Here is a 56,336-nt window from a genome sequence, read left to right on the forward strand (position 1 = left end):
CCTGCTGCACCTGGAAATCACCCGCGAGCGGCTCGAACGCGAATACAACCTGGACCTCATTTCCACCGCGCCCAACGTGGAATACGAGGTCACGCTGGAGGACAAGAAGGTCGTCCACGTCACCAACCCCAGCGAATACCCCACCGGCAAGATCGCTGAGGTCCGTGAGCCGATGGTGTCCGCCACCATCCTTGCGCCGAACGAGTTTGTCGGCGCCATCATGGAGCTGTGCCAGAGCCGGCGCGGCGTCATGGGCGGCATGGACTACCTCTCCGAGGACCGGGTGGAAATCCGCTACCGCCTGCCGCTGGCCGAAATCGTCTTCGATTTCTTCGACATCCTCAAATCCAAGACCCGCGGCTACGGGTCACTGGACTGGAAGGCAGACGGCGAGCAGGTGGCCGACCTGGTCAAGGTGGACATCATGCTCCAGGGCGAACAGGTTGATGCATTCTCCGCCATCACCCACCGCGACAAGGCCTACGCCTACGGCGTGATGATGACCGGCAAGCTGCGCGAACTCATCCCGCGCCAGCAGTTCGAGGTGCCCATCCAGGCCGCCATCGGCTCCAGGATCATCGCCCGCGAAAGCATCCGCGCCATCCGCAAGGACGTCCTTGCCAAGTGCTACGGCGGTGACATCACCCGAAAGCGTAAGCTGCTGGAAAAGCAGAAGGAAGGCAAGAAGCGCATGAAGATGGTGGGCCGCGTCGAGGTGCCGCAGGAGGCTTTCATCGCCGCGCTGACAACGGACGAGTCCAAGGACAAGGCCAAGAAGTAACGGTGCAGGTAATGATTGTTGCTGCAGTATCGGCAGGCCGGGCCCGTGCCTAGCGTTCTTCCCCTCGGCGACCCGGCGCCGGCGGACGGGCTGCTGCCCGCCCAGGCGGGCGAGGGCGCCGATCAGCGAGCATTCGGGCTGTACGTGCACATCCCGTTCTGCGCGGTCCGCTGCGGGTACTGCGACTTCAACACCTACACCGCCACCGAGCTGGGCGGCGGGGCCTCCCAGGACGCCTACGCCGCCACCGCGATCGCGGAAGTGGAGTTCGCCGCCGCGGCCCTGAAGGGCAGCGGCCTGCCCGGCCGCCCCCTCAGCACGGTCTTCTTCGGCGGCGGCACCCCCACCCTGCTGCCGGCGGAGGACCTGGCGCGCATCCTCACCGCCGCGATCGACGCCTGGGGACTGCAGCCCGGCGCCGAGGTGACCACCGAGGCGAACCCCGATTCCGTCACGCCCGCATCCCTGCAGCTGCTGGCCGACGCCGGGTTCACCCGCGTTTCGTTCGGCATGCAGTCGGCCGTGCCGCACGTCCTGAAGGTCCTGGACCGCACCCACACGCCCAGCCGGGTGCCCGAGGCGGTGCAGTGGGCGCGTAATGCCGGGCTCTCGGTCAGCCTCGACCTCATTTACGGGACGCCGGGGGAGTCGTTGGCGGACTGGCGCTACTCGCTCGAGACCGCACTGTCCTACGCCCCCGACCACATCAGCGCCTATGCCCTGATCGTTGAAGACGGCACCAAGCTTGCCGCGCAGATCCGCCGTGGCGAAGTGCCGGAAATCGACGACGACGACCACGCTGCCAAATACGAACTCGCCGACGAACTGATTTCCGCCGCCGGGCTCAACTGGTACGAGGTCAGCAACTGGTCCCGCACCCCCGAACAGGCCTGCCGGCACAACCTCGCTTACTGGCGCGGGGACGACTGGTGGGGCATCGGGCCGGGGGCGCACTCGCACGTGGGCGGCGTCCGCTGGTGGAACGTCAAGCACCCCACCGCCTACGCCAACCGCCTCGGCGCCGGCGCCTCACCCGCCGCCGGACGCGAAACGCTGGACTCTGAAACCCGTAACGTGGAACGGGTCATGCTCGAGGCCCGGCTCAATTCCGGGCTCGACATCCCAAGCCTCGGCGGCCTGGGGGACACCGGCAGGCACGCTGTGGCGGGGCTGATCGCGGACGGCCTCGTGGACCCCGCGGCGGCTTTCAAAGGCCGGCTCATTCTCACCCTTAAGGGCCGGCTGCTGGCCGACGCCGTCGTCCGCAGGATCCTGCCGGACTAGTCTGGCCGGCAAAACTTCCACGACTTGGCTGCCCGCATCAGCGGCCACAACACCCTGCCGCACAAAAGAGAGCCGGCCGCTGCCCCTGACGGGCGGCGGCCGGCTCTCGTGCTTGGGTCCGGGCCGGCTATTTGATCCAGCGCAGGTTGAACTCGTAGCGGTGCGGCTGGCCGCGGTTGACGTGGATGCCTGCCGCCACCGAGAAGCACGTCACGGCGATCCAGATCACCGTGGCGAGCACGGCGAAGAGGTTGCCCACCACCGGGATGAAGACCAGCAGATTGGCCAGTACCGCGGCCAGGGTCGGCGGCAGGGTGAAATTGAGGGCTTCCTTGGATTCCTGTGCCGTGAACGGGCCGCGGTCCTTGAAGATGAGGTAGATCAGCAGCGACGGCACGCAGCCCAGGATGCCGCCGAAGTGCGCGAGCGTGGCCCACTGGCGGTCCTCGCTGGCCGTCAGCGGCAGCGCGTTTGCCGGAACGCCATGGTACGGGGGCTGGCCATGGCCAGCCTGATTGCCCGTGTGTTCGCGTGCGTTATCTGCCACGGTGTAGCCCTTCGGATTGCGGTGATGCGTTGCTGCCTGGGTTGTGCCTGAAATAGCCGGGACCGCACTGGAAGCGCGGCCGCCGTTTCAAGAATACTTGCTCGGGCAAGGAAATGGAGATCAGGGGCGGCCGCCGCGGCGGACTAGGGCACGGTGAGGAAGTCAATGACCTCTTCCACGCGGCCAAGCAGCGACGCCTCCAGATCAGCGTAGCTGCGGACAGCCCCCAGGAGTTTCTGCCAGCCGAGGCCGATGTCCTCCTTCGTGGAGTGGGGCCACCCGAAAGCCATCAGGATCCCGGTCTTCCAGTCCGTGCCGCGGGGGATCACGGGCCACTGCTCGATCCCCAGGACCGAGGGCCGGATGGCCTGCCACACGTCCACGTAGGGGTGCCCCACAATCAGGACGTTGCCTGCGGCGCCCGGTGAGGCCATGACGGCGTCGGCGATCCGCGACTCCTTGGAGTCGGCCACCAAGTGGTCTACGAGCACGCCGAGGCGCCGGCCGGGGCCCGGGCCGAAGTCCGCCACGGCGGACGCGAGGTCGTCAATGCCGTGCAGGGGCTCGACGACGATGCCCTCCACCCGGAGGTCATCGCCCCAGACCTTCTCCACCAGCTCGGCGTCGTGCTTTCCTTCCACCCAGATGCGGCTGGCCTTGGCCACCTGTGCGCGCTGCCCGGCCACCCGCACCGAGCCCGACGCCGTGCGGCCGGCACCGGCGGCCGGTGCCGTCCTTTTCGGGGCCGGCGGCATCAGGCGGATGGGCTGGCCGTCCAAGAGGAAGCCGAAGCCGAGGCGGAAGGACCGCGACTTGCCCCGCCGGTCCTCCAGCGCCACCACGTGCATGCCGCCGGACTTCTCCACCCGGGTTACGGCGCCCACCCAGCCGGACTGGACCTCCTCGAGGACCATCCCGCGTTCCACCGGGACTTCCGGCAACTGGGTCTTGGCGGGGGCGGACAGGTCCTGGGGTCCCCAGTTCTGGTACGACATCTCTTCACGCTTACTTTGCACTCGGAATGTACGGCGGTCGGTGGAACTCTCCGGGGGCCGGAACCGGACCGCGACGGCGCGGCAACGGCAGCATCTGCCACGGTCTCGGCGCCGGCGTGACGGGAATCGCGTTCCCGCGGGCCACGCCTGGAGCGAATCCAATGCTAACAACGCGGCGACTCATATTAGACTGGTTAGCACTTAGGCATGTCGAGTGCTAACCCTTGTCCTGTGGCGGGCCGTCCGTGCACCACTGGTGGACCCGGACCGGACGCGGGGGGTGGCACCGGCTGCGGGACAGTCGATTGGAGGTGGAGCGTGAGCGAACCGCGCAAACTCGAAGTGCTGCGCGCCATCGTGGAGGACTACGTCCATTCGCGTGAGCCCGTTGGTTCCAAAGCGCTCGTTGAACGGCACCATCTCGGCGTCTCGAGCGCCACGATCCGAAATGACATGGCGGCGCTGGAAGACGAGGGCCTGATCACGGCACCGCACACGAGTGCAGGCCGGATCCCCACTGACAAGGGCTACCGGTTGTTCGTCGACCAGATCTCAGCGGTGAAGCCGTTGTCCCAGGCCGAGCGCCGGGCCATTCAGGCGCTGCTGGAAGGATCCGAGGACCTCGACGACATCCTTGACCGGACCGTGAGGCTCCTCTCGCACCTGACCAACCAGGTCGCCGTCGTGCAGTATCCGCTGCTCAGCCGCGCCCGGGTGCGGCACATTGAGTTCGTGCCCCTGGCGCCCAGGAAAGTGCTGGCTGTTCTGATTGCTGACACGGGCAAGGTGGAGCAGCGCGTGATCGACGTCGGGCAGGACATTCCCGACGACGCGCTGTCGGAATTGCGGAGCAGTTTTCTGGCCAGCCTCTCCGGTACGCCGCTGAGCCTGATGCCGCAGCTGCTGCCCGCCGTCGTTGCCGGTGGCCCGCCCGCGCGGCGCGGAGCAGCCCAGGCGCTGGCCCGCGGTCTTGAGGCCCTGGCCACGAGCAGCCGTGAAGAGCGCATGGTCATGGCCGGCACCGCCAACCTGGCCCGCTCCAATGTGGACTTCCCGCTCAGCATCGGCCCCGTGCTGGAGGCCCTCGAGGAACAGGTGGTCATGCTCCGCCTGCTCAGCGAAATGGCCGAAGACCCGCGCGGCGTGACCGTCAGCATCGGCCGGGAAAACCCCTACGACGGTCTCGCCGAGGCCTCGGTCGTGGCCACCGCCTACGGGCCGGACGCCACGGCCAAGGTCGGAGTGCTTGGGCCCACCCGTATGGACTATCCCACCACCATGGCCGCCGTCCGAGCGGTGGCCCGCTACCTTTCGAGGATCCTGGGGCCCTGACAGGCCCGGGACCGAATACGACTTCTTGCCCCACAGGCAGTGCCCCACAGGCAGTACCCCACAGGCAGTACAACAAGGAAGAGATACACACTTTGAGCAGCCACTACGACGTTCTTGGAGTCTCCCGCGACGCATCGGGGGAGGAGATCAAGAAGGCCTACCGGAAACTGGCCCGGACCCTGCACCCGGACGTGAACCCCGGGGAGGACGCCTCGGACAGGTTCAAGGCCGTCACGCACGCCTACGAGGTCCTCTCCGATCCGCAGAAGCGCCGGGTCTATGACACCACCGGCAACGAGAACGGCACCGACAACGGGTTCGGCGGCGGCAGCTACTCGGGCCAGGGCTTCGCCTTCCAGGACATCTTCGAGACCTTCTTCGGCGCCGGTGGCGGCCAGGGCGGCCCGGCGTCCCGGGTCCGCCGCGGCCAGGACGCGCTGATCAGCGTCCGGATCGACCTCCGCGATGCGGTGTTCGGCGTGAACAAAAAGCTCGAGGTCGACACGGCCGTCATCTGCCCCACCTGCGAGGGATCCTGCTGCCGGGAGGGCACCCACCCGGTCCGCTGCGACATCTGTGGCGGCAGCGGTCAGGTCCAGCGCGCCGTGCGGTCCATCCTGGGCCAGGTCATGACGTCCGCCCCCTGCGGGTCTTGCGAGGGCTTCGGCACCGTCATCAAGGACCCGTGCAACGAATGCAGCGGCCAGGGCCGGATCCGCAGCCGCCGCTCGCTGACTGTCAAGGTCCCGGCCGGCGTGGCCACCGGCACCCGCATCCAGCTGTCCGGCCAGGGCGAGGCCGGCCCTGCCGGCGGCCCCGCCGGGGACCTGTACGTGGAGATCAGGGTCAACAACGACGCCACTTACGTGCGCGAGGGCGATGACCTGCACGCGAGCCTCAACATTCCCATGACGGCGGCCGCCCTCGGCACCGAAATATCCCTCGACACCTTCGACGGACAGCAGGAGATCGACGTCAAGGCCGGCACCCAGTCCGGCGAGATCATCACCCTTCGCGGTCTTGGCGTCACGCACCTGCGCGGCCACGGCCGCGGCGATCTGAAGGTGCACCTGCAGGTGGAAACACCGGTCAAGCTCGATCACGTCCAGGAGGAACTTCTCCGCCAGCTGGCCAAGCACCGTGGCGAGCACCTCACGGAAGGAAAGCTTGCGGCCAGCGGCGGCGTCTTCGCCAAACTGCGGGACCGGCTCGGTAACCTGTAGCGGTGAGTAACCCGGTCTTCTTCACCGCCCCAGGCACCCTGGACCAGCAGGTCCCCGGCTCGGCCTTCGTCCTCGAGGGAACCGAGGCCCGACACGCCGTCACCGTCAAACGGATCGGCGTCGGCGAAGCGGTCGACATCGCGGACGGCGCAGGCAAGCGCCTGACCGGCACCGTGACAGCCGTCGCTCCCGGGGAGCTGAGCGTCGAATGCGTGGACCTGGCTGAGGAACCACGGCCAGGAACACGGCTGGTCCTGGTCCAGGCCCTGGCGAAGGGCGACCGCGATGAACTGGCGGCCGAGACCGCGACCGAGTTGGGCATCGACGCAGTCATTCCCTGGCAGGCCGAGCGGTCCATTGTGCGGTGGAAGGCTGAGCGGGCCGCGAAGGCGCATGCCAAGTGGCAGTCGGTGGTGACGGCAGCCGCCAAACAGGCGCGCCGGGCATGGATTCCCGAGGTCCGGGCCGCCGTCGACGGCGCCGGGCTGCAGGCGGCCGTAACGGCGGCAGACCTCGCCGTCATCCTGCACGAAGACGCCGTGCGCCCGCTGCGGCAGGTACTCGAGGCCTGGCTGGAAAGTGTTGGGCCCGGCGATGTTGTGGCATATGATGCCGGATCCCGTGAGGTCCTGCTGATCGTGGGTCCGGAAGGCGGCATCAGCCCGCGGGAGGTGACCCGGCTTTGCGACGCCGGTGCAGTTACGGCCCTTTTGGGGCACCATGTGCTGCGTTCGTCCACGGCCGGGCCCGCCGCCACTGTGCTGGCCAGCGACATCCTCGGCCGCTGGTGACCTGCGGCAGCCGCCGCCGCAGGTGACGTGATGCCTTGTTGAGGTGACGGCTACTTGACCGTGAACCCGCGGGTGTCCTGGAATACTTCCTTGGCGCTGTCGGATGCGTCCACCTGGGACACCCGGACCTCGTAATTGCCCGGGCCGAGGTTCACGGACAAGGTGAACAGCCCGGGCCGGGCTGCATCGGCGGAGGCGGTGGCGCTGCCGTTGAGATACGCGGTCTTGGCGTTGTCGCCGTCGCCGTCGACCTTGAGGATCGCCCAGCGGAGCTTCCCGCCCTGGACGGTGCTGCGGCCGCTGATCTTGACCGAACCGTCGGCCACGGACGTGCCCTCCTGCGGATCAATGATCCACACTGGTGCCACCATCCCGGCGCTGCGGGAGGTCGGCTCGCCCAGGCGGACATGGTTGAAGGCGACGTAGTCGGTGTGACCGTCCACCAGCACAACCACCTGGACCTGCTGTCCGGCATCGATGAGGCCGGCGCTGGCCGCGGCAGCTGTCGCCGTGTAGACGAGCTGCTGGATGGCGCGCTCGGCCATGGCCGCATCCACGTTGCTGTTGAAGGCATCAGCGGAGACATCCACCGTGATGACGTTCTTGCCGGAAATCGAGGTCGCCAGCTTCTTCGGATTTTGCCAGGGCGTGAAAAAATCCGGGTCCAATGGCTTCTGCGACATCATGACCCGCAGGGCGCGGGTGACGGGATTGTCCTGATCCGGAACGTCGCGGAACTCGCGGTAGAGAAACGCGTTGTCATTGCCACGGCCGATCCAATACACCGGAGCCTTGTTCGACGTCTGGGCAGTCTCCAGCGGTGCGCTCGTGGTGGGGGCGCCCGACGCCGGGGCGGGAATGAGCTCTGATGGGCTGCTGGAATTTGTGATGCCGCTCTGCGGCGTCGCCACGCAGCCGGACAGGACGAGCACGGCAGGCAGCGCCAACGCCAACGCGACGCGGCGGACGCGCCCCGCCGATGGCTGCTGAACTCCACGCTTCCTGATGCCGCTGTCCCTTCGTCGTACGCCCCGCGTTCCGCGGTGATGATCCGTTTGTAGCCGTCGTCGGCCGTCGACGGCCGCCCCATCCCTCACCGGCCGGAGACCGGCCCGGCGATCCCGGGACAGCCGGATTCCAGCATGGCACACGGGCGCGGCGCGGCAGCCGGGTTTGGGCCCGGGCGCCGGAACTGCAACGGGAACGATATGAGGCCGATACAAAGTTGATACCTAATGGCGTCCGCTTGTGGTTCCTGGCACTGACATGGTCCGGCCGCGTCTCCATGCCTGCCGTGCCAGGAGCCCGACGGTGAACTGGCACGGCAGGCACTATCCTGCGATGAGTTCCTTGACGGGCCCCTCGTGCAGGGCCAGGTAGACGTCGTCCCGGATCCGATTCGCCTCCGGGTCTGTCATGGTCCGGGCGAGGGGACGCAGCACCAGGCGTATCAGTGCATTGGCCTGCCCATCGCTGAGGCGGAGTCGTTTCCTCGCCGCTGCGGGGAGGTCAGCGCAGGGCGTCAGGGCCAGGAGTTCGACACTTTCCAGATCGTCGGCCTTTGCGCCCAACGCTGTTCGCACCCGGTCTCCAAGCACTTCGGTATCCAGGTCAGCGGGAATGACGATGGAGATGTCCCGGCGGATGGAGGGCATCTGGGAAACTGGATTCCACCGGGACAGGTCCAGCATCTGCCGGTCGATCTTCTGGTCTGTGGACCGAAGCAGCCTGATGTCGGGGATGCCCTTGCGGAGCATGAGGGCGCGGTCCAATCCCATGCCCAGAGCCAGTCCCGACCACTTGGTGGGATCCAGGCCGGCCCCGGAGAACAGATGCGGCGCGATGAGCCCGCACTCGGCGAGTTCGAGCCATTCCCCGTCCGCGAGGACATCGACCTGCAAGCCTTCTTCGGTGTAGGGGTGATCTGCCGGAACTGCGCGCCAGGGTGCTCCTGGAAGCACCGCCTGCACCAGCGATCCGACCATTTCCTGCAGGTTGCCGGCGTCGAGTTGCCCCCGTGAGCTGACGCGCCATAGGTCGACCTGGTGGGGAGTTCCCACATGGGTGCGGTCGATGCAATCGCGCCGGTAGACCAGACCTGGGACCGCCCAGAGCTCGTCCATGGATTGGTCCGCGTGCAGTGCACGCAGCAGCTGCGGGATGGAAGCCGACGTGTGGCTTCGGAGCATGACCGTCGGGCTGAGATAGCGGGAATACCTTTGATCCCGCGTCACATCTGATTCCTTGAACCCCAAGCGGTCGTAATTGTCGGCCACGCTCACCAGCGGGCTGTGGCGGACGATTCGTTGTGGCACTCTCCATTCGCGGCTGAGCGCGTCGAGGATGCCCTGCAACAGCGGCTGCATTGCATGGGGCCCGCCGTCCGGATCTGAAAGATCGCGGATGGTCAAAGCGTCGTGGAGCTCGGAGGGACTGAGATATGAGGGCATTGCAGGTCCTTGTTTTCGGATTTCGAGTGGTGGGTTGACTTCCCCCGACTCAAACCCGGCGCCAGGACCTAGGCGCGCGCCTCAGAGCCCTCGCGGCCGGGGACCGGCCGGGGGAATATAAATCGACGCGAAAGTTGCATGCGCCGACTATACCCCCGATGCGCACCCGGCACGCGTTTCCTCGAGCCGGACGGTCTGGTTCCATATGCCAAGGTGCTCCGAAGGCCGACACCTATCAGAACCCATCCGCGGGCCGGCCTTTATCAGAATGCGTGTAAGTCTGTCCTCTTCAGGCGCCGCCATTTCTTAAACTTCAAAGGTGTTGAAGTACTTCGGTGTAATGGGCGTGCGCGAGGTCCAGTCCGAGGGCATCGTTAGGGCTGAACCAGCGTATTTCGGAGTGCTCATCCCTGGCCAAGTTGGCAGGATCGCCGGTCCACATTTCCAGGACCCACCCCGAGAGCGCCAACCCCTCAGGTGAGCCCTCGTTGTCCTGGACCCTAAACGTGGGAGCGTTCGTAGGCGGGACGACGTTGACTGCGATTTCTTCGAGGAGCTCCCTGGCCAGCGCCTCGCCGGCTGATTCGCCGTCCTCGATGTGGCCGCCCGGGAAGTCCCACATACCCGGGTACCATTTCGATGTCGGGACCCGGCGGCACATCAGAACGCCTCGTGGCCCGAAGAGTACGCCGACGGCAATGCGGTGGGTCATCGCATCAGTCGATCACGGGGGCATCCAGCACACAAATTATCCCGTGGGGTCAGGCACGAACCCGCGGACCTCCCGCGCACAGCGGCAAGCGGCGGCGATCTTGGCGGCCCGCTCCAATGCTTCGTCACGGGAGGGCACGTCGACGACGGCGAGTCCGGCCAGGCTTGGTGGAGAGCCGATGCTTGCAAGGGATGTTTAGGGCACACTGGTGGCGTGAGCGGAATCCCATGGGTGCTGCACGTCGATCTCGACCAGTTCATCGCGGCGGTCGAAGTGCTCCGGCGGCCGGAGCTTGCTGGCAAGCCGATCATTGTCGGCGGTCGGGGCGACCCCACGGAACGCGCCGTGGTGTCGACGGCATCCTACGAAGCGAGGGCGTTCGGCGTGGGTTCCGGAATGCCCCTACGCATTGCGGCCCGGAAAGTGCCCGATGCTGTGATCCTGCCCGTCGATCAGGAGGCTTACCTTGCGGCGTCCGAAACGGTCATGGCTACCCTGCGCGCGCAGCCCGGCGCCACCGTGCAGGTGCTGGGGTGGGATGAAGCTTTTGTAGGCACCGAGACAGAGAATCCGGAAGCCTACGCCCGGCAGGTGCAGGCCGCTGTCCTGGAGCGAACGCAGCTGCACTGCAGCGTGGGCATCGGCGACACCCTGGTACGAGCCAAGGTCGCCACCGGTTTCGGCAAACCGGCCGGCGTCTTCCGTCTCACTGCCGCGAACTGGCTCGACGTCATGGGCAGTCGGCCCACCAAGGAGCTCTGGGGCGTCGGAACCAAGGTGTCGGGCAGGCTGGCCAAACTCGGCATCAACACAGTGGCCGAGCTAGCCGCGTCCGACCCCCGGGACCTGGTCCCGGAGTTCGGCCCCAGGATGGGACCTTGGTACGCGGAGCTCGGACGCGGGGACGGCGCCAGCGTTGTGGACGACACCCCGTGGGTTGCCCGCGGGCATAGCCGGGAGACCACCTTCCAGCGCGACCTGACTGAACCCGCCCAGGTCGACGACGCCGTGAGGGAGCTGACAGCGCGCGTCCTGGAGGATGTTGTGGCCGAAGGTCGGCCCGTGGTTGGGCTGACCCTCAAGGTCCGGTACGCGCCGTTCGTCACCAAGACCCACGCGAGGAAGCTTCCCGAGACATTCGACCGGAACGAAATCCTCGCGCAGGCGTTGGACCTCGCAGCCGGAATCGAAGCAGACCGTCCGATCCGGCTCCTGGGCCTGCGGGCCGAAATGGCAATGCCCGACGATGCCCGAAAGGGACATACGCCGACACGCGGCGGCTGGTGACGGCGTCGCTTCCTCCCCGGTGCGGCGTTCCGCCGGCCGCCCGCAAAATGACCCTGGGAAGCCCTCAAGTCAAAGTTAGGCTGGGACGATGGAATATCAGATCCGCCAGGCCGCGGTCGAGGACGCTGATGCCGTGGTTAGGATGCACACCCTGGCCCATGAGGAATGCTACGGGCACCTATTGTCCCCGGCGTTCTTCGATGCCCGCCGTGCCAGCATGCCGCTGCGCGTGGAAAAACGCCGGCCGTATCTGGACAGCGCCCAGCCGCGAATCATCGCCATGGACGAGAGCAATGAAATAGTTGGATTTGCCGACGCAGGCACGGGGCGTGACGATGACCTGCCCGGCGAACTTGAGCTTTACTCCATTTACACTCTGAGGCGCACCCATGGCACTGGGCTCGGGGTCGCCCTGTTGAAAGCCGCCCTCGGCGATTTACCCGCCTACCTGTGGGTCCTTGAGGCCAACGTGCGCGCTCAGGCCTTTTACGTCAAGAACGGTTTTCAGCCCGATGGGACGCGTAAGTTGCTTTCACCCGAGTGGGAGGAACTACCTGAAATACGGATGGTCCGCTCCGACATTTAGCCGGGCAGGGGCCACGCTAAACGTCGGCTGAGGTCACCCTTCGTTTCGTGCGTTATCAGGTGGTGCTGACCGACGAAAAGACGAGCGAATCCTGCCACTGTCCACGAATGAGTTTGTCCGCCCTCCGCACTCCTACCGGGACCAATCCGATCTTTTCCAGCACCCTCGCAGAAGCGGTGTTTTCAGGTCTGCAGGTTGCGGTAATGTCCTGCAGTTTGAGAGTTCCTTGGCCGAACCTGAGGAGGGCGGCTGCGGCCTCAGTGGCATATCCGCGCCCTCAGTGGTCAGCATCAATCACGTACCCCAGCTCGCCCCGGCCACGATCAATGCCGAGTCCGACAGAACCAAAGGGTTCGCCCCTGGGAAAAGTGACAGCAAGAGTGAAGTTTGTCCGGTTCGAACCGCGTTGCGCCGCCGAGCACATTTTAAGGAATTCCAGCGTTTCGCCGGTTGTATTCGGTCCCCAGTCCACGTATTCGGCGATCCTCAAGTCGGAAGCGAATGAATGTACCGCAGCGAAATCATCCAGGGTGTACTCGCGCAGCAGGAGACGATCAGTCTGCAATTCCATGTGTCCATCATGCCGGAGCCGGCGCAGCGGCCTGGCGGGCCGTGGGTCAAAACCTGAGAATGTTCAATTCCGCGGCCGGTTCGAAACCAAGCCGTGCATAAAAGCCGCGTGATGCATCGGAGGGGGAAAGCATCATCCGTACGGCCTTGATGCCTTGCGCGAACTGGATCGATGCCTCCACGAGCCGGCCTCCGATTCCGGCGTTCCGAAACTCCGGGAGCACGTAGGCGTTGCCCAGATAGACCCACCGGGACGATTCCGTTCCGGGTTTGGGCATCCGCTCGAAAATCATCAGGTTGAGCATCCCGACGAGTTCGCCGCCGTAGTCGGCCACAAAGAACTTTCGGGGACTGGCATTCATCCACTCCATGAAGACGGCGTCGAAGGTGGGATCGTCCATGGGCGCGGGGTCCTGTTCCGCCGCCCACGTGGCCCTTAGCGTCGCAAGGCTGGGCACATCGTCTGGGCGCCCTTCGCGAATGATGAACATGGAAGTACCCTACTTTGGCGGGGCGCCCGCCTCCCACTGAAGGTCCGCAGGGCGACCTCGAAGAAGCGGCACGACGCTGAGCCTGACATCGACACAAACCAGGTCGGCCTCATGATCGCGGATCAGTTTCCGGGGTGGGCCGGGCTCCGTCTGAAGCCGGTGTCATCCAGCGGGACGGACAACGTCATGCTCACGCTCGGTGACCGGCTCGTCGTCCGGCTTCCCCGCACGGCCGCCGCGGTTCCCGCGCTCTCCAAGGAGTGGAAATACCCGAGGCTTCTTGGTCCCGGCATCGCCTTCGCCTGACGCACCCGTCCGTTAGAGTCGGACAAATGAAACGGGCTGTGATCCTTGGAGGCACTGGCGTTCTCGGCCGCGCGATTGCGTGGCGGCTGATCCGTGCCGGCTGGGCCGTGGACGTGACGGGCCGGGACCGGACCAAGATGCCGGCTGACCTGGCTGCCGCCGGTGCCCGATTTATCGCCGCCGAACGTCGTGACGACGCCGCACTGGCCGGGGTGATGGCCGGTGGTGCCGATCTCCTCGTGGACGCGGTGTGCTACACCGAGGCCGACGCCCGGCAACTCCTGCCGCACCTGGCCGCGGTGACCTCTGCCGTCATGCTCTCGAGCAAGGCTGTGTACGTTGACGCCGCCGGCAATCACGTCAATTCCGAGGTAGCGCCCCGCTTTGATGCGCCGATCCTCGAGAACAATCCGACCATGCGGCCGGGAACCGGGGACTACCAATCCCGGGAAGGCTATGGCGCCAACAAAGTGGCTGCAGAGAACACCCTCCTGGGCAGCGGCCATCCCGTGACGGTGATCCGGGCGTCCAAGGTACATGGTGAGGGCGCGGCCCTGCCCCGGGAATGGATGTTCGTCAAACGGGTGCTCGACCGGCGCCGGGCCGTGTTCCTGGCCCATGCTGGGCAGGGCGCGGACCACACGACGGCAGCGGTGAACACGGCGGCCCTCGTGGAACGGGTTGCCGCCGTGCCCGCGGCACGAATCCTCAACAGCGCCGATCCAGATGCGCCGAATGCCCGGCAGATCGCCGCAGCAATTGCCCGCTACCTGGGCCACCACTGGGAAGAGGTGCTTCTGGATGACAGCGCACCCACGGGCCTCGGTGACCATCCGTGGGATTTCCGGCCTCCGCTGGTACTGAGCACCAAGGCCTCCCTTAACCTCGCCTATGAACCTGTTGGGACATACGCTCAGACCATCCCGCATCAGGTGGACTGGCTGGTGAAGGCGGCAGCGGCCGGAGCCATGCCGGGAACCGGCGATCCGTCCCTCAAGCACTATCTCGACTACTCCCGTGAAGAGCAGTTCACCGCTGGTTCGACCCTGCGAACACGCCAACGTCCGCTATGAGGGACTAAGTGTTGAAGACACGAAGGGTTTGTCGACGAGGATGGCGGCCTGTGGATGTTTTTCCTTGGCCCTCGGTGAACGCACCAACTGGGCGCGCATCACAAAGCCTTGTTCGGTGAACCGGAGCGCCACCTCTTCGGGTGCGTGCAGTTCCGCCCGGAGCTGGACGTCGTGTCCGTAGGCACGGTCAATCGTGCGGTGGCCGCTGCCGGCGTGGAAGGCGACGAGCGCCGAACCGCCAGGGCGGAGCGCCCTCCAGAACTCGCGCGCGATCGCCGGCAGCGCCGTCGGGGGAGAGTGGATGATCGAATACCAGGCGAGGACGCCGTCCGCAGCTGCGTCCGCTTGGGGCAGGTCCGTCAGCTCTCCCAGCTCGAACAACAGCCCGGGATGCAGTTGTTGCGCGATCCGGACCATTTCGGGCGACAGGTCGACTCCGCTGACGTTCAGCCCCGCCTGGCCGAGATAACTGCTCATTCGTCCGGCACCGCATCCGACGTCGATCACCGTCCGGTCCGCCGTGCCGCGCATGTGGGCGATGAAATGGTCCATCATGGCCATATCCAGCGGGGCCTCGAAACTGGTATCCGGGATCACCGCTGAATAGGTCTCGGCCACTGTGTCGTACGCGGATCTGACGTCCATCAAATTTTCCTGGGTTGCCATCAACCGAGCCTAACGGCCATGGCCGGCGAACGCCTGGTGCCGAATTCTTACGTCATGCAACGGGTCCGTGACGCGTTGTGTCGTTGCGCGACTGTGCGTTGCAGCCGGGCTTGGGAACCCGCGTCCGCGGTGGTTGATTGGGGCTACCAGCGCTCGAAAGGACCCGCCATGACGGAACATTCTGACCCCAGCCCGAAGGAACTCCGCCACATTCTCGGACACTTCGCCACCGGCCTGACGGTGATCACTGCAGCAACCCAGCACGGGCCGGCCGGTTTCACATGCCAGTCCTTCGCCTCCCTGTCCCTGGAGCCGGCCCTGGTCACATTCAGCCCCGCACGGACATCGAGCACCTGGCCGCAGTTGCGTGCGGCGGGACGGTTTACCGTGAACATCCTGGCCGCAGAGCACCAGCTTCTGGCGGGGCAGTTCGCGCGCTCGGGGACGGACAAGTTCGCCGGCGTCGGCCATTCGCCCTCGCCGCTGGGCAACCCCGTCCTGGATAACGCCCTGGCCTGGGTTGATTGCGAACTCCACCAGGAGTACGACGGCGGCGACCACACGATCGTCCTCGGCGCCGTCCGCGCCCTGGGCGCCCGCCCCGACGCTGAGCCCCTGCTCTTCTACAAGGGACGCTACGCCGGCGTCGGGTCCCGCGCCGGCGCGCTGGAGAGCGCGGCCTGACCGTGTCGGAACCGAAGGCGGAACCGAAGCCGGAGCGGGAGCCGAAGCCGGAGCGGGAACCCGGCAACGCGGAACAGCCGTGCCCGGCAACAGGCGCCCACTGGCTGGAGGGGTGGGTCGTCTTCGGAAACGCCTACCCGTAACAGCCGGCGCCGGATCCCCTCCGGCGTCGGCCGCGCCGCGCTGGCGTAAGATGGAAGCACCCGTAGACCCTGGCCGCGGGCGGTGCGAACCGCCGTCGGCACGGATCACGGGGACAGACCATATTCATACTGGAGGGGACCAGAGGCCCGCGGGCCAACACCATGACTGAAGCAGCGAACGGCAAGGCCCGGTTCAGCGCCCGAGAACGCACCGCAGGGGAATTTCCCCACTCCCTACCAGGGCTGCGGACGGAGGTGGTCTTGTTCGACGACTCAGAGCAGATGGTCCAGTCGCTGGGCAGCCATGACGAAGCCTTAAGGTTCATCGAAAACCAGTTCCCCGCCGTCGATTTCCACGTCCGGGGCAACGAGCTCGCGATCAGCGGTCCTGCCGCCGACGTGCCGCGGATCATGCGGCTGCTCAACGAGGTGCGCGGGCTGGTGGCCCGAGGCACCGTCATCACCCCGGCCGTGCTGCAGCAGCTCGTCTCCCTGCTGCGCAGCCAGTCGCTGCAGAACCCCGTGGAAGTGCTGACCACCAACATCCTCTCCACCCGCGGGAAGACCATCCGGCCCAAGACGCTGAACCAGAAGAACTATGTGGACGCGATCGACGCCAACACCGTGATCTTCGGGATCGGTCCCGCCGGTACCGGCAAGACCTACCTGGCAATGGCCAAGGCCGTCCAGGCCCTGCAGCAGAAGGAAGTCAGCCGCATCATCCTGACCCGTCCCGCCGTCGAGGCGGGGGAGCGGCTCGGCTTCCTGCCGGGCACCCTGAGCGACAAGATCGACCCCTATCTGCGGCCCCTGTACGACGCCCTGCACGACATGATGGACCCCGAATCCATTCCCCGCCTCATGGCCGCCGGCACCATCGAGGTCGCCCCGCTGGCCTACATGCGGGGCCGCACGCTTAACGATGCCTTCATCATCCTCGATGAGGCGCAGAACACCACGCCCGAACAGATGAAGATGTTCCTGACCCGTCTGGGCTTCGGCTCCAAGATGGTGGTCACCGGTGACATCACCCAGGTGGACCTGCCCTTCGGCACCCGCTCGGGGCTCAGGATTGTCGAGGAGATCCTGCAGGGGATCGAGGACGTCAACTTCTCGATCCTGGATGCCTCCGACGTCGTCCGGCACCGCCTGGTGGGGGATATCGTCAACGCCTACAGCATCTGGGACGAAGTCCAAAGGAACCGGGTCAAGCACTCCGTTGCCCGGGAAACGCGGGGAGAACACGCATGAGCATTGAGGTCAACAACGAATCCGGCGTCGTCGTGGACGAGGCCGGGCTCGTGGCGCTGTCGCGTTTCATCTTCGAAAGCCTTTACATCCACCCGCAGGCGGAGCTGTCCATCCTGCTCGTGGACGAACCGGCCATGGAAAAGCTGCACCTCGAACTGATGGACGAGCCAGGCTCCACCGACGTCCTCTCCGTCCCCATGGACGAGCTGACCCCGGGCACGCCGGACAAGCCGACGCCGCAGGGCATGCTCGGCGACATCGCCATCTGCCCCCAGGTGGCCGAGGTCCAGGCCCGCAACGCCGGCCACTCCACCCAGGACGAGATGCTGCTGCTGACCACGCACGGCATCCTGCACCTGCTGGGTTATGACCACGCCGAGCCGGAAGAGAAGGAAGAGATGTTCGGGCTGCAGCGCGAACTCCTGACCGCGTTCACCGGCAAAGCGGCCCCGTCCGAGACGGTTCAGTGACCCCACTGATCCTTGCCGGCATGGCGCTGGTGTTCCTTAGCTTTGCCGCAGTGCTGACCGCTGCCGAGTCCGCGTTCAACTTCCTGCCCCGGCACGACGCCGAGCAGGCGGTCCTGAACAGCAGAGGCACCTCACTCAAACGCATCCTGGCCCAGCCCGTGGGGCACATGCGCGCCCTGCGGTTCTGGCGGGTCTGGTTCGAGATGGCCGCCGCCGTCGCCGTGACCGTGCTCCTTTACAGCATGCTGGACAACGTCTGGCTGGCCGGGCTGGCGGCCACCGGCATCATGGCGCTGCTCGGCTTCGTGATCGTGGGGGTGTCCCCGCGGCAGCTCGGCCGGGTCCACTCCGCCGCCCTGGTCCGGTTCAGCGCCCCGCTCGTCCGGTCCCTCTACGCCGTGCTCGGCCCGATTCCGGGCTGGCTGGTGCGGCTCGGCAGCGTCGTAGCGCCCGGCGCGCCGGCCGACAGCGAGGCGTTCTTCAGCGAGGAAGAATTCCGCGAACTCGTGGACCGGGCCACCGAGTCCGACGTGATCGAGGACAACGAGGCCGAGCTGATCCAGTCGGTCTTCGACTTCGGGGACACCCTGGTCCGCTCCGTTATGGTGCCCAGGACCGACATCCTCACGATCGACTCCGGATCCAGCCTGCACCGGGCGATGTCGCTGTTCCTGCGCTCCGGGTACTCGCGGATTCCGGTCATCGGCGAAAACACGGACCAGATCCTGGGCATTGTGTACCTGAAGGACGTTGCCGCCTCGCTCCACAACCTCGGCCCGCACGAGGAACCGCCGGTGGTGGACGAGGTGGCCCGCGAGGTCCGCTACGTGCCGGACTCGAAGCTCGTCAGCGACCTGCTCCGCGAACTCCAGAAGGAATCCACGCACGTTGCGATCGTCATCGACGAATACGGCGGAACGGCGGGGCTGGTCACGCTCGAGGACCTCATCGAGGAGATCGTCGGCGAAATCGTGGACGAATACGACACCGAAAGCGCCGAGGCCGTGGCACTGGGGGACGGAAGCTACCGGGTCAGCGCCCGCATGAGCATCGATGACCTCGGCGAACTCTTCGACCTCGAGCTCGACGACGACGAAGTAGACACCGTGGGCGGCCTGCTCGCCAAGGCCCTCGGGCGGGTGCCGATTGTCGGCAGCACCGTCCAGGTCCACGGACTGTCCCTCCGCGCCGACAGGCTGGAGGGCCGGCGGAACCGCGTCAGCCACATCATTGCGGCCGCCGTAGCAAAAGAACAAACTGACCTTGAAGACCTTCTCGACGAGGCCGCACCAATCCAACAGGGAGTCTCACGTGAGCAAGCAGAATAAGTCCGACGGCGACGCAGCCTACGGCGGCTACCGCGCCGGTTTCTCGGTGCTGGTCGGACGGCCCAATGCGGGCAAGTCCACCCTCACCAACGCCCTGGTCGGCCAAAAAGTCGCGATCACCTCGGCCAAGCCCCAGACCACGCGCCACACAATCCGTGGCATCGTGCACCGGGACGACGCCCAGTTGATCCTCGTTGACACCCCGGGCCTGCACCGCCCGCGCACGCTGCTGGGGAAGCGGCTGAACGAACTGGTCGCCGATACCCTCGCCGAGGTCGACGCGATCGGCTTCTGCCTGCCGGCCAACGAAAAAATCGGCCCGGGGGACAAGTTCATTGCCGCCCAGCTCGCCGCCATCCCCAACAAGCCCATCATCGCGATCGTGACCAAGGCCGACACCGTCGACCGGCAGGCCCTCACCGAGCAGTTGCTCGCCGTTGCCGCCCTGGGCCGCGAGGTCCTTGGCGAGGACGGCTGGAAGGACATCGTCCCGGTCTCCGCCACGGACGGTTTCCAGGTCGACACCCTTGCCGACGTCCTGATCGGTCACATGCCGGCGTCGCCGCCGCTGTATCCGGACGGTCACCTGACGGACGAGCCGGAAGCGGTGATGATCGCCGAACTCATCCGGGAAGCAGCCCTCGAAGGCGTCCGCGACGAATTGCCGCACTCCCTGGCCGTCGTCGTCGATGAAATCGTTCCGCGGGAAGGCCGGCCCGAGGACCGCCCGTTCCTGGACGTCCGCGTCAACCTGTACGTCGAGCGGCCCTCCCAGAAGGCCATCATCATCGGCAAGGGCGGCGCCCGGCTCCGCGAGGTCGGCACCAACGCGCGCAAGGCGATCGAGGCGCTGCTCGGTGCCCGGATCTACCTTGACCTGCACGTCAAGGTCGCCAAGGACTGGCAGCGCGACCCGAAGCAGCTCGTCAAACTGGGCTTCTGAGACGCGCTGTTCTTGGGCCGCTATTTTGACCGTTGGCCCTTCCCGCCGCTCCCAAGAGAGAGCCATCGGCGTTTTCTCAGATTCGGACTCTAAAATGGGCTGACTCCCCGTTCGTTTAGGAAGGCTCAACAAGTGGTTCGACCCCGTGACAACCGTGCCGACGGATCCGCCCCGCCGGCCCGGTCAACAGCCGCTGCCCGGCACACGGCCGATCCCGCCGTTGGTCCGGCCCGCCACCTCGGCTCCGCCCGCCGGACCCCCACCTGGCTGAAAGTCTTCACGGGCGTGGTGGCCGTGCTCTTGGTCGGTGTGATCGCTTTTGGCGCCTACTGGACCATCCGGCTCCAGGGCAACCTCACCAAGGCCCCACTGAGCGCCGGCAGCATCAAGACCGAGGGTGCCGTGAACGATTCGACGGACCGGATGCAGATCCTGATCCTCGGCTCGGACACGCGCGACGGGAAGAACTCGCAGTACGGCACCAGCGATGACGCGACCGGATATGGGCACTCGGACGTGATGATGCTGATGGACATTTCCGCGGACAACAAGCGGGTCAACGTCGTCAGCTTCCCCCGCGACCTGCTGGTCGACATCCCCAAGTGCAAGGATCCGAAAACCAACAAGGAGTACCCGGCCCAGACCGGCGTCATGATTAACTCGGCGATGTCCGAGGCCGGCATCGGCTGCGCCGTGGACACCGTCAACAAGCTGACTGGCCTGGAGATCGACCACTTCATGATGGCCGACTTCAACGCCGTCAAGGAACTCTCCAACGCCGTGGGCGGCGTGTCAGTGTGTGTCAGCGACGCCGTGTATGACCCCGACTCGAAGTTGCGCCTGCCCAAGGGCACCTCCACCGTCCAGGGCGAGCAGGCATTGTCGTTCGTGCGCACCCGGCACGCCTTCGGCGACGGCGGCGACCTCGGCCGGATCAAGGCCCAGCAGGGCTTCCTGTCCGCGCTGACCCGGAAAATCAAGGACGACGGCACCCTCACCAACCCGGCCCGGATGCTCGGCATCGCGGACGCGATCACCAAGAACCTGACCATCGACGACGGCCTGGCCTCGGTGCCGACGCTGCTGACCGTGGGCAACCGGCTCAAGAACATCGACGTCGGCAAGGTAGCCTTCGTGGCCACGCCGACAGTCCCGGCCGAAACGGATATCAACCGGCTGCAGCTGGCCGAGCCCGCGGCATCCCAGCTGTTCGCCGCCATGCGCAACGACGTGGACCTGACGGATCCGACCGCGAAGCCGAGCGCTTCCCCGAGCGCCAGCGCCACGCCGACGCCCAGCCCCACTGCCCCGGCCTATGACAAGACCCTGCAGCCCGTCACTGTGGCCAACGGCTCGGGTGTTCCGGCCCGGACCCAGGAGATCATGCAGGCCATCAAGGGCGCCGGCTTCACCCAGGTGGGCCAGTTGACTGCTCCGCCCGTCGCCGCGACGGCGGTCTACTACGGTGCGGACTACGCTGACGTGGCCGGGGACGTCGCGGCCCTGCTCGGTGTGGCGCCGGACCGGGTGCTCCCGGCCGCCGGAGTTGCCGGTGTCCAGGTCTACCTGGGCAGCGACTTCGCGAACGGGACGCCGACCGCCGCCGCCGCTGCCCCGCAGCTGCCCAAGGACATCGTCAACCAGACAGCCGGCGACACCGTTTGCCAGCAGGCCAACCCGGCACTGATCACCCGCTGACCCGGCAGCCAGGAAGGCCCCCGTTCGGATTTTCCTGAACGGGGGCCTTCTTTTTGTCATGGATGCTGGACGGCGGCCTTTGGAGGCTCTTCCACGTCCTGCTGGGTCGTGGCACACGGCGTGGACCTCAACGGCGCACTCGATAGCGCAGGTGAAGCACCCGGTTGCCCTGAATCACCACGTCGGGATCCTCCAACAGGTGCTGTGCGTGGACCGACCCGAAGTAGCGCTTGCCGGACCCGAACACGACGGGTACGACGTCCATGCGCACCTCGTCGACCAGGCCCGCGGCAAGCATCTGGCCACCGACATCACCAGCGGCGACCTCGACGATGCGGTCACCCGCAAGCTCTTGCGCCTTGGCCATGGCTGCCTCGACGCCGTCGACGAAGTGAAACGGCGCCTCGGGGTCCCAGCCCTCGGGCTGCGGCCGGTGCGTCACGACGACCACGTGATCGATCCCGCTCGGGGGTTTCCCGTCCCAGCCGTCCGTCAGGTCGAAGACGTGGCGGCCGACGAGGGTCGCCCCGATCTGGTCCCAGTACGGCCGGGTGTAGTCGTAGGAGGCCTGGGACACCTTCACCTCGCCGCTCTCGTCCAACGGGACGTCACCGTTGGACAACCAGTCGAACAGCGGTCCGGGCTGGTCATTCTCGTCCGCGATGAAGCCGTCCACCGACACCGAGCTGTACATGACCACCTTGCCCACGGGGCACTCCTCTGCTTTGGGGTGCCCCCACATTAGCGTGCCGCGAGCTGTCGCTCCAGTAAGAAATCAAGCGGCCGGCAGCGGCGACGAGCTCCTTGAACCGCTGTGCCAGATGAGTGCTGCTGACACCGCGGCTTCCGCAACCGGAAGCACTACCGACTACGCATGCTGCTCATCGGCGGCGGACTGTCCCACCCCCACCTCAGGTAGGAAGAGCGCCTTTGGAGGTGCTGAATCGGCACCGCATCCGTCACAGCAGGCCGGCTCCGTGGCCGTCGGAAGGGTGTCTGCCGCCGTGTGGGGGACCGTGCAGCAGATGTCGCCGCGCCAGGCGTTGATGCCCTCCCGGAGGGCGATCGCGGCGATGACCAGCGCAGCGCCGGCGTCGGCCCACCACCAGCCAAGGGTGCTGTTCAGCACCAAACCCGCGAGCAGGACTGCCGACAAATACGTGCAGAGCAGGGTCTGCTTGGAGTCAGCCACCGCCGTGCGTGATCCGAGCTCCCGGCCGGCCCGGCGCTGGAGCCAGGACAGGACCGGCATGATCACCAGGCTCAGTGCGGCAATCACGATGCCCGGGGTCGAGTGCTGTGCCTCGCCGGCGCCGAGAAGTGACCTGATTGCCTCGGCGGAGACAAAGGCCGCCAGCGCGAAGAATGAGACAGCGATAATCCGCAAGGTGAGGTGTTCACGCCGTTCAGGGTCCTTGGTGGAAAACTGCCACGACAGCGCCAGCGCCGACGCGACCTCAATGATGGAATCCAGGCCAAAGCCGAGGAGCGCCGACGAGTCCGCCGTACCCCCGGCCCACAAAGCCACAACGGCCTCGATGAGGTTATAGCTGATGGTGGCCGCCGCGAACAAGCGGATCCGGCGGCTGAGGACGGCGCGGCGGGCCGGGCCCGGCGACAGTTGGAGGGAAGCCATCACAGCGTGCACGTCCCGTCGGGTGCGCAGCAGGCCGGGTCCACCGCCAGCACGACGCCCAGAAGATCTTTCAGGGCATGGCCGAGGCGCTGATCGGCGAGCTCATAGCGGGTCCTTCGCCCCTCCGGAACGGCAACGACCAGCCCGCATCCCCGCAGGCACGTCAGGTGGTTCGACATGCTCTGCCGGGATACCCCGAGGGAATCCGCCAGCTCCGAGGGATAGGACGGCGCAGCCGTGAGGGCAAGCAGGATTTCTGCCCGTGTCGGGTCTGACACGGCATAACCGAACCGTGCCAGCACCGGGGCATGCGTAAGAGTCTCCATCAACCGAAAGTACAGCTGTCGATGTATTCACGCAAGCGTGTAAGCAAAGCCCTCCCGGCTGGGTCGGTGCCAGTGACCGGGCCCCCGGGTCACCAGATGCTGACGCGCTCCTGCGGTGCCATCCACATGCCGTCCTGGTCCGTGACGCCGAATGCCGCATGGAAGGCGTCGAGGTTCTTGGCGATGGCGTTCGTGCGGAACTCATTTGGGGAGTGCGGATCCGTCGCCAGCCGGCGGATGGCCTCTTCGGTCCGGATGACCTGCCGCCACCCCGCGGCCCAGGACGCGAAGAAACGCTGCACCCCGGTCAGGCCATCGAGCACCGGCGGTTCCTGCCCGTCGAGGCTGATCAGGTAGGCCTTGTAGCCGATGGTGAGCCCGCCCAGGTCGCCGATGTTCTCGCCCAAGGTCAGCTTGCCGTTGACCGTGTGGCCGGGGGCTGCCGTGGGGGAAAGGGCATCGAACTGCGCCACGAGCCGGGCGGCCAGCGCCTCGAACGCGGTGCGGTCATCCTCCGTCCACCAGTTGCGCAGCAGGCCGCTGCCGTCGTACTGCGAGCCCTGGTCATCGAAGCCGTGGCCGATTTCATGGCCGATCACGGCACCGATGCCGCCGTAGTTGACGGCGTCATCGGCGTCGGCAGTGAAGAACGGGGGCTGCAGCATGGCCGCAGGGAACACGATCTCGTTCAGGAGCGGATGGTAGTAGGCGTTGACCGTCTGGGGCGTCATCAGCCACTTCTCGCGGTCCACGGGCTTGCCGACCTCGTCGAGGTGGCAGTCGACGTCGGCGCTGTGCGCGCGCTCCACATTCCCCAGCAGATCGGCGGGGTCGATCTCCACCGCGGAGTAGTCGATCCACTTGTCCGGGAAGCCGATCTTGGCGCGGAAGGAGTCCAGCTTCTTCAGGGCCTCGAGCTTGGTTGCCTCGCCCATCCAGGTCAGCCCGGTGATGGACTCGCGGTACGCCTCGATCAAGTTGGCCACGAGGGTCTGCATGCGCGCCTTGTGCCCCTCCGGGAAGTGTCCGGCCACGTAGATCTGCCCGACCGCCTCACCCAGGGCCGCCTCGACCACCGCGACGCCGCGCTTCCAGCGGTCCTTGATCCGCGGCGTACCGCTCAGGGTGGTGCCATAGAACGCGAAGTTCGCGTCCACGAACCCGGAAGACAGGTACGGGGCGGCCGCGCTGACCACGCGCATGGCGAGCCATTCCTGCCAGATCGCCAGCGGTTCGGAATCCAGCAGCGAGGCCGCGCCGGAGAAGAAGTCGGGGGTGCTCACCACCAGCTCGGCGCGCTTCTCCGGCTCGATGCCGGCCGCGTCGAACCAGTCCGCCAGCAGGGGGAACAGCTCCGCGGCTTCTGCGGCGGACTTCAAGTTGTACGTCTTTTGCGGATTCCGCAATGTCACGTTGTCCCAGTGGTGCGAAGCCAGCGCAGTTTCCAGAGCCACCACGCGTCCGGCAGCCCCCTCAGGGTCGGCAACCTCCGCGAGGCCCAGCATGGCCCCCACGTGTGCACGGTAGGCCTGGACCATTGGGGCGAACTTCGCTTCCCGGTAATAAGACTCATCCGGCAGGCCGAGGCCGCCCTGGCCCGTGTAGAGCAGGACCCGGTCCGGGTTTCCGGCATCCGGGGCGGGGTAAATATAAAAGAGCCCGGACACATCGGCGCGGAACAGCCGTCCGGCCAGCGCCACGAGTTCGGGCACCGACGTCGTCGCGAACACCTGCGCCAGCCGCGCCCGGAGCGGGTCCAGGCCCTTGGCCTCGACCGCCGCTTCGTCCATGAAGCTTTTGTACAGGTCCCCGATCTTGCGCTCGATGCCGGTCGCCTCCGCACCGCGTGCGGCGGCCTGCTCGATGATCTCCTTCACCGCGAGCTCCGACGCGTCGCGCAAGGCGGTGAAGGTGCCCTCCAGCGGTCGGTCGTCCGGGATGACCGTAGTGTTGAGCCAGCCGCCATTCACATGCTGGTACAGGTCATCCTGCGGGCGGACGCTGGCGTCGATGGTGGACAGATCGATCCCCGAAAGTGGCACGGATGCTCCTTTGAGAGGCAGTCCGGCCCGGAGCGTTTGCCGGCGCGCGGTCTGCATGGTGGACGTTACGGTGGTCTGGCTCCTTCATCTTACGCACCCGTGTTACTGTGAAAAGGTGCGCGCAGAACTGCTCCTTCTTAGCTGCCGCGGCGAGGCCTCAGACGCGATCTAGCGCAAGGCCCACCCTCGCTGCGGAGTTTGTGTTGCCCGGCCACCCTTTCACCAAGAATCACAGAAAAGGCCCCGATTGTAATGCGAAACGCACAGAAGCCCTCAGGAATGCCGGTCCACCGTTACATCCCGTTCCAGGACCAGATCACCGTTGAACTGCCGGACCGCACCTGGCCGGACAAAGTCATCACCAAGGCCCCGCGCTGGTGCGCCGTGGACCTGCGCGACGGCAACCAGGCCCTCATCGATCCCATGAGCCCGGCCCGCAAGCTGAAGATGTTCGACCTGCTGGTCCGGATGGGCTACAAGGAGATCGAGGTCGGGTTCCCCTCGGCATCGCAGACGGACTTCGACTTCGTCCGGCAGCTGATCGAGGGCAACCACATCCCGGACGACGTCACGATCCAGGTGCTGACGCAGGCACGCGAACACCTGATCGAGCGGACCTATGAGTCCCTGGTCGGGGCGAAGCAGGCAATCGTCCACCTCTACAACTCCACGTCCGTCCTGCAGCGCCGCGTGGTCTTCAACCAGGACGAGGACGGCATCCTCGACATCGCCCTGCAGGGTGCTCGGCTGTGCAAGAAGTACGAGGAAACCCTCGCCGATACGCACATCACCTACGAATACTCGCCCGAGTCCTTCACCGGCACCGAGCTGGAGTACGCCATCCGGGTCTGCAACGCGATCGCCGACGTCTTCGAGGCCTCGGCGGACCGTCAGGTCATCATCAACCTGCCTGCCACGGTGGAAATGGCCACCCCCAATGTCTACGCCGACTCCATCGAGTGGATGAGCCGGAACCTGCACCCGCGCGAAGGCATCATCCTGTCCCTGCACCCGCACAACGACCGCGGCACCGGCGTTGCCGCCGCCGAGCTGGGCTACCTGGCCGGGGCAGACCGGATCGAGGGCTGCCTCTTCGGCAACGGCGAGCGGACCGGCAACGTGGACCTGGTGACCCTGGGCCTGAACATGTTCGTCCAGGGCATCGACCCGATGATCGACTTCTCCGACATCGACGAAATCCGCCGCACGGTGGAGTACTGCAACCAGCTGCCGGTGGCCGAGCGGTCCCCGTACGGCGGAGACCTCGTCTTCACGGCATTCTCCGGCTCGCACCAGGACGCAATCAAGAAGGGCCTGGAGGCCCTCGAAAAGGACGCGGCCGCGGCGGGCAAGGACGTGGCCGACTATACCTGGCAGGTCCCGTACCTGCCGGTGGACCCGAAGGACCTCGGCCGGAGCTACGAGGCGGTCATCCGGGTCAACTCGCAGTCCGGCAAGGGCGGCGTCGCCTACCTGCTCAAGAACGAGCACAGCCTGGACCTGCCGCGCCGCGCCCAGATCGAGTTCTCCGGCGTCATCCAAAAACGGACCGACACGGTCGGCGGAGAAGTGAGCGGACCCCAGCTGTGGCAGGTTTTCCAGGACGAATACCTGCCCTCGGGCTCTGCCGACACGCAGTGGGGCCGCTACGCCCTCGGTTCGATCAGCACCGAGACGGACGAAGACGGCGACATGACCCTGACCGCCGCCCTGAAGATCGACGGGACCCAGGTCCGCCGGACCGGGACCGGGAACGGCCCCATCGCGGCCCTGCTGAGCATCCTGCGCGAGGACGGCGTGGACGTCCGGGTCCTGGACTACAGCGAACACGCACTCTCCGAGGGCGGCAGCGCCCTGGCCGCCGCGTATGTCGAATGCGCCGTGGGGGAGCGCGTGCTCTGGGGCGTGGGGATCGATGCCAACACGAGCACATCAGCCCTCAAGGCCGTCATCTCGGCCGTGAACCGCGCCATCCGGGACGCCCGCGCCTGATCCGTCGCTGCTCGATTCGTCCCTGCCTGATCCGTCCGCGCCTGATCCGTCCCCGGACGGGCAGGCACTGGCGAACCAATGTATGACTGCGCCGCCGGAACACTCCGGCGGCGCAGTATTTTGCCTCAGTCTTTTACCTCAGTCTTTTACCGTTCTGCCTCGGCGGCGCTGCCCATGCCGTGATTCCGTAAAGACAGTGCGAAGATTAACTGTGGTCCAACAATCCTTTGCAGCGCGTGCCTACCGTGATGACGCCGTCGTGCTGCGCACCCACAAGCTGGGCGAGGCCGACCGGATCATCACCCTGCTGACCAAGCACCACGGCCAGGTGCGGGCGGTGGCCAAGGGGGTCCGGCGCACCAGCAGCCGGTTCGGCGCCAGGCTGGAACCGTTCATGGTGGCCGATCTCCAGCTGATTTCCGGGCGCACCCTGGACGTCGTCACGCAGGCCGTGGCCAAGGGCGCCTACGGCGGGAACATCGCCGCGGACTATGGCCGGTACACGGTGGCGGCCGCCATGACCGAAACGGCGGAGAAGCTCACCGACGTCGACGGCGAAGCCGGCACCGCCCAGTACAACCTGCTGGTGGGGGCCCTCGCGTCCCTGAGCCGGGGCGACCACGCACCCGAACTCATCCTGGATTCCTACCTGCTCCGCGCCCTCGCGACCGGCGGCTGGGCGCCCAGCTTCACCGACTGCGCCCGGTGCGGTGCGCCCGGGCCCCACGCGGCCTTTTCCGCGCCGCTCGGCGGCATGGTCTGCCACGGGTGCCGGCCGCCGGGATCGCCCGCGCCGGCCCCGGAGACGGTGCTCCTCATGGGTGCCCTGCTCACCGGAAACTGGATGACGGCGGATGCCTCCGCGTCCGTCCACCGCCGGGAAGCGGCCGGCCTGGTAGCCAGCTACCTCCAGTGGCACCTGGAACGAGTCCTGAAATCCCTCAAACATGTGGAGCGAACGTAAAAGTGGCATTGGGAAGAAGCCTGGGAAAGAACCTGGAGAAAAGCCAGACGAAACAGTCCAACGGTCCGCGGCGGACCACCCCGGTGGTGGCTCCCTACCCGCACCCGTCCGGCGCTGTTCCGCCCGCGATTCCCGCGGAGTTCATCCCGCGGCATGTGGCGATCGTCATGGACGGCAACGGGCGCTGGGCGAACCAGCGCGGCCTGCCCCGGATCGAGGGCCACAAAGCAGGGGAGCCTGCCCTGCTGGACGTCATGGCCGGCGCGATCGAGCTGGGGATCGAATACGTCAGTGTGTACGCCTTCTCCACCGAGAACTGGCGGCGGTCCCCTGAGGAGGTGCGCTTCCTGATGGGCTTCAACAAGGACGTCCTGCGCCGGCAGCGGAACCAGCTCGATGAATGGGGTGTCCGGATCCGCTGGTCCGGGCGGCGCCCGAAGCTGTGGGGCTCGGTGATCCGCGAACTCGAAGAGGCCGAGGACTACACCCGGGGCAACAGCACCTGCACCTTGAACATGTGCGTCAACTACGGCGGACGGGCCGAGATCGCCGACGCCGTCTCCGCGATCGCGGAGGAAGTGGCCCAGGGCCGGCTGAAGCCGGGGGCCATCACCGAGCGGACCATCCAGAAGTTCCTCGACGAACCGGACCTGCCCGACGTGGACCTGTTCCTGCGCAGTTCCGGGGAACAGCGGCTCTCCAACTTCATGCTCTGGCAGTCGGCCTATGCCGAGTTCGTGTTCATGGACACCCTGTGGCCGGACGTGGACCGGCGGACGCTGTGGGATGCCGTCGAGATCTATGCACAGCGGGACCGCCGCTACGGTGGGGCCATCGACGCCGCTCCCGCCGCGGGCGGCCAGGTCAGCTGATCCGCGTCAGTCGTAGACGTACGCCCTGATCCACCGGGACAGCCGGGCATAGGCGTCCGCGCGGACCCGCGGGGCGGAGAGGAAGACGTCATGCAGGGCGCCGTCAATCCGCTCCAGCGTCACGGTGCGGCCCAGGCTGAGCGCGCGGAGGGCGATTGTGTTCACGTCCAGGACCGCGTCCGTGCGGCGCATGGACTCCTTCCAGAACATCCCGTTGGCGCTGGCGCCCGAGATGAGCACCAGGATGGGCACATCGATGTTCAGGCCACGCGCCACCTTGGACTGCCCGGCGAGCACGGCGCTGAGCCAGCCGGCGCGGACCGGAAAGGCGTGCGGCGGACGGTAGGCATCGTCCAGGGCCCATTCGCCTTCCGCGGCGCTGCTGATGCTGCGCCAGTAGAAGGCCCGCTCAGGCAGCCGGATCACCGACTCCGGCCAGAACCGGGCGAACGGCTCCACCATGGTCCGCGCGGCCCGGCGCAGGGCGGGGCTGCCGTGGACTTCCAGCCATGGGCTGTCCAGGACCAGTTGTGACACCATCCCCGGATGCCGGTCGGCCCACAGCGCCGCGATCAGGCCGCCGGTGGAGTGTCCCATCAGCGTCACCTGCGGCGCCGCACCGTCCGGCCTGAGGGAACCGATGATCCCGAGCGCTGCAGTGATCTCGGCGTCGTAGTTGTCCAGGTCCGCGACGTAGCCGCCGTGGGTGCCCGGACGCAGGCTGCGGCCATGGTTGTGCATGTCGAGGGCGAAAAACTCAAACCCCTGCCCCGCCCAGAATTCCGCGAGCTCCTCATTGAAGAAGTAGTCACTCCAGCCGTGCAGGAACAGCACCGCCCGGGCCGGCAGCGCCGATGGTGCCGGCGGGAGCGGGGTATGGCGGACCAGGGTGGCAGTGCGCAGCACACCGTCAGGGCTGACGGCCTCAAAGGTGCACGCCTGGAAATCATCCCCGAGAATGTCGGTCCGCCACTGCATCGACTTTCCTCCTGTGTTGCTGAGAGCCTGCCCGGACTAGGACGCGGACGCAGCGGCCCGGCCCGCGGAACGTCCGGAGAAGAGGCATCCGCCCAGGAACGTTCCCTCGAGGGACCGATAGCCGTGGATTCCGCCGCCGCCAAACCCTGCGGCTTCACCGGCCGCGAACAGCCCGGGCACGGGCTGCCCGGCGGCATCCAGGACCCGCGACTGCAGGTCGGTCTGCACCCCGCCAAGGCTCTTGCGCGTCAGGACCGAGAGCCGGACGGCGAGCAGGGGACCGTGCCGCGGATCCAGAAGCCGGTGCGGCGGGGCGACCCTCATGATCTTGTCGGTGGCGAAACGCCGCGCTGCCCGGATCGCCGCCAGCTGCGGATCCTTGCCCATCCCGCTGGCAAACTGCCGGTCCCGGTCGCGGATCAGCTGCTCCAGGGCAGCGGGGTCGATGAGCTGCCCGCCCGTCAGATCGTTCATCTGCCCGGCGAGCCCGGCGGGGTCCGCTGCCTGCAGGAAGTCGACCCCGCGGTCCAGGAACCGCTGCAGCGGTGTATCGCTGCCGGGCTTCAGCCGTGAGACCAGCCGACGGACGTCCTTGCCCGTGAGATCCGGGTTCTGCTCGGATCCTGACAGCGCGAACTCCTTCAGCGCGATGCTGCGGTTCAAGACGAACCATGAATGGGCATGTCCCGTGGCCAGGATGTGGCGCAGGGCGCCGAGCGAATCGAAACCCGGAAACAGGGGAGGCGGGAGCATCCGCCCCGTCGCGTCCAGCCATAGGGCCGACGGTCCGGGCAGGATCCGGATGCCGTGCCGCGGCCAGACCGGGGCATGGTTGTGGATACCCTCCGGGTAATGCCACATCCGGTCCCCGTTGATGAGGTGTCCGCCGGCGCGGCCCACGGCCGGGAGGAAGTCCCCGTCCACGGATGCCGGAACGCCACTCAACATCCGCTCCGGCGCCGCGCCGCCCGGCCATTGCTTGCGGACCACATCGTGGTTGCCGCCGATGCCGCCGCTTGTCACCACCACGGCCGCGGCCGCAGCCTCGAAAGTACCGTCAGGGCGTCGGGAAGAGCTTTCACCCCGGCCTGCGCCACTGGCTTCGAGCAGTTCGCCGCGCACGCCGCTCACCCGGCCCGCAGTTTTCACGAGCCCGGTGGCGCGGTGGCGGAAATGGAAGGACACGCGGCCGGCGGCTTCGCCTTCGCGCAGTTTGGCAAGGAAGGGGGCCACCAGCGCCGGTCCCGTGCCCCACACGACATGGAAGCGCGGGACAGTGTTGCCGTGGCCGTCCGGGCCGTAGCCGCCGCGTTCGGCCCACTGCACCAGGGGAAACAGCCCGACGCCCAGCGAGGCGAGCCAGGCACGCTTCTCACCGGCGGCGAAGTTCACGTACGCCGCCGCCCACTCCTTTGCCAGGGCGTCCTGCGGCCGGTCGAATCCCGCGGACGCATGCCAGTCGGCGAGGGCCAGCTCTTCGCTGTCCCGCACCCCGAGCCGCCGCTGTTCCGGAGTGTTGACCATGAAGAGGCCGCCGAAAGACCAGTGCGCCTGGCCGCCGACGGAGGCCTCGGGTTCCTGATCGAGGACCGCCACCCGGCGGCCGGCCGCATAGGCCTGGGCCGCGGCCACGAGCCCTGCCAGGCCGGCGCCGACCACCACAACGTCGGCCTCGATCCCGCGACCCGAAGCCCCACGGCCGCCCGTTCCGACACCCTCATTGCTGGTCATGGCTTCATGCTAACTCGCGTCGGAGCACTTCCGCCGCCGGGCCCGGGGCGCGGGGCGCCGCAGTCACAACCGCAGTCACAACGGGCAGTCACATCGGCAGTCACAAGCGTGCCGGCGCGCGCGCTGGTTTGGTCTGCGCGGCCCGAACCGGAAAACTAGAGGCATGCGCGTATATCCCACATTTTTCCGGCTGGCCTTCTCATGGATGGACGCCGAACGCGCCCATAAGATCGGGTTCAAGGCCATCCGCCTCGCCCACAGCTGCGGTGCCGGGCGGTTGCTGCAGAAGTTCACCGCCCCCGCAGCGTCGCTGCAGACCCAGGCGTTCGGCCTGACCTTTCCGTCCCCGTTCGGCCTTGCGGCCGGCTTCGACAAGGAAGGCCACGGCATCGAGGCGCTGGCGGAGCTCGGCTTCGGCCATGTGGAGGTCGGCACCATCACCGGCCAGGCCCAGCCCGGCAACCCGGCGCCGCGGCTGTTCCGCCTCGTGGAGGACAGGGCCGTCATCAACCGCATGGGGTTCAACAACGACGGCGCCGCGGCGGTGGCCCCGCGCCTGAAGTCCGCCCGCGCCGCCCTGCAGCGCCAGCACCCCGGCGTCCGGCCGGTGATCGGGGTGAACATCGGCAAGAGCAAGGTGGTCGGGCTCGAGGATGCGGTGTCCGATTACCTGATCAGCGCGCGCAGCCTGGCCCCCGCAGCGGATTATCTCGTGGTGAACGTCAGCTCGCCCAACACCCCCGGGCTTCGGCTGCTGCAGGACGTGGAGACCCTGCGTCCGCTGCTGGCCGCAGTGGGGGAGGAGGCGGACAAGGCCGCCGGCCGCCACATTCCGCTCCTGGTCAAGATCGCGCCCGACCTCAGTGATGAGGACATCGACGACGTCGCGCGCCTGGCGCTTGACCTGAAGCTGGACGGCATCATCGCCACCAACACCACGATCGCCCGCACCGGGCTCGCCTCCAGCCCCGACAACGTCGAGGCGTGCGGAGCAGGAGGTCTTTCCGGGGCGCCCCTGAAGAAACGGTCCCTGGAGGTCATGGCCCGGCTCAAGTCCGTCACCGGCGGGGCGCTGACCCTGGTCTCGGTGGGCGGCGTCGAAACGGCACAGGATGTGCAGGAACGGCTGGACGCCGGCGCCACCCTCGTCCAGGGCTACACGGCGTTCCTTTACGAGGGGCCTTTCTGGGCCGCCCGCATCAACCGGCTGCTGGCCACCCACCCGAGCCGGCGCTAGACCTTACGCTGCGATCGGGCCCGGACCGGTCGCCGCAACCAAGAAGCCCCCGGCAGGTGACTGCCGGGGGCTTCTTGGTTGAAGAATCGTGGAAGGGAAGGTCAGGCGGGGAACTCGCCGCGCCGGACCTGGGGCTTGGGCAGGCGCAGGCGGCGGAACTGCAGGGAGCGCATGGAGCCGTACCAGACCGTGCCGCGCTCGACGTCGCCGAACTTTTCGCCGAGCCGTTTCTTGAGCTTGCGGGAGAGGATGAAGACGTCCACGAAGACCGCGAGGAACATGACCCAGAAGGCGCCCAGGACGTAGACCATCTGTGCGCTGGAGGCCGGCACGAGCAAGGAGATGATGACAAACAGCAGGGCGCCGAACATGAGGAACTCGCCAAGGCTGAAGCGGGCATCGACGAAATCGCGGGCGAACCGCTTCTGCGGACCCTTGTCCCGCAGCGGCAGGAACTTCTCGTCACCGGTGTCCATGGCCTGCCGCATCTTGAGCCGCTGCTCCGTGACGGCGGCGCGCTCGGCCGCCTTGGAAGCCTTGCGGTCCTCCGGCACGAGGGGCCGCTTGCGGGCCGCCTCCTGGGCGCTGCGCTTGGGCGTGGGTGCGCCCTTGCCGGTCACGGCGCTACGGGCTGCTGCCTCGGATGCCTGCTGGTCAACTACGTCCTGCGCCGATGGCGCTTCCTTTTTACGTCCAAACACCCCTAAAGAATACCCCGCAGACACAGGCCCGAGACCCAGCCCACACGGCGCAGGCCCGGGCGTGACGCTGTTTGTAGTGATTCAGAGCACGGGTAGTGTTTTGGCCATGACTTCATCTACCGCGGGGAACCCGCAGACCACCATGGACCACGAGGGCACCATCGATGCCGAGGCCCTCCGCCAGGCCGTTGCCGAATCGTTCGACGAGACGATCGGCCAGCTGACGGACCTTGTCGCCATACCGGGCATCGCCTGGCCGAGCTTTGATCCTGCCCCGTTGAACCGCAGCGCCGACGCCGTCGCCAGCCTCGTGCGGGCCAGCGGCTTCGACGACGTCCGGATCCTCCGTTGCGACAAGGAAGACGGGACGCCCGGCGGGCCCGCCGTCGTCGCCCGCCGCCCGGCCGCGGAGGGCAAGCCGACAGTCCTGCTGTACGCCCACCACGACGTCCAGCCCACTGGCGACCTGGCACTGTGGGAAACCGACCCCTTTACCGCCGTCGAGCGCGACGGCAGGCTCTTCGGCCGCGGTGCCGCCGATGACAAGGCCGGCATCCTGGCGCACATCGCCGCCTACTCTGCGGTGACGCGGGTGCTCGGTGACGAACTGGGCCTGGGCGTGACGTTCTTCTTCGAGGGCGAAGAGGAAGCCGGCTCGCCAACGTTCCGGCAGTTCCTGGAAACCCACCGCGAACTGCTCCGCGCCGACGTGATCGTCGTGGCGGACTCCAGCAACTGGAAGGTCGGCATTCCGGCCCTCACCACCAGCCTGCGCGGCCTGGTGGACGGCACCATCGAGGTCAAGGTCCTGGACCACGCCGTGCATTCGGGCATGTTCGGCGGCCCCGTGCTCGACGCCCCGACCCTGCTGGCCCGCCTGATCGCGACCCTCCACGACGACGAGGGCAGCGTCGCGATCAAGGGCCTGGTGAGCCGCGATGACGTGGTTGTCGACCTCACCGAGGAGGAGTACCGCGCCGACGCCTCCGTGCTCGACGGCGTGAAGCTCGCCGGGACCGGCAGCATTGCCTCACGCATGTGGACCAAGCCCGCCCTGTCCATCATCGGCTTTGACGCCCCGGCCGTGGACGTAGCTTCCAACACCTTGCTGCCGCGGGCCCGGGCCAAGTTCAGCCTGCGCCTGGCCCCGGGGCAGGACCCGGCAGCCGCCATGGAGGCTGTCCGCCAGCACGTCGAAACCCACGCCCCGTTCGGCGCTGAGGTGGTGTTCACCCCGGGGGAGAGCGGCAACTCATTCCTGACGGACACGAGCTCGAAGGCCGCGTCCGTGGCCATGTGGGCCCTGGGCGAAGCCTGGGGCGTGCCCGCCGTCGAAATGGGAATCGGCGGATCGATCCCCTTCATCGCGGACCTCACCGAGCTCTACCCGGACGTGCAGATCCTGGTCACCGGCGTCGAGGATCCCGATTCCCGAGCCCACAGCGCCAACGAATCCCTGCACCTGGGCGACTTCCGGAACGCAATTGTCGCCGAGGCCCTGCTGCTCGCGCGCCTGAACACCGAAGGCGCGCTCTAGCCCCCGCGCCCGGCGCGTCCCGGGGAACATCCAGCCGTCTCCCACGGTTACGTCAGAAGTTAGAGCTACAGGGCTGCGCGAAGTAGCATGTAGCTATAGCCCATACCGTTTAAGTAGGGGCGGGCACCGTGCGAGCGGGGCCGCCACCACCGTTGCAAGAAGGTAGGCCATGAGCACTACAACCAATGAAAACAGCGCCGGCAACTCTGCCGCCGAGGCCGGCGAGCTGGCCACGCACGAGGTCATGCTGACCGACGTCGCGGCTGGAAAGGTCCGCAGCCTGCTGGAGCAGGAAGGCCGCACCGATCTGCGCCTCCGCGTTGCCGTGCAGCCCGGCGGTTGCTCCGGCCTGATTTACCAGCTCTACTTCGACGAGCGGCTGCTCGACGGGGATGCAGTGCGCGACTACGACGGGGTCGAAGTCGTCGTCGACAAGATGAGCGTTCCTTACCTCAGCGGTGCCAGCATCGATTTCGAGGACACCATCGCCAAGCAGGGCTTCACGATCGATAACCCGAATGCCGGCGGGTCCTGCGCCTGCGGAGATTCTTTCCACTAATTCCTTCCACTAAGGCCGGGCATTTTGCCCGGCCTTAGTGCCGCAGGATCCTCAACGAGCGGCGCCTACAAAAGGCTCCCGACGCACGGTGTGGACATGTGGGCGAAAACTCCCGGGGAGCGGTAAGCTCTACACCGAGTAGTAAAACTTTTCGTTTGCCCTGCCCGTAATTTGCGGGGCAACAGCAACAAGTAGGAAGGGCCGTCTGTGAGTTCGCAGAACCGAACCGGCAGCCGACGCAAACAGATCACTACGATCACTGGCTTGGCACTAGCCGGCGCGTTGGCTTTGACTGGATGTTCACCAGAGGTACAGAAGGGCTGGTTGCCCACCGAGCGTGGCACCACCAATCACACTGACCTCATCATGGACCTCTGGGTCAACTCATGGATTGCCGCGCTGGTCGTCGGCATCATCACCTGGGGCCTGATGATCTGGTGCATCGTCGCTTACCGGCGCCGCAAGGGCACCGTGGGCTTCCCGCGCCAGAACAGCTTCAACCTTCCGCTTGAAGTGTTCTACCTGACGATCCCGCTGTTCATGGTCCTGGTGTTCTTCTACTTCACCGACCGCGACCAGCAGTCGATCGATGACCGCTCAACGCCGGCCGACGTCGTCGTCGACGTCCGCGGCAAGCAGTGGGCGTGGGACTTCAACTACTTGAAGGGCAACGTCGTCACCGAGGACGTACACGAAGCGGGCGTCCAGGCGCACCTGACCGGTAACGACGTGGACAAGAACAAGCTGCCCACCCTGTACCTGCCGGTCAACAAGTCGGTTGACCTCGAGCTCAACGCGCGCGACGTCATCCACTCCTTCTGGGTTCCTGCCTTCCTGCAGAAGCGCGACATGATTCCCGGCAAGACCAACTACATCCGGTTGACGCCCACCAGGGAGGGCACCTACGACGGTAAGTGCGCCGAACTCTGTGGCGAGTACCACTCCGAAATGCTGTTCCGCGTGAAGGTTGTCTCCGAGTCGGAGTTCCAGGCGCACATGAACCAGCTGCGCCAGGACGGGAACACCGGCCTGCTCGGTGAAGAGTACGACCGCAACCCGGCCCCGGCCGAAACCAAGTAAGGGGAGCGACGTGGCAACTTACACTCAATCCGCCGGGATCCTCGAGGCTCCCGTAGTACCGAAGTCCAAGGGACGCATCGTCGTCAACTGGATCACCTCGACCGACCACAAAACGATCGGGTACATGTACCTGATCGCGTCGTTCATCTTCTTCTGCTTCGGCGGCATCATGGCGCTGCTGATCCGTGCCGAGCTCTTCGAGCCCGGCATGCAGATCCTGCAGACCAAAGAGCAGTACAACCAGCTCTTCACCATGCACGGCACCGTCATGCTCCTGATGTTCGCGACGCCGCTGTTCGCCGGCTTCACCAACGTCATCATGCCGCTGCAGATCGGTGCCCCCGACGTCGCCTTCCCGCGACTGAACGCGCTGGCCTTCTGGTTCTTCCTCTTCGGCTCCACGATCGCCGTCTCCGGGTTCATCACCCCGCAGGGTGCCGCGTCGTTCGGCTGGTTCGCGTACGCGCCGCTGTCCAACACGACGTTCAGCCCCGGCGTGGGCGGTGACCTCTGGGTCTTCGGCCTGGCGCTCTCCGGCTTCGGCACCATCCTCGGCGCCGTCAACTTCATCACCACCATCATCTGCATGCGCGCCCCGGGCATGACCATGTGGCGGATGCCGATCTTCACCTGGAACGCCCTCGTGACCTCCATCCTGGTCCTGATGGCCTTCCCGCCGCTGGCCGCCGCGCTGTTTGCCCTTGGCGCCGACCGCCGGTTCGGTGCGCACATCTTCGATCCCGAGAACGGCGGCGCCGTCCTCTGGCAGCACCTGTTCTGGTTCTTCGGCCACCCTGAGGTGTACATCATCGCGCTGCCGTTCTTCGGCATCGTCTCGGAGATCTTCCCGGTCTTCAGCCGCAAGCCGATCTTCGGCTACAAGGGCCTGGTCTACGCGACCATCTCCATCGCCGCCCTGTCCGTGACTGTGTGGGCCCACCACATGTACGTCACCGGCTCGGTCCTGCTGCCGTTCTTCTCCTTCATGACGATGCTCATCGCCGTTCCGACCGGTGTGAAGTTCTTCAACTGGATCGGCACCATGTGGCGCGGTTCCATCACGTTCGAGACCCCCATGCTGTGGAGCATCGGCTTCCTGGCGACCTTCCTCTTCGGCGGCCTCACCGGCATCATCCTGGCCTCGCCGCCGCTGGACTTCCACGTCTCGGACTCCTACTTCGTTGTGGCGCACTTCCACTACGTGGTCTTCGGCACCGTCGTGTTCGCCATGTTCGCCGGGTTCTACTTCTGGTGGCCTAAGTGGACCGGCAAGATGCTCAACGAGCGCCTCGGCAAGATCCACTTCTGGATGCTGTTCCTGGGCTTCCACGGCACCTTCCTGATCCAGCACTGGCTCGGCGTCGAGGGCATGCCCCGCCGTTACGCCGACTACATGCCGCAGGACAACTTCACGTGGATGAACCAGTTCTCCACCATCGCCTCGTTCGTCCTCGGCGCCTCGCTGATTCCGTTCTTCTGGAACGTCTACATCACCTGGCGCAGCAACGAGCGTGTGGAAGTTGACGACCCGTGGGGCTTCGGTGCCTCGCTGGAATGGGCCACGTCCTGCCCGCCGCCGCGCCACAACTTCACCTCCCTGCCCCGCATCCGCTCCGAGCGTCCTGCCCTGGACCTGCACCACCCGGAGCTCTCCCAGTCCTACACCGCGGATTCGCCTGCTCCGGCAGCAGCGGCTCTCGGTAACGCCGACCAGAAGGACACCGCCAAGTGAAAATCGAATCAAGGATCTTTGGCTTCGGCGTCTTCTTCTTCGTGCCCGTTGCATTCATCTACGGATACCTGACCAACTGGACTGAGTGGGTGGGCGCACTGGCCATCCTGCTGGTTGGCGGACTCGCCGGCATGATCGGCGCTTACCTCGGCTTCACCGGCCGCCGCGTGGGCATGCGCCCCGAGGACCGCAACGACGCCGAGATCCACGAAGGCGCCGGCGAGCAGGGACACTTCAGCCCCTGGAGCTGGTGGCCGCTGATGCTGGGCCTGTCCTGCGCCGCAGGGTTCCTCGGCCTGGCCGTAGGCTGGTGGATCGTCTTCATCGCCGGCGGGATGGCAGTGGTCGCACTGGTCGGCTGGGTCTACGAGTACAGCCGCGGTGACCACGCGCACTAGCGCCCACCCGGACTAAAAGTTCAGAACGCACGACGGCGGGCCCCACCATTGGTGGGGCCCGCCGTCGTTGTGTCTTGGTTCTTGAGTTCCTGCCGGCCGCGTGCGGCGCGTCCCTGCAGGCCCAGCCCGCCTGCGCAGCGTCCCTCCTGGAGGGCGGCACCGCACTGCGGGCCGCCGAATGGGAGCGGGGAGGCCCTCAGGCGGCGGCTGCCGATTCCAAGAGGATCCGGAGTTCCTCCAGCGCACCCTCTGCCTCTGCGGGGCTGCAGGAGGCCGGGAGGGCGTCCGCAGCGACGGCCAGCTCCACCTCACAGCCGCACTCGAAGTCCTCGGTCATGACCTCCAGCAGCGAGCGGGCGTCGACGCCTGGCCTGCCGTCCTTGCTGATGGTCACCGGGAGGCCGGTCGCCGTGACGGCCCGGACAAATACTGCCGCGGGCCGGGCGTGGAGGCCGATGGCGGCCGTGACGATTGCCTTGCGAACTGGCAACGGGACTCCCTCATGCTGGTGTTGTGCTGTACGTGTTGCTGCTGCACGGGCCGGCCACGCGAACGGTGACCTAGATGGAGGGCGTCCGGCAGGCAGTCCGTCAGACCGGGCGGCCGGCATTGCCCCGGCTCCGGCCTGTACCTACAAGGGTAGCGGCGGGGGAGGACCCGGCACGACTTGAGTCGGCGGCGTGGTCTAGACCTTCCGGGTCACGGGCTTACCCTTGAGATATGAGTGTATTTCCCGCGCCGGGCCGCAACCGGAGGCTGAACCATGGCGTCCACTAACGCGTCCAAGATGATTGGCGAGATCGACCGTCAGAGCGGGGTACCAATCTACGTGCAGTTGCGCGAGATCCTCCGCGCGCACATCGCCGCCGCGTGCCCGCCCGGATCTGCGCTGCCCTCCGAACGCGACCTCGCCCAGCGCTTCGGCCTCGCCCGGATGACCGTGCGCCAAGCCATCGATGCCCTCGTGGGTGAGGAAGTGATTGAACGCGTCGTGGGCCTGGGCACGTTTGTACGCAAACCCAAACTGGATCTACAGGTAAAGCTGACTTCCTACAGCGAAGAGATGCAGCGCCGCGGCATGGTCCCGGCCGCCAAGGTCCTGAGCTTCGAACAAATTGGCGCCAGCGCGTTCCTGGCCCGTGAGCTGCAGTTGGAGGAGGGGACACCCCTGGTCCGGTTCCGGCGCCTCCTGCTGGCCGACAACGAACCGATGAGCGTGGACGAAAACTTCATCCCGGCCCACCGGGTTCCCGGCCTGCTGGACGGCGAACCGCCCACATCGCTCTACAACGTGCTGAGCGAACGCTACGGGCTGGTGATGGAATGGGGCGAGGACATGATCGAGGCGACGGCTGCGTCGCCGTCCACGGCCCGTCTCCTGAACGTCGAGGTCGGAACCCCGCTGCTCAAGATCCAGCGCCACGCGTTCGTGGCCCGCGCCATGGTGGACTACTCCGTGTCCTACTACCGGGCTGACCGCTACAAGCTCTGGGTGCCCCTGCAGCGCCCTGGCGTCCGGCCCACCCGGAACTACGCCTCAGGGTACCGCCCCTAACCACAGCAACGCGGGGTCACGTCGCGTCCATCCCGAAGGGGTTGATGGGCGTGAAATGACCCCGCGTTGCCTCTTGTTTCTGCAGCTTCGGGGGGACGCAGGAAGGCCCGGTCCCAAGGGACCGGGCCTTCCTTTGTATTGCTTGGTGCCGCCTAGTGGCTCAGCGACTTCGACTCAGCGGTTTCGATCGCTTCGTGGGCGCCGTGGTGGCCGTGAGCGGCCTCCAGCTCTGCCGGGGTGGCCGGGGCAACCCGGTCCTCGAAGAACCAGCGGGACAGCTTCGCGCGGCGCTTTTCCTTGCGGTCAACGACGCCGTGCTCGTTCGGCACCGCGGGCAGCGGGGCCGGTGACTCGAAGCCGACCAGCTTGTAGCGCTTGTATTCATCCAGCGGGGCGTGGACCTCGATGAACTCGCCGTGCGGCAGGCGCACGATGCGGCCGGTTTCACGGCCGTGCAGGGCAATCTCGCGGTCCTTGCGCTGGAGCGCCAGGGCGACGCGCTTGGTGACGATGAACGCGATGACCGGGCCGATGAAGAACAGCGCGCGCAGCCAGTAGGTGACATCGTTCAGGGCCACGTGGAAGTGGGTGGCGATGAGGTCCGAGCCGGCCGCTGCCCACATCACGCAGTACCAGACGAAACCGGCCATGCCGATTGCCGTACGGGTAGGAGCGTTGCGGGGGCGGTCCAGGACGTGGTGCTCGCGGTTGTCCTTGGTGATCCAGCGTTCAATCCACGGGTAGGCGAACATGACCGTGAAGAGGATGCCCGCCGGGACGAGTGCCGGCAGCAGCACGTTGAACGTGAACATGTGGCCGAACCAGATCTGCTCGACCTTCCAGTCGCCGATCGTGCCCGGCATGAGGCGGAGGGCACCGTCAACGAAGCCGATGTACCAGTCAGGCTGGGTGCCTGCAGAAACCGGGGAGGGGTCGTACGGGCCGTAGTTCCAGATCGGGTTGATGGTGAAGAACGCCGCCATGATGGCAACGACACCGAACACGATGAAGAAGAAGCCGCCGGCCTTCGCCGCGTAAACCGGTCCCAGGGGGTAGCCGACGACGTTGCCGTCGTTGCGGCCCGGGCCGGGGTACTGCGTGTGCTTGTGCACAACCACCATGAAGAGGTGCATCACGATCATCAGCAGGATGAGCGCGGGAACCAGGAGGATGTGGAGCATGTACAGGCGGCTGATGATCATGGTGCCCGGGAACTCGCCGCCGAAGAGGAAGAACGAGGTGTAGGTGCCGATGACCGGGATGGACTTGATGACGCCGTCGATGATTCGCAGGCCGTTGCCGGAGAGCAGGTCATCGGGGAGCGAGTAGCCGGTGAAGCCTGCGGCCATGGACAGGATGAGCAGAACGCTGCCCACCACCCAGTTCAGTTCGCGGGGCTTCCGGAATGCGCCGGTGAAGAACACGCGGAGCATGTGCACGGAGACAGATGCGACGAACAGCAGGGCAGCCCAGTGGTGTACCTGGCGCATGAACAAGCCGCCGCGGACATCGAAGGAGATGTTCAGGGAGGAGCTGTATGCCACCGACATTTCAACGTTCTTCAGCGGCGTGTACGAGCCCGCATAATGCGTCTCCGCCATGGACGGATCGAAGAAGAACGTCAGGAACGTGCCCGAGAGCAGCAGAATGACGAAGGAGTACAGCGCCACTTCGCCGAACATGAACGACCAGTGGTCCGGGAAGACCTTCCGGCCGAATTCACGAAGGATTCCGGAGCCGCCAACACGCTGGTCGACGAAGTCGGTGATGCGGCCGCCTGTGGTTTTGGCGACGAAAACAGGGGCATCAGGCGTTGTTGTTGAGGACATGCTGCTCACGCTCCCAGTAGGTCGGTCCAACGGGTTCATGGAAGTCGCTCGTGGCGACGAGGTAGCCCTCAGCGTCGACTGCGATAGGCAGCTGGGGGAGGGGGCGGCTGGCCGGGCCGAAGATAACCTTGCACTGCTGGGTCAGGTCGAAGGTTGACTGGTGGCACGGGCACAGAAGGTGGTGGGTCTGCTGTTCGTACAGGGCAACAGGGCAGCCAACGTGGGTGCAGATCTTGGAGTATGCAACGATTCCGTTGTAGGCCCAATCTGCGCGCTCGGGGGAGGGGTTGAGCAGTGCCGGGTCCAGGCGCATGAGCAGAACGACCGATTTGGCCTTCTCGTTCAGCTTTCCTTCGCTCAGTTCGTTCAGCCCTTCGGGGATGACGTGGAACGCGGAGCCCATGGTGACGTCCGCGGCCTTGATGGGGGTGCCATCCGGGTCGCGGGCCAGCCGCTTGAGCCTGCCGTCCGGGGCCGGGGCCCACAGAGTGTGGGCCAGCTTGTCGTCCGGACGGGGACCGAGGTCACCGAAGATGGCCAGGGCCGGCAGGGGGGCGAGGGCGACGGCGCCGAGCAGGGTGTTGCGGATCAGTGGCCGACGCTTAATGCCGGTTTCCTCGACGATGTCATCGACGATGCGCACGGCAGCCTGGCGGTCTTCCTCAGTGCGGATCGCGTGGCGCTCTTCCGAGACCTCGTGGTCCGGCATAAGGGCCTTGGCCCAGTGGACGATACCGGTGCCGATGCCCAGCATCGCGAAAGCGGTGCCGATGCCCAGCAGGGCATTCTGGAGGCGGATCGTGGCGATCGCGGAGTCTTGCCCCAGATCGATCGCGAAATACGCCACCAGGAATATCAAGGTGCCAACGACCGAGATGCCGAACAGAAGGGCTACCTGCCGTTCTGCCTTTTTTGCGGCCTTCGGGTCCGTGTCAGCCAGGCGCAAACGGTGCGGGGGAATTCCAGGATCCTGGAACTTCTCCACCTCATTCTGACCAGCCGTAGCTACGGTGCCCGAGTCGTTCGGACCGCCGTCACTATGGTTGCCCATAATTCGCCTCATCCTTCTCTCGTCTCGGCGAGTGCCGAGTTAGGTTTCAATTCAAACTGCTGACGGGTCAGCAGAAAATTCTTACAGGTGCAAGGTCCGCTTATGAAGTGCGGGAAGTCAGCCAAATGGTGAACGCGATGATGACGCCCAGCCCGGCGATCCAGACAAAGAGACCTTCGGAGACCGGTCCCAAAGCACCAAGATCGGCGCCGCCGGGTGAACCGTTGGCCTCAATCTGCTTCAAGTAGGTGATGATGTCGCGCTTCCCCTCGGGGGAGATGTTCGCGTCACTGAAAACCGGCATGTTCTGGGGGCCGGTGACCATTGCTTCGTAGATGTGCTGCCCGGAGACACCCGCGAGGGCAGGGGCAAACTTGCCTCGGGTCAGTGCGCCGCCTGCAGCGGCGGCGTTGTGGCACATGGCGCAGTTGGTGCGGAACAGCTCTCCACCGTTGGCGGCGTCGCCCTTCTCATCGAGCACGCCTGCCTCGGGGATGGCCGGGCCGGGGCCGAGGGAGGCAACATAAGCAGCCAGCTGCTTGGTCTGTTCCTCGTTGAACTGGGCGGGCTTCTTGTAGGCCTGCGGGCCATTCATCTGCATGGGCATGCGGCCGGTGCCGACCTGGAAGTCAACAGCGGCGGCGCCGACGCCCACAAGGGACGGTCCGGCCTGCGAACCGCTGGCACCCATGCCGTGGCAGGTGGCGCAGTTGGCGGCAAAGAGCTTGCCGCCCTCCTTTACGTCGCTTGCGCTATAGGTGGTGGTGTCGGCCTTGGCCTGGTTGACGGTGGTGGCAACGGCGTACAGCCCACCCGTGACCAAGAGGCCCATCAGCAGCAGTGCAATTGCTGCCAGTGGGTGACGTCGCTTCTGCGAGAGTGCCTTCACGTGGTGGTTCCTTTATTCGATCCTGCGGTGGCTCCGTGAGCCGCTTCTTGAAATTCTGCCTCTTGTAGAAAAAGAGTCAAGCTGACTACTTGAGGACGTAGATGACCAGGAAGAGGCCAATCCAGACGACGTCCACGAAGTGCCAGTAGTACGAGGTGACGATCGCTGAAGTTGCCTCAAAGTGTCCGAACTTCTTCGCGGCGAAGGAGCGGCCCATGATGAGCAGGAAGGCAATCAGACCGCCGATGACGTGCAGGCCGTGGAAGCCCGTCGTTATGTAGAAGGCCGAACCGTAGGCGTTGGAGGACAGCGAGACATGCTCGGAAACGAGCATGGCGTACTCGGTCGCCTGGCCGGCGACGAAGAAGGCACCCATGAGGAACGTCAGGATGAACCATCCGTTCATCCCCCACTGGGTGAAGCTGAAGCGTCCGCCGGTCCGGCGCGGCTGGAGCCGCTCGGCAGCGAAGACGCCCATCTGGCAAGTAAAGGAACTTGCCACGAGGACGATCGTGTTAACGAGCGCAAACGGGAAGTTGAGCTTGGCTGTCTCTTCGGCCCACATCAGTCCGGAAGTCGAACGGAGTGTGAAGTACATGGCGAAGAGACCGGCGAAGAACATCAACTCACTGGACAGCCACACAACGGTTCCAACAGAAACCATGTTCGGGCGGTTCAGCGTCGGGTGCGCCGGGGTACTGGGGGCATGGGTCGCAGATGTCACATAGACATTATGTCTATAAAAGTCCGTCCTGCCCAACGCAAACCGCGTTTTCGGAGGACTTTTTCTACAAAGACGCGAATTCGCGCGGAAAAGTTCCCGGCGGGGTTCACATTGGTCTTTGCGGGGCCGACCTCGATAGCATCGGGAGGTGACTTCACAGGCATCTGCACAGGCGGCAGGCAACACCTGGCCGCGGCTCATCAACGCACTCATCAGCGGCGCCGACCTCACAGCCGGGAGCACTGAGTGGGCCATGAATTCCATCATGTCCGGTGAGGCGACGCCGGCCCAGGTGGCGGGTTTCCTGGTGGCGCTGCGTGCCAAGGGCGAGACCGTGGATGAGCTGGCCGGCCTGGTGGAGGCGATGATCGCCAACGCCAACCCCATTGACATTGCCGGTGAGAAGCTGGACATCGTGGGCACGGGCGGCGACCAGCAGAACACTGTCAACATCTCCACGATGGCCGCCCTTATCGCCGCGGGAGCGGGTGCCCGGGTGGTCAAGCACGGCAACCGGGCGTCGTCGTCCTCGTCGGGATCCGCCGATGTCCTGGAGGCCCTCGGCGTCCGGCTTGATCTCCCCATTCCCCGCGTGGCACTCAACGCCGAAGAGGCGGGAATCACGTTTTGCTTCGCCCAGGTTTTCCACCCCTCCATGCGGCATGCCGCCGTCGCCCGCCGCGAACTCGGCGTTCCGACGGCGTTCAACTTCCTGGGCCCCATGATCAACCCGGCACATGTCCAGGCGTCGGCGGTGGGCGTCGCCAATGAGCAAATGGCCCCGCTGGTGGCCGGAGTGCTGGCCAAGCGAGGCAGCCGCGGCCTGGTTTTCCGCGGCAATGACGGCCTGGATGAGCTCACCACCACCGGCCCGTCGCGGGTGTGGGAGATCCGCAACGGTGAGGTAACTGAAGCGATGTTTGATCCGCGCGATCTGGGCATCCGGACGGCCACGCTGGAGGAACTGCGCGGCGGGGACGCGGTGGCCAATGCCGCCGTCGTCCGGGCTGTCCTCAGAGGTGCGCCGGGGCCGGCCCGCGATGCGGCGCTGCTCAACGCCGCGGCCGGGCTGGTGGCGTTCGACCTCGACGCCGTGGGTCCGCTGGCGGAGCGCATGGCCGCCGCGTTCAACCGCGCCGAGCAGTCCATTGAATCCGGAGCCGCGGCCGCGGTGCTGGACAGGTGGGTCGCCCTGTCGCAGACAGCCTAAAGATCACATGAGACGGGCCCGGCAGATTTCTGCCGGGCCCGTCTCATGTGAGCTGTTCGTAATTCGGTTGTTCGCTACTGCTCGAATCCGAGGGCAAAGGCCGCATCGAGGTCGTGCTGGGAGTAAGCGCGGAATGCGATCTGCGTTGTGGTGTGCGCGACGCCGGGAACCTTCGAGAGCTTGTCCGCGATGACGTCCGCCAGGTCCTCGTGCTTGGCGACCCGGGCGATGGCGATCAGGTCCCACTCGCCCGTTACGGAATAGACCTCGCTGATGCCGGCGATGGCGGAGATTTCCTCGGCGGTCTCCGGGATGCGTGAAGCGTTTGTCTTGATCAGGACGAATGCGGTGACCACGTGTGAACCTTTCCGGATCGGTTGCGCCGTTTGCGGGCCTGTCGGCGGCCCTTGCACGGGCGCTGCCATCTTCTGCAAGCCTAGTGCATTAGGCCTGGCGGCTGCGTGAACGCAGCCGCCGAACGCCCGCGGCCACAAGGCGGTAGCCCAGGAGGAAAACGGCCAGGCTCAGCAGGGCCACGATGATGAAGGGCGGCACCACCGTCTGCCCGGTGAGGGCCCGCAGGATCATCCCGACGCCGACGGTTCCGAGCCAGACAGCGACCCCGGCGGGCCACACCCGCAGGGGGTCATGCCACAGCCGCAGGACCAGCCATGCCAGTGCCGCGCCTGCCAGGAACGGCCACGCCGTCGCAAAGACGCCGGTGATAATTTCCCCGCGCTGGTGCGCGTCGCGCCCGATCGCCGCGAACAGCAGAATCAGGAGTGCATCCGCGCATGCTGCCAGGGCTGCTGTCTGCGCGGGCCGGAGGCCGGAATGGGGAGCGTCCTGGGCGGACGGGCGGGGGAGTTTGGGGGTTGGAGAAGGCATACATCCAAGCCTAGTCCCGTCAGGATGGGCTCCGGGCGGGGACCGTTGTGTGTGAAGTCACCTCCGGGCTAGGCTCGGCCCCATGCCGCTGATCGCCGCCGGAGTCTGCCGGCGGCGCGGCAAACGCAAGGGGAGCGCTGTGAGCGAAAAGATCACCACCTGCCTGTGGTTCGACAGCCAGGCCGAGGAAGCCGCCGAGTACTACGTCTCCATCTTCGACGGCGGCAAAATCCTCGATGTCTCGCGGTATGGCGACGGCGGTCCCGGGCCTGCCGGCCAGGCCATCACCGTTCAGTTCCTGCTTGACGGGCGGACCTTCACGGCATTGAACGGGGGTCCGGCCTTCACTTTCAATGAGGCGGTGTCCTTTGTGATCGACTGCGCGTCGCAGGAAGAAGTGGACCGGTACTGGTCGGCCCTGACCGACGGCGGCCAGGAAAGTCAGTGCGGCTGGCTCAAGGACCGGTACGGGGTCTCGTGGCAGGTTGTGCCGGCCGTGCTGGGACAACTGATCGCCGGCCCCGACCCCGACGGCGCCCGGCGTGCCATGCAGGCAATGCTCGCCATGCGCAAGCTGGACATCGCCGCCTTGCAGGAGGCCTACGACGGCGCATGATGCCCCTGGTCCGCGTGGCGTCCGGTGCCCCTGTCCGTGACCCCGGTCGGCGTGGCCCCCCGGCCCAGGGACTGTCCGCACATATGATCGTGGCATGAGTAGCGACGCCGTTCCGGAGGCTGGTGTTCCGGTGCAGCTGGATCCTCAGCTGGACGGCCAGCTGAGCATTAATGACATCCTGCTCGAACTTGGCCAGGCTCCCGTGGTGCACCCCTCGCCGGACGCGGCCAGTGAGCTGCACTTCTTCTAGGCCCGCCGCTTCCGGTTCCGCCATCCCCCGCCTGCTCCACAGTTCCTTCTGCTGACCCCGCAGAGAGGCGCTCCCGCGCCGAATTCGGGCCCTTTGGTCCTAACGTCGCACGGCCCGGGGAGGCTAGTTTGGCGCTTAAGGATGCCAGCAGGGCCTCCTCAGAACGGAAGGATGGCTCCCGTGGAGCAATTCTGGAACTTCATTTGGCTGTTCTTTTGGTCATTCGCGTTCATCGCGTATCTTTTCGCGCTGTTTGCAGTTATCTCGGATATTTTCCGGGACCACGAACTCAGCGGTTGGCTCAAGGCTGTGTGGATCATCTTCTTGGTCTTTGTGCCGTTCCTCACGGTTCTCGTGTACCTGATCGCGCGGGGCCGCAGCATGGCCGAGCGCCAGGCCCGCAGTGCCCAGCAGGCCGAAGCCGCAACAACGGAATACATCCGCTCCGTGGCCAAGGCGTCCCCCTCCCAGGAAATCGCAAAGGCCAAGGAACTCCTCGACGCCGGCACCCTGACCCAGAGCGAATTCGACGCCATCAAGGCCAAGGCGCTGAGCCAGGCCTGACCGTCCCGCTGCGTCCCATAGGTGCATTTCCCGCCCTTGGACCACCGGTCAGTTCGGCCGCCGGTAGCTGGCCAGGCCATGTTCGTAGGCGAAGATGACGGCGTGCACACGGTCGCGCAGCCCGAGTTTCATGAGGATGCGGCCCACGTGGGTTTTGACTGTTGATTCCGCTACGGTCAGTCGTTCCCCGATCTCGGTGTTTGTGAGTCCCAGCGCAATGGCCGAGAGTATTTCCCGTTCCCTCTGTGTCAGTGATGCCACTGCTTCATCACCCGCGGCCGGGGGACCGGAGGGAAGCCTTTGGCTGAAGAGGTCCAGCATCCGGCGGCTGACCCGGGAGGAAATGGCGGCGTCTCCTCCGGCGACGGCCCGAAGGGAAGCGAGCAACTCAGCTGGCCCCACATCCTTGAGCAGAAAACCACTGGCACCGGCCCGGAGGGCCGCGAAGGCATACTCGTCGAGATCGAACGTCGTGAGGACAATGACCCGTGAGTGCGGGCACTCCTCGACGATGCGCCGGGTCGCGGCAATCCCGTCCGTGCCGGGCATTCGCACATCCATGAGCACGACGTCCGGTGCCAGAGTTCGACACATGTCGACGCCACTGCTGCCGTCAGCGGCTTCACCGGCGACTTCCACGCCGTCCTGGGCTTCCAAGACCATGCGGAAGCCCGCCCGGACGAGTGTTTGGTCATCGACAAGCAGCACCCGGATCGGGCGCGTGGACGGGGCAGCTACGGCTTCCAAATGGCTCCTTCCGGCAGCGGGAACCGTGCGGTCACGGACCATCCACCGTTGGTCAGGGGTCCCGCGCGCAATGTACCGCCGTAGAGTGCGACGCGCTGGCGCATTCCCGCCACGCCGTGCCCAGCACGGTCGGCAGGGGCGTCCACGGGCTGGCCGTCGTCGGTCACCGAGACCATGATCTCCTGGCCGGTGAACTGCGAGCGAACCGTGACAGCTGTTGCGGCGCGCGCGTATTTGAGCGCGTTGGTGAGCCCTTCCTGGATGACCCGAAATACAGCCAGCTGGATCCCGGGGTCAGCGGGAGCGACTCCGGCTGACTGCAGAACCACGGGAAGCCCCGCAGAGCGGAAAAGCTCCACCAGTGCGGGAACATCGCCCACCCCCGGCGATGGTGCTGCCGCGCCGGCCAATTCGCCGGTGTTGTCCTCGTTCAAGACTCCGAGCATCCGGCGCATGTCCGTCACCGCAACGCGGCCTGTCTCGGCGACCTGGCGCATGGCTTGGACGGCGCGGGCAGGGTCGGTCGGGGCGATTTCCGCCGAACCATGGGCCAAGGAAATCATCACCGCCAATCCATGAGCGACGATGTCGTGCATCTCCCGGGCGATCGCGTTGCGCTCGGCGGCGGCCGCAATGCTGGCCAGATACTTGCGTTCATGCATCAGCCGGTCGGCACGGTCCACCAGGGCGGACACGTAGTTGCGGCGCATGCGTACGTTCAGCCCGAGCAGGGTCGCGATCACTAGTACGGCAATCGCCTGGACGGCTTGGCCAAGGTCCACCATCGACCGGGGTTGCTGGGCCGCTGCGGCAAGGAGAATTGCGCTGATGGCCAGGAGGGCAAGGACGGCGTGCCGTGCGGACCGGTAAACGCCGACGGCGTAGAGCGCCATGGCTGTCGCCACCGCTGCGAAGCTGGCCGGAACCGAGAACGTGATGAGCATGATGCCGGCTGTGGCGGCCAAAGAAGACATCGGAGCCTGCCGGCGGAACAGCAGTGCGGTGCCGGAAACCACCGCCGCCATCAATGGCAGAACCAACGCTGGGCCGTCGGCAGTCGGAACGGCAACGGCTGCTGCCAGGGCCGGCCCTGTGTATGCGACGGCGGCCAGGACGTCTGTCATACGCGGACCAGGGCGCCATCCGCCCAGCCGAAGCGCTTCGTCCGACGAAACCGGCGACGTCAAGGCCACACCCGGCAGTGTTGCGGGGTGCGCAGTGTTCCTGCGTCGGTCATGCTCCGGACTGTACCGGTCGTGGAATGCATGAGGGTCCTTGGGTCATGGCGATGGTGGCGTTGTTGGCGTGCGGCCAGTACTGCCAGGTTGCCGCTCCTGGAGCTGCTGGCACGAGATCAGTGGAGTGCGAGGACCAGGTAGAGGGCTGCCAGGGCCATCGTGGTGGGGGTCATGACGAAGCGTTCGGGTTTGCTCCGGGAGATTGCGTTCATGAGGACTCCGAGCACGAAGTATGCCGTCAGCACCCACACGGTGATCGCAGTAAATGATTCGCTGACCAACAGCGGGACAAAGCCGGACTTGGCCAGCGCCGCATAAGCGAAGAGGGCGTACAGGGGTATGGATGCTGCGCTCCCGATTCTGAGTTTGGCCGGGAGGACGCGGTGTTGTCCGCCCCATGCCATTCTCCCCAGCGGTGCTCCCGCGATCAGCGCCACCTGGAAAACAGCCAGGCCGGCCAAGAGTGCGCAGGCGAGTATTGCGGAAAGCTGGTCCAACAGCATCTGGATCCATCCCCTTGTCGAGTCCTGGGCAGCAACGCGTGTTGCGCCGTGCGATGCACGCCGTCTTGTGGTGGCTGTGGAGAGCATATTCGTGAATCCGAGGCAATTACGGGACCCGCTAGCCGCGCCCTTCCCTTCGGCGCCGGATGGCGCTTCGAATGACCGCTGGGATTGAACCGATCAAGGTGGCGAGCAGGAGGCCGAGCGCGATCAGTCCGGGAACCCGGCCAGAAGCTTCTCCGGCCGGAAGGTTGAGGTGCGCCGTCGGGTAGTCGATCATCTTAGCTGCCGATACAGCGGTTGTACGGTCGGTGTGCTGCGCCAGATACGTGATGGCGCCGTCGAACCCGAGCACCCCGCCGGCGCCAGCAAAAGCATCCACGGGAATGTCGCGGGACGCGGCCCAGCCGCGCAATTGCGGATCAATGCCCTCGTCCCCAGCCGCGCCAGGGGCAATGACGTTGTCCACCGGAGGTGCCTCGTGTTCCGGGACGGTCAGGAGAATCATCCCGTGTTTGGTGGTGACCGTGTCCGTGGCGGCAACCGCCACCGTCCGGGCAGCGAATGACATGTTGTAGACCTCGAATGCGCTGGCGACGTCGATTTCACCCACCCCGTTGAAGAGGCCGACGGCGATCGTCGGCCGGAACCAGGGGAGGAGGGCGTTGAGCCCGACGGGAATATCCGAGGCGGCGAAGGACTGGTCAGGTATCTGGGCTGCCGCCGCCACCTGCCAACCCGGGTAATTCATCAGCCGACCGACTCGCTCGGCTTCGGCCGTGCCGGCCAGGTCCTCCAAGACTTTCAGGGCACCGGGGATGCCGGAGGACACACCGGCCGTGGTGGTGATCCTGCCGTCCTGAACGAATCGCAGGCCTCCCATCCATTGGACCTCGGGATGGCTCCGCTTGAGCGCACCCAGGCGGGACCAGTGGCTCGTAGCCTTACGCCCGTCCAGCACACCGGCTTCGGCCAGGACCATTGATCCGCTGCACACGCCAAGGATGCGGGCGCCGCGCCCCGCTTGTTCCGCGATCCAGTCCCGCATGGGTGCTTCTTTTGTGCTCTCCGGGGCGCCGACGGCCGGGACCACCACCAGGTCAGGCTGCCGCGCCCTGCCCGAACGGATGTCCTCGAACGTGTACGTGGGCACAATCGCCGGACCCCCGTCGACGGCGGCAGGGACGGCCCGCGCTGCGATTGTGTAGACCGAAAAATCCGGGGAACTGGCAAACACTTCGTAGGGGCCAGAACGTCACTTCCCACGGTGCCTGACGATCCCAGGACAACGGCGACAACTATCGCGCCGGAAGAGGAGGGCCGGTTCGTGGGCAGGTTGGTCAGTTCTTGAGCGGCGGGGCGGACGTGACTTTGCGCGTCCGCCACCACCGCGCCCGCGAAAGCCATCGCGGTCACAGCTAAGAGGGACAGGCCAACCGAGAGAGCGGCGTGAATGAGTCGTCCAGAGAGGGGAGCCATGAGTGAGTCTCGATTCCGTGTGAAGTTGCGGGGCTTGTGCCGTCCATGTCCCCAGCGTTGTTCTTTCACGCTACGGATCGCCCAATCCACACACATCGGCCCCGAGGACACTCCTGAACAGGGACAAGTGGTACCTGGGTACTACCCGGGCGCTCCATCGGATGCTTCCTGTACGCCGCAGGTTGCACGTCCCACTCCGCGGTGACCGACAAGAATCTGGCATCACCGGTAGGGCGCGCCTTTGATCCACGGCCTGTGCGCAGCTGGAAACAGGGGTACTGTGAGCCGCATGGAGATGCGCCTCGAGGTAGTGCAAGTACCGGTCAGTGATGTGGACCAGGCCAAGTCGTTCTATACGGACCGGCTCGGGTTCGTTCTGGACCACGACGTCGAATACATCCCGGGAATGAGGGTCGTGCAACTCACGCCACCGGGCTCCGCCGCCTCTATCGTCGTCGGTACCGGAATGACCAGCATGCCGCCGGGCAGCCTGGAGGGCCTGCAATTGGTGGTCCCCGATATGGCGTCCACGCGGGCTGAGCTGCTTCGGCGGGGAGCCGAAATCAGCGAAGTCCAGGACATGGGTGGAATCGCCTTCGCCTACTTCAGCGACCCGGATGGCAACCGCTGGGTGCTGCAGGAAGCCACGCGGCCGGACGTGAGGGAAGCCGGCTCCTAGGGCTGGACGATCGAGGGCAGCGCGCCCCGCCAGGGCAGGTTTTCCGAAGCACGCGTCGCGTTATTCATGTTTAGCCCCTAAAATCTAAATAGTAGGGTGACTATTTAGACTTCCGGAGGATCCATGACCCGCTGGCCCGCGCACGGCAGCAAGATGATGCCCTGGAAGTCGTCCGGGCGGCCGCCGCGCGAAGACCGGGAATTCACCGAGGTGGTGGTCTCGCTGCCACCCTTGATCGCCGGGAGCTGGTTCGATCCGGGGCGTGAGACCATCGTCGCCCTGGAAGAGGCCGCCGTCGCCATCGCGTCCCTGGACGTCACCGCCGGCACGCGGATGGCCGCCATTAGCGGGTTCCTGCTCCGCAGCGAGGCGGTCTCCTCCTCCAAAATCGAGCACGTCAACGCCAACCGCGACGACTACGCCCGGGCCATGATCGGGCTCAAAGCCAGTGACGACGCCCGCTCCATGGTGGCGGCCGCCGACGCCGTACAAGGAATGATCGACGACGCCGGGCGAACCGGCGAGATCCGGCTGGAGGCAATGCTGGCCGCCCATCGCACGCTCATGAAGGACGACCCGATGGACGGCCCACACGCCGGCCGGTTCAGGGAGGTTCAGAACTGGATCGGTGGCAGTGACCATTCACCACGCGGCGCCATCCATGTCCCGCCCCCGCCGGAGCTCGTGCCGGACCTGATGGAAGACCTGATGGTCTTCTGCAACCGCCGCGACGTGCCGATCATGGCGCAGGCGGCAATCGCGCACGCCCACTTCGAGTCCATCCACCCGTTCACGGACGGCAACGGCCGGATCGGGCGGGCACTCATCGGTGCGATTTCCCGGCGTCGTGGGCTCACCAGGAACACCGTCACCCCTATCGCGTCGGCGATGGTCGCCGACGTCGACACCTACTTCAGCCTGGTCAATAACTACCGCTCCGGTGATGCCGATCCGTTCGTGCTCTACCTGGCCCGTTCCGCTGTCCGTGCCTCGGATGCTGCCCGCGAATCCGTCGCCGCCCTCGATGCGCTGCCGGCGATGTGGCTGGAGCTGGCCAGGCCACGCAGAGGATCCGCGGACGAGAAGATCATTCCGTGGCTGCTGGAGCGGCCCGTGTTCGAGGCCCACAGCGCAGCCCACATTGCCGGCGTCGCCGAAAGCTCCGTGTACGCCGCACTGCAGCGGCTCTCCGCCGCCGGGGTCATTACCCCCGTCACCCAGTCCAAGCGCAGCCGTGCCTGGGCGGCGACCGAAGTCCTCGACGAGGTGGACCGGCTGAACAACCGGCTGGCCGACGTCGGTAAGGCTGGCTGACGCCGGGAAGACGGGCTGACCGGACGGGACGGGACGGGACGGGGCCGGCGGCCGGCACGCGGGGCCGGCGTAGGGTCTTGATCCTGACGCGGGGTGAGGATCTACGGTTGTTCCCATGACAGAGACGAGCGGTGCCGCAGATCAATGGAGCATCGGCGAGCTTGCCAAAGCGTGTGGCGTAACGGTCAGGGCGCTCCATCACTACGACGAGATTGGGTTGCTGCCGGCAGGCCGGCGGACGGCTTCCGGCCACCGCCGCTACACCGAGAAAGACGTCCGGCGGCTCTACCGGATCCGGTCGCTGCAGATGCTCGGCCTTCCGCTGGCCGAAATCGGCGTCGCACTGGGAACCCCTGCCGATGACATGGGCTCGCTGCGCACGCTCCTGGAAAGGCAGTTGCTGCACCTTCGCCTGCACGCCGAGCAGGTCCAGGCGGTCCAGGACCGGATACGCGACCTGCTTTCACGTATCGACGGGGCCGCCATGCCGGCGCCGGAACAGTTCATGGCAACTTTGGAGATGATCACCATGCTCGAAAACTACTTCACCCCAGAACAGCGCCAGGAACTGGCCGGCCGCAGGGCCGAACTTGGCAGCGACAGCATCGAGGCCGCCAAAGTCCGGTGGGTCGCATTGGTCGAGGAGGGTCTCAGGCACGTCGAAAACGGGACGCCGGCATCCGATCCGTCCATCCGGGAATGGGCCACGGCATGGGGCGAGATCGGATCCATGTTCCATGCAGGCGAAGAGACCAAAGCCGCTGCCCGTTCCATGTGGCAGGACAATAAGACTGCCCTCAGTGCCGGTCTGCCCTGGACCCCTGAGCAACTGGCCGGACTCATGGGCTACCTGCAAGAGTCCAGGACGCAGCCCTGATGGCCCGTGCTCTCTGTCGGAGCTTTTCAGCGGTGCTTTTTGATGGTGGCGGATGCAGAATGGAAGGAAGCCGGGCTGATTTCTCAGCCCCCTCCAGCGTCGAGGACGGCACATCATGACGAGCAACAAGACACGGACTGCACTTGTGTTGGCGACGGTACTGATCGGGTTGAGCGGCTGTGCTGGAGGCGGCGGAACGCAGGCGTCGGCGCCCGCCACGACCGCCGGGACCTCTCCCAGCATGTCGATGGAACCGTCTGCCCCGGCCGGCTCCACCGCTTCGGGGCCGGGAAGCGGGGCGGCAAACGCCGCCGCCGCGACCATCACGATCAGCAACTTCGCCTACGAGATACCGGGTGCGGTGGCTCCCGGCGCGGAGGTGAAGGTGATCAACATGGACACCGCAGAGCACACGGTAACCGCAGACCAGAATGCGACCCTCTTTAATGTCGAGGTCAAGGAAAACGGCGGGACGGCCACATTCAAGGCACCTTCCGAACCGGGGACCTACGCCTTTCACTGCAACT

At 66.2% G+C, this 56,336-nt stretch carries 58 protein-coding genes and 1 pseudogene (2 of these 59 only partly in view); 33 read left to right on the plus strand and 26 right to left on the minus strand.

The window, feature by feature from the left end; translation table 11 throughout:
- Positions 1–781, plus strand: the final stretch of a protein-coding gene (gene lepA / locus AC1DBX_RS01565) for a translation elongation factor 4 (protein ID WP_026266375.1). The gene continues 1,073 nt to the left of window position 1, outside the view; 781 of the gene's 1,854 nt are visible here — the last part of the coding sequence; its start codon lies beyond the left edge, outside the window; the stop codon is at positions 779–781.
- A 45-nt stretch (positions 782–826) separates the two neighbouring features.
- The gene (gene hemW / locus AC1DBX_RS01570; RefSeq protein WP_476930921.1) at positions 827–2,065 is read left to right on the plus strand and encodes a radical SAM family heme chaperone HemW; all 1,239 of its coding nucleotides are present in this window, start codon (positions 827–829) and stop codon (positions 2,063–2,065) included.
- A 127-nt stretch (positions 2,066–2,192) separates the two neighbouring features.
- Here the strand turns inward: hemW and AC1DBX_RS01575 are convergent, their stop codons facing one another.
- Together AC1DBX_RS01575 and AC1DBX_RS01580 are read right to left on the minus strand one after the other, a co-directional pair.
- Complete coding sequence (locus AC1DBX_RS01575; protein ID WP_026537291.1) at positions 2,193–2,612, minus strand: DUF4870 domain-containing protein; 420 nt, start codon at positions 2,610–2,612, stop codon at positions 2,193–2,195.
- Between the two features lie 143 nt (positions 2,613–2,755).
- The gene (locus AC1DBX_RS01580; protein ID WP_476930922.1) at positions 2,756–3,607 is read right to left on the minus strand and encodes a DUF3097 domain-containing protein; all 852 of its coding nucleotides are present in this window, start codon (positions 3,605–3,607) and stop codon (positions 2,756–2,758) included.
- Between the two features lie 318 nt (positions 3,608–3,925).
- Here AC1DBX_RS01580 and hrcA point away from each other — a divergent pair, with 318 nt between their 5' ends.
- From hrcA to AC1DBX_RS01595, 3 genes are all read left to right on the plus strand, one after another.
- Positions 3,926–4,939: a heat-inducible transcriptional repressor HrcA gene (gene hrcA / locus AC1DBX_RS01585; RefSeq protein ID WP_476930923.1), complete on the plus strand. Its 1,014-nt coding sequence runs from the start codon at positions 3,926–3,928 to the stop codon at positions 4,937–4,939.
- Between the two features lie 92 nt (positions 4,940–5,031).
- On the plus strand, positions 5,032–6,162 hold the full coding sequence (gene dnaJ, locus AC1DBX_RS01590; protein WP_028276700.1) for a molecular chaperone DnaJ: 1,131 nt from the start codon (positions 5,032–5,034) through the stop codon (positions 6,160–6,162).
- Between the two features lie 2 nt (positions 6,163–6,164).
- Positions 6,165–6,953: a 16S rRNA (uracil(1498)-N(3))-methyltransferase gene (locus AC1DBX_RS01595; protein ID WP_476930924.1), complete on the plus strand. Its 789-nt coding sequence runs from the start codon at positions 6,165–6,167 to the stop codon at positions 6,951–6,953.
- Positions 6,954–7,003: 50 nt separating this feature from the next.
- On the opposite strand, the gene AC1DBX_RS01600 is transcribed toward AC1DBX_RS01595, so the two are convergent.
- The 3 genes from AC1DBX_RS01600 to AC1DBX_RS01610 form a co-directional block, all read right to left on the minus strand.
- Positions 7,004–7,885, minus strand: a complete 882-nt coding sequence (locus tag AC1DBX_RS01600) for a GerMN domain-containing protein (RefSeq protein WP_253906772.1) — start codon at positions 7,883–7,885, stop codon at positions 7,004–7,006.
- A 399-nt stretch (positions 7,886–8,284) separates the two neighbouring features.
- Positions 8,285–9,403, minus strand: coding sequence for a PheS-related mystery ligase SrmL (gene srmL / locus AC1DBX_RS01605; RefSeq protein WP_476930925.1), 1,119 nt, complete (start codon positions 9,401–9,403; stop codon positions 8,285–8,287).
- A 313-nt stretch (positions 9,404–9,716) separates the two neighbouring features.
- The gene (locus AC1DBX_RS01610) at positions 9,717–10,115 is read right to left on the minus strand and encodes an NUDIX domain-containing protein (RefSeq protein ID WP_476870895.1); all 399 of its coding nucleotides are present in this window, start codon (positions 10,113–10,115) and stop codon (positions 9,717–9,719) included.
- A 213-nt stretch (positions 10,116–10,328) separates the two neighbouring features.
- Between AC1DBX_RS01610 and AC1DBX_RS01615 the strand changes: the two genes are divergently transcribed.
- Entirely contained in the window at positions 10,329–11,402 is a 1,074-nt protein-coding gene (locus tag AC1DBX_RS01615) for a DNA polymerase IV (RefSeq protein ID WP_476870894.1), read from the plus strand.
- An 88-nt stretch (positions 11,403–11,490) separates the two neighbouring features.
- A complete protein-coding gene (locus AC1DBX_RS01620; RefSeq protein WP_230009229.1) occupies positions 11,491–11,988 on the plus strand; it encodes a GNAT family N-acetyltransferase in 498 nt (165 codons plus the stop codon).
- 55 nt (positions 11,989–12,043) lie between these two features.
- Here the strand turns inward: AC1DBX_RS01620 and AC1DBX_RS01625 are convergent.
- Both AC1DBX_RS01625 and AC1DBX_RS01630 read right to left on the minus strand, forming a co-directional pair.
- A pseudogene (locus tag AC1DBX_RS01625) lies at positions 12,044–12,559 on the minus strand (GNAT family N-acetyltransferase).
- A gap of 46 nt (positions 12,560–12,605) precedes the next feature.
- The gene (locus AC1DBX_RS01630; RefSeq protein WP_476930926.1) at positions 12,606–13,049 is read right to left on the minus strand and encodes a GNAT family N-acetyltransferase; all 444 of its coding nucleotides are present in this window, start codon (positions 13,047–13,049) and stop codon (positions 12,606–12,608) included.
- 111 nt (positions 13,050–13,160) lie between these two features.
- Between AC1DBX_RS01630 and AC1DBX_RS01635 the strand changes: the two genes are divergently transcribed.
- Together AC1DBX_RS01635 and AC1DBX_RS01640 are read left to right on the plus strand one after the other, a co-directional pair.
- The gene (locus tag AC1DBX_RS01635) at positions 13,161–13,355 is read left to right on the plus strand and encodes a hypothetical protein (RefSeq protein ID WP_476849267.1); all 195 of its coding nucleotides are present in this window, start codon (positions 13,161–13,163) and stop codon (positions 13,353–13,355) included.
- A 26-nt stretch (positions 13,356–13,381) separates the two neighbouring features.
- Complete coding sequence (locus tag AC1DBX_RS01640) at positions 13,382–14,428, plus strand: NAD-dependent epimerase/dehydratase family protein (protein ID WP_476870891.1); 1,047 nt, start codon at positions 13,382–13,384, stop codon at positions 14,426–14,428.
- Here the strand turns inward: AC1DBX_RS01640 and AC1DBX_RS01645 are convergent.
- Entirely contained in the window at positions 14,423–15,094 is a 672-nt protein-coding gene (locus tag AC1DBX_RS01645; protein WP_476870890.1) for a class I SAM-dependent DNA methyltransferase, read from the minus strand. The two genes, AC1DBX_RS01640 and AC1DBX_RS01645, sit on opposite strands and share 6 nt — an antisense overlap.
- A gap of 168 nt (positions 15,095–15,262) precedes the next feature.
- On the opposite strand from AC1DBX_RS01645, the gene AC1DBX_RS01650 reads away from it, so the two are divergent.
- The 6 genes from AC1DBX_RS01650 (at position 15,263) to AC1DBX_RS01675 (ending at position 21,611) form a co-directional block, all read left to right on the plus strand.
- Positions 15,263–15,778 carry a flavin reductase family protein gene (locus AC1DBX_RS01650; protein ID WP_476870889.1) on the plus strand — a complete coding sequence of 172 codons (516 nt, stop codon included), beginning with the start codon at positions 15,263–15,265 and terminating at the stop codon, positions 15,776–15,778.
- A 305-nt stretch (positions 15,779–16,083) separates the two neighbouring features.
- The gene (locus AC1DBX_RS01655; RefSeq protein WP_028276708.1) at positions 16,084–17,172 is read left to right on the plus strand and encodes a PhoH family protein; all 1,089 of its coding nucleotides are present in this window, start codon (positions 16,084–16,086) and stop codon (positions 17,170–17,172) included.
- Positions 17,169–17,642 carry an rRNA maturation RNase YbeY gene (ybeY, locus tag AC1DBX_RS01660; protein ID WP_028276709.1) on the plus strand — a complete coding sequence of 158 codons (474 nt, stop codon included), beginning with the start codon at positions 17,169–17,171 and terminating at the stop codon, positions 17,640–17,642. The genes AC1DBX_RS01655 and ybeY overlap by 4 nt, the downstream gene beginning before the upstream one ends.
- Positions 17,639–18,970, plus strand: a complete 1,332-nt coding sequence (locus tag AC1DBX_RS01665) for a hemolysin family protein (protein WP_223917363.1) — start codon at positions 17,639–17,641, stop codon at positions 18,968–18,970. Before ybeY ends, AC1DBX_RS01665 begins: the two co-directional genes overlap by 4 nt.
- A complete protein-coding gene (gene era, locus AC1DBX_RS01670) occupies positions 18,954–19,913 on the plus strand; it encodes a GTPase Era (protein WP_028276711.1) in 960 nt (319 codons plus the stop codon). The genes AC1DBX_RS01665 and era overlap by 17 nt, the downstream gene beginning before the upstream one ends.
- Before the next feature lie 132 nt (positions 19,914–20,045).
- Complete coding sequence (locus AC1DBX_RS01675; RefSeq protein ID WP_476930927.1) at positions 20,046–21,611, plus strand: LCP family protein; 1,566 nt, start codon at positions 20,046–20,048, stop codon at positions 21,609–21,611.
- Between the two features lie 127 nt (positions 21,612–21,738).
- On the opposite strand, the gene AC1DBX_RS01680 is transcribed toward AC1DBX_RS01675, so the two are convergent.
- From AC1DBX_RS01680 to AC1DBX_RS01695, 4 genes are all read right to left on the minus strand, one after another.
- Positions 21,739–22,320 (minus strand): dihydrofolate reductase family protein, encoded by a 582-nt coding sequence (locus AC1DBX_RS01680; RefSeq protein WP_476849341.1) that lies wholly within the window; start codon positions 22,318–22,320, stop codon positions 21,739–21,741.
- Positions 22,321–22,479: 159 nt separating this feature from the next.
- Entirely contained in the window at positions 22,480–23,247 is a 768-nt protein-coding gene (locus tag AC1DBX_RS01685) for a cation diffusion facilitator family transporter (protein ID WP_230008759.1), read from the minus strand.
- Positions 23,247–23,573: an ArsR/SmtB family transcription factor gene (locus tag AC1DBX_RS01690; protein ID WP_028276714.1), complete on the minus strand. Its 327-nt coding sequence runs from the start codon at positions 23,571–23,573 to the stop codon at positions 23,247–23,249. Before AC1DBX_RS01690 ends, AC1DBX_RS01685 begins: the two co-directional genes overlap by 1 nt.
- A gap of 89 nt (positions 23,574–23,662) precedes the next feature.
- Positions 23,663–25,615: a M13 family metallopeptidase gene (locus tag AC1DBX_RS01695; RefSeq protein WP_476930928.1), complete on the minus strand. Its 1,953-nt coding sequence runs from the start codon at positions 25,613–25,615 to the stop codon at positions 23,663–23,665.
- Between the two features lie 252 nt (positions 25,616–25,867).
- On the opposite strand from AC1DBX_RS01695, the gene leuA reads away from it, so the two are divergent.
- The 3 genes from leuA to AC1DBX_RS01710 all read left to right on the plus strand — a co-directional run bounded on the left by leuA (position 25,868) and on the right by AC1DBX_RS01710 (position 29,443).
- A complete protein-coding gene (leuA, locus tag AC1DBX_RS01700; protein WP_028276716.1) occupies positions 25,868–27,607 on the plus strand; it encodes a 2-isopropylmalate synthase in 1,740 nt (579 codons plus the stop codon).
- Positions 27,608–27,818: 211 nt separating this feature from the next.
- Positions 27,819–28,571: a DNA repair protein RecO gene (gene recO / locus AC1DBX_RS01705; protein ID WP_476930929.1), complete on the plus strand. Its 753-nt coding sequence runs from the start codon at positions 27,819–27,821 to the stop codon at positions 28,569–28,571.
- A 20-nt stretch (positions 28,572–28,591) separates the two neighbouring features.
- Positions 28,592–29,443: an isoprenyl transferase gene (locus AC1DBX_RS01710; RefSeq protein WP_476849340.1), complete on the plus strand. Its 852-nt coding sequence runs from the start codon at positions 28,592–28,594 to the stop codon at positions 29,441–29,443.
- A gap of 6 nt (positions 29,444–29,449) precedes the next feature.
- Here the strand turns inward: AC1DBX_RS01710 and AC1DBX_RS01715 are convergent, their stop codons facing one another.
- Both AC1DBX_RS01715 and AC1DBX_RS01720 read right to left on the minus strand, forming a co-directional pair.
- On the minus strand, positions 29,450–30,421 hold the full coding sequence (locus AC1DBX_RS01715; RefSeq protein ID WP_476849260.1) for an alpha/beta hydrolase: 972 nt from the start codon (positions 30,419–30,421) through the stop codon (positions 29,450–29,452).
- A gap of 36 nt (positions 30,422–30,457) precedes the next feature.
- Positions 30,458–32,152: an FAD-binding dehydrogenase gene (locus AC1DBX_RS01720; protein WP_476930930.1), complete on the minus strand. Its 1,695-nt coding sequence runs from the start codon at positions 32,150–32,152 to the stop codon at positions 30,458–30,460.
- Positions 32,153–32,315: 163 nt separating this feature from the next.
- On the opposite strand from AC1DBX_RS01720, the gene AC1DBX_RS01725 reads away from it, so the two are divergent.
- On the plus strand, positions 32,316–33,389 hold the full coding sequence (locus tag AC1DBX_RS01725) for a quinone-dependent dihydroorotate dehydrogenase (protein ID WP_476930931.1): 1,074 nt from the start codon (positions 32,316–32,318) through the stop codon (positions 33,387–33,389).
- A gap of 101 nt (positions 33,390–33,490) precedes the next feature.
- On the opposite strand, the gene AC1DBX_RS01730 is transcribed toward AC1DBX_RS01725, so the two are convergent.
- Positions 33,491–34,090, minus strand: a complete 600-nt coding sequence (locus AC1DBX_RS01730) for a DUF3043 domain-containing protein (protein WP_223917351.1) — start codon at positions 34,088–34,090, stop codon at positions 33,491–33,493.
- A 106-nt stretch (positions 34,091–34,196) separates the two neighbouring features.
- Between AC1DBX_RS01730 and AC1DBX_RS01735 the strand changes: the two genes are divergently transcribed.
- From AC1DBX_RS01735 to AC1DBX_RS01755, 5 genes are all read left to right on the plus strand, one after another.
- Positions 34,197–35,627 carry a M20/M25/M40 family metallo-hydrolase gene (locus AC1DBX_RS01735; RefSeq protein ID WP_476858456.1) on the plus strand — a complete coding sequence of 477 codons (1,431 nt, stop codon included), beginning with the start codon at positions 34,197–34,199 and terminating at the stop codon, positions 35,625–35,627.
- A gap of 169 nt (positions 35,628–35,796) precedes the next feature.
- Positions 35,797–36,186, plus strand: a complete 390-nt coding sequence (locus AC1DBX_RS01740; RefSeq protein WP_028276724.1) for a HesB/IscA family protein — start codon at positions 35,797–35,799, stop codon at positions 36,184–36,186.
- 207 nt (positions 36,187–36,393) lie between these two features.
- Positions 36,394–37,266 carry an aa3-type cytochrome oxidase subunit II gene (gene ctaC, locus AC1DBX_RS01745; protein WP_028276725.1) on the plus strand — a complete coding sequence of 291 codons (873 nt, stop codon included), beginning with the start codon at positions 36,394–36,396 and terminating at the stop codon, positions 37,264–37,266.
- A gap of 10 nt (positions 37,267–37,276) precedes the next feature.
- A complete protein-coding gene (ctaD, locus tag AC1DBX_RS01750) occupies positions 37,277–38,998 on the plus strand; it encodes an aa3-type cytochrome oxidase subunit I (protein ID WP_223917347.1) in 1,722 nt (573 codons plus the stop codon).
- On the plus strand, positions 38,995–39,396 hold the full coding sequence (locus AC1DBX_RS01755) for a cytochrome c oxidase subunit 4 (RefSeq protein ID WP_018773077.1): 402 nt from the start codon (positions 38,995–38,997) through the stop codon (positions 39,394–39,396). Before ctaD ends, AC1DBX_RS01755 begins: the two co-directional genes overlap by 4 nt.
- Positions 39,397–39,592: 196 nt before the next feature.
- Here AC1DBX_RS01755 and AC1DBX_RS01760 read toward each other — a convergent pair whose 3' ends face one another.
- Positions 39,593–39,886, minus strand: a complete 294-nt coding sequence (locus AC1DBX_RS01760) for an HPr family phosphocarrier protein (RefSeq protein ID WP_028276727.1) — start codon at positions 39,884–39,886, stop codon at positions 39,593–39,595.
- Positions 39,887–40,159: 273 nt separating this feature from the next.
- On the opposite strand from AC1DBX_RS01760, the gene AC1DBX_RS01765 reads away from it, so the two are divergent.
- Positions 40,160–40,951: a GntR family transcriptional regulator gene (locus AC1DBX_RS01765; protein ID WP_028276728.1), complete on the plus strand. Its 792-nt coding sequence runs from the start codon at positions 40,160–40,162 to the stop codon at positions 40,949–40,951.
- Between the two features lie 152 nt (positions 40,952–41,103).
- On the opposite strand, the gene qcrB is transcribed toward AC1DBX_RS01765, so the two are convergent.
- The 4 genes from qcrB to ctaE all read right to left on the minus strand — a co-directional run bounded on the left by qcrB (position 41,104) and on the right by ctaE (position 45,444).
- A complete protein-coding gene (gene qcrB / locus AC1DBX_RS01770; protein WP_028276729.1) occupies positions 41,104–42,780 on the minus strand; it encodes a cytochrome bc1 complex cytochrome b subunit in 1,677 nt (558 codons plus the stop codon).
- The gene (gene qcrA, locus AC1DBX_RS01775) at positions 42,758–43,831 is read right to left on the minus strand and encodes a cytochrome bc1 complex Rieske iron-sulfur subunit (RefSeq protein WP_028276730.1); all 1,074 of its coding nucleotides are present in this window, start codon (positions 43,829–43,831) and stop codon (positions 42,758–42,760) included. The genes qcrB and qcrA overlap by 23 nt, the downstream gene beginning before the upstream one ends.
- A 100-nt stretch (positions 43,832–43,931) precedes the next feature.
- Positions 43,932–44,720 carry a cytochrome bc1 complex diheme cytochrome c subunit gene (gene qcrC / locus AC1DBX_RS01780; RefSeq protein WP_476849256.1) on the minus strand — a complete coding sequence of 263 codons (789 nt, stop codon included), beginning with the start codon at positions 44,718–44,720 and terminating at the stop codon, positions 43,932–43,934.
- 85 nt (positions 44,721–44,805) lie between these two features.
- A complete protein-coding gene (ctaE, locus tag AC1DBX_RS01785) occupies positions 44,806–45,444 on the minus strand; it encodes an aa3-type cytochrome oxidase subunit III (protein WP_230009034.1) in 639 nt (212 codons plus the stop codon).
- Between the two features lie 148 nt (positions 45,445–45,592).
- On the opposite strand from ctaE, the gene trpD reads away from it, so the two are divergent.
- Complete coding sequence (gene trpD, locus AC1DBX_RS01790) at positions 45,593–46,654, plus strand: anthranilate phosphoribosyltransferase (RefSeq protein WP_476930932.1); 1,062 nt, start codon at positions 45,593–45,595, stop codon at positions 46,652–46,654.
- Positions 46,655–46,728: 74 nt separating this feature from the next.
- Here trpD and AC1DBX_RS01795 read toward each other — a convergent pair whose 3' ends face one another.
- On the minus strand, positions 46,729–47,010 hold the full coding sequence (locus AC1DBX_RS01795; protein WP_028276733.1) for an Lrp/AsnC family transcriptional regulator: 282 nt from the start codon (positions 47,008–47,010) through the stop codon (positions 46,729–46,731).
- Positions 47,011–47,098: 88 nt separating this feature from the next.
- Positions 47,099–47,542: a DUF3054 domain-containing protein gene (locus AC1DBX_RS01800; RefSeq protein WP_476930933.1), complete on the minus strand. Its 444-nt coding sequence runs from the start codon at positions 47,540–47,542 to the stop codon at positions 47,099–47,101.
- A 139-nt stretch (positions 47,543–47,681) separates the two neighbouring features.
- Between AC1DBX_RS01800 and AC1DBX_RS01805 the strand changes: the two genes are divergently transcribed.
- From AC1DBX_RS01805 to AC1DBX_RS01815, 3 genes are all read left to right on the plus strand, one after another.
- On the plus strand, positions 47,682–48,158 hold the full coding sequence (locus AC1DBX_RS01805) for a VOC family protein (protein ID WP_476857038.1): 477 nt from the start codon (positions 47,682–47,684) through the stop codon (positions 48,156–48,158).
- 94 nt (positions 48,159–48,252) lie between these two features.
- Positions 48,253–48,408, plus strand: coding sequence for a hypothetical protein (locus AC1DBX_RS01810; RefSeq protein ID WP_156945122.1), 156 nt, complete (start codon positions 48,253–48,255; stop codon positions 48,406–48,408).
- Between the two features lie 171 nt (positions 48,409–48,579).
- A complete protein-coding gene (locus tag AC1DBX_RS01815; RefSeq protein ID WP_476930934.1) occupies positions 48,580–48,972 on the plus strand; it encodes an SHOCT domain-containing protein in 393 nt (130 codons plus the stop codon).
- A 48-nt stretch (positions 48,973–49,020) separates the two neighbouring features.
- Here the strand turns inward: AC1DBX_RS01815 and AC1DBX_RS01820 are convergent, their stop codons facing one another.
- The 4 genes from AC1DBX_RS01820 to AC1DBX_RS01835 all read right to left on the minus strand — a co-directional run bounded on the left by AC1DBX_RS01820 (position 49,021) and on the right by AC1DBX_RS01835 (position 52,697).
- On the minus strand, positions 49,021–49,635 hold the full coding sequence (locus AC1DBX_RS01820; protein ID WP_476857092.1) for a response regulator: 615 nt from the start codon (positions 49,633–49,635) through the stop codon (positions 49,021–49,023).
- A gap of 71 nt (positions 49,636–49,706) precedes the next feature.
- A complete protein-coding gene (locus AC1DBX_RS01825) occupies positions 49,707–50,843 on the minus strand; it encodes a sensor histidine kinase (protein ID WP_476930935.1) in 1,137 nt (378 codons plus the stop codon).
- A gap of 230 nt (positions 50,844–51,073) precedes the next feature.
- Positions 51,074–51,460: a hypothetical protein gene (locus tag AC1DBX_RS01830; protein ID WP_476857036.1), complete on the minus strand. Its 387-nt coding sequence runs from the start codon at positions 51,458–51,460 to the stop codon at positions 51,074–51,076.
- Positions 51,461–51,578: 118 nt separating this feature from the next.
- Positions 51,579–52,697, minus strand: coding sequence for a DJ-1/PfpI family protein (locus AC1DBX_RS01835; protein WP_476930936.1), 1,119 nt, complete (start codon positions 52,695–52,697; stop codon positions 51,579–51,581).
- A gap of 531 nt (positions 52,698–53,228) precedes the next feature.
- Here AC1DBX_RS01835 and AC1DBX_RS01840 point away from each other — a divergent pair.
- From AC1DBX_RS01840 to AC1DBX_RS01855, 4 genes are all read left to right on the plus strand, one after another.
- Positions 53,229–53,618, plus strand: coding sequence for a VOC family protein (locus AC1DBX_RS01840; RefSeq protein WP_476855789.1), 390 nt, complete (start codon positions 53,229–53,231; stop codon positions 53,616–53,618).
- 123 nt (positions 53,619–53,741) lie between these two features.
- The gene (locus tag AC1DBX_RS01845; protein ID WP_476855790.1) at positions 53,742–54,932 is read left to right on the plus strand and encodes a Fic family protein; all 1,191 of its coding nucleotides are present in this window, start codon (positions 53,742–53,744) and stop codon (positions 54,930–54,932) included.
- A 115-nt stretch (positions 54,933–55,047) separates the two neighbouring features.
- The gene (locus AC1DBX_RS01850) at positions 55,048–55,809 is read left to right on the plus strand and encodes a MerR family transcriptional regulator (RefSeq protein ID WP_476930937.1); all 762 of its coding nucleotides are present in this window, start codon (positions 55,048–55,050) and stop codon (positions 55,807–55,809) included.
- 115 nt (positions 55,810–55,924) lie between these two features.
- A protein-coding gene (locus AC1DBX_RS01855) for a cupredoxin domain-containing protein (RefSeq protein ID WP_476930938.1) crosses the window boundary here: on the plus strand, positions 55,925–56,336 show its 5' portion. 38 nt of this gene lie beyond the right edge of the window; 412 of the gene's 450 nt are visible here — the first part of the coding sequence; the start codon lies at positions 55,925–55,927; its stop codon lies off the right edge, out of view.

The organism is Arthrobacter sp. 10N44_2, assembly GCF_056394385.1.

Bases quoted from the DNA above. Each gene is read 5' to 3' on its own strand.
- AC1DBX_RS01580 (WP_476930922.1), bottom strand. From the start codon at position 3,607: ATGTCGTACCAGAACTGGGGACCCCAGGACCTGTCCGCCCCCGCCAAG.
- srmL (WP_476930925.1), bottom strand. From the start codon at position 9,403: ATGCCCTCATATCTCAGTCCCTCCGAGCTCCACGACGCTTTGACCATC.
- AC1DBX_RS01610 (WP_476870895.1), bottom strand. From the start codon at position 10,115: ATGACCCACCGCATTGCCGTCGGCGTACTCTTCGGGCCACGAGGCGTT.
- AC1DBX_RS01620 (WP_230009229.1), top strand. From the start codon at position 11,491: ATGGAATATCAGATCCGCCAGGCCGCGGTCGAGGACGCTGATGCCGTG.
- AC1DBX_RS01630 (WP_476930926.1), bottom strand. From the start codon at position 13,049: ATGTTCATCATTCGCGAAGGGCGCCCAGACGATGTGCCCAGCCTTGCG.
- AC1DBX_RS01635 (WP_476849267.1), top strand. From the start codon at position 13,161: ATGATCGCGGATCAGTTTCCGGGGTGGGCCGGGCTCCGTCTGAAGCCG.
- AC1DBX_RS01640 (WP_476870891.1), top strand. From the start codon at position 13,382: ATGAAACGGGCTGTGATCCTTGGAGGCACTGGCGTTCTCGGCCGCGCG.
- AC1DBX_RS01645 (WP_476870890.1), bottom strand. From the start codon at position 15,094: ATGGCAACCCAGGAAAATTTGATGGACGTCAGATCCGCGTACGACACA.
- AC1DBX_RS01650 (WP_476870889.1), top strand. From the start codon at position 15,263: ATGACGGAACATTCTGACCCCAGCCCGAAGGAACTCCGCCACATTCTC.
- AC1DBX_RS01655 (WP_028276708.1), top strand. From the start codon at position 16,084: ATGACTGAAGCAGCGAACGGCAAGGCCCGGTTCAGCGCCCGAGAACGC.
- ybeY (WP_028276709.1), top strand. From the start codon at position 17,169: ATGAGCATTGAGGTCAACAACGAATCCGGCGTCGTCGTGGACGAGGCC.
- AC1DBX_RS01685 (WP_230008759.1), bottom strand. From the start codon at position 23,247: ATGGCTTCCCTCCAACTGTCGCCGGGCCCGGCCCGCCGCGCCGTCCTC.
- AC1DBX_RS01690 (WP_028276714.1), bottom strand. From the start codon at position 23,573: ATGGAGACTCTTACGCATGCCCCGGTGCTGGCACGGTTCGGTTATGCC.
- leuA (WP_028276716.1), top strand. From the start codon at position 25,868: ATGCGAAACGCACAGAAGCCCTCAGGAATGCCGGTCCACCGTTACATC.
- AC1DBX_RS01715 (WP_476849260.1), bottom strand. From the start codon at position 30,421: ATGCAGTGGCGGACCGACATTCTCGGGGATGATTTCCAGGCGTGCACC.
- AC1DBX_RS01720 (WP_476930930.1), bottom strand. From the start codon at position 32,152: ATGACCAGCAATGAGGGTGTCGGAACGGGCGGCCGTGGGGCTTCGGGT.
- AC1DBX_RS01725 (WP_476930931.1), top strand. From the start codon at position 32,316: ATGCGCGTATATCCCACATTTTTCCGGCTGGCCTTCTCATGGATGGAC.
- AC1DBX_RS01735 (WP_476858456.1), top strand. From the start codon at position 34,197: ATGACTTCATCTACCGCGGGGAACCCGCAGACCACCATGGACCACGAG.
- AC1DBX_RS01740 (WP_028276724.1), top strand. From the start codon at position 35,797: ATGAGCACTACAACCAATGAAAACAGCGCCGGCAACTCTGCCGCCGAG.
- AC1DBX_RS01765 (WP_028276728.1), top strand. From the start codon at position 40,160: ATGGCGTCCACTAACGCGTCCAAGATGATTGGCGAGATCGACCGTCAG.
- qcrB (WP_028276729.1), bottom strand. From the start codon at position 42,780: ATGTCCTCAACAACAACGCCTGATGCCCCTGTTTTCGTCGCCAAAACC.
- qcrA (WP_028276730.1), bottom strand. From the start codon at position 43,831: ATGGGCAACCATAGTGACGGCGGTCCGAACGACTCGGGCACCGTAGCT.
- AC1DBX_RS01800 (WP_476930933.1), bottom strand. From the start codon at position 47,542: ATGCCTTCTCCAACCCCCAAACTCCCCCGCCCGTCCGCCCAGGACGCT.
- AC1DBX_RS01810 (WP_156945122.1), top strand. From the start codon at position 48,253: ATGAGTAGCGACGCCGTTCCGGAGGCTGGTGTTCCGGTGCAGCTGGAT.
- AC1DBX_RS01815 (WP_476930934.1), top strand. From the start codon at position 48,580: ATGGCTCCCGTGGAGCAATTCTGGAACTTCATTTGGCTGTTCTTTTGG.
- AC1DBX_RS01820 (WP_476857092.1), bottom strand. From the start codon at position 49,635: ATGGTCTTGGAAGCCCAGGACGGCGTGGAAGTCGCCGGTGAAGCCGCT.
- AC1DBX_RS01825 (WP_476930935.1), bottom strand. From the start codon at position 50,843: ATGACAGACGTCCTGGCCGCCGTCGCATACACAGGGCCGGCCCTGGCA.
- AC1DBX_RS01830 (WP_476857036.1), bottom strand. From the start codon at position 51,460: ATGCTGTTGGACCAGCTTTCCGCAATACTCGCCTGCGCACTCTTGGCC.
- AC1DBX_RS01840 (WP_476855789.1), top strand. From the start codon at position 53,229: ATGGAGATGCGCCTCGAGGTAGTGCAAGTACCGGTCAGTGATGTGGAC.
- AC1DBX_RS01845 (WP_476855790.1), top strand. From the start codon at position 53,742: ATGACCCGCTGGCCCGCGCACGGCAGCAAGATGATGCCCTGGAAGTCG.
- AC1DBX_RS01850 (WP_476930937.1), top strand. From the start codon at position 55,048: ATGACAGAGACGAGCGGTGCCGCAGATCAATGGAGCATCGGCGAGCTT.